60 protein-coding genes (1 of these 60 running past the window's edge) are annotated in these 57,671 nt (G+C 30.1%); 5 read left to right on the top strand and 55 right to left on the bottom strand.

All coding sequences use genetic code 11. The features are described 5' to 3' along the window. The 3 genes from rpoD to CLCY_RS10520 all read right to left on the bottom strand — a co-directional run. On the bottom strand, positions 1-737 hold the 5' portion of the coding sequence (gene rpoD / locus CLCY_RS10530) for an RNA polymerase sigma factor RpoD (protein WP_048571081.1). It extends 343 nt beyond the left edge of the window; only the first 737 of its 1,080 coding nucleotides appear in the window; the start codon lies at positions 735-737; its stop codon lies beyond the left edge, outside the window. A gap of 24 nt (positions 738-761) precedes the next feature. Then, entirely contained in the window at positions 762-2,537 is a 1,776-nt protein-coding gene (dnaG, locus tag CLCY_RS10525) for a DNA primase (protein ID WP_048571080.1), read from the bottom strand. 186 nt (positions 2,538-2,723) lie between these two features. Further along, entirely contained in the window at positions 2,724-3,728 is a 1,005-nt protein-coding gene (locus CLCY_RS10520) for a deoxyguanosinetriphosphate triphosphohydrolase (RefSeq protein ID WP_048571079.1), read from the bottom strand. A gap of 219 nt (positions 3,729-3,947) precedes the next feature. Here CLCY_RS10520 and CLCY_RS10515 point away from each other — a divergent pair, with 219 nt between their 5' ends. Further along, positions 3,948-5,033 (top strand): CotS family spore coat protein, encoded by a 1,086-nt coding sequence (locus tag CLCY_RS10515; protein ID WP_048571078.1) that lies wholly within the window; start codon positions 3,948-3,950, stop codon positions 5,031-5,033. Positions 5,034-5,097: 64 nt separating this feature from the next. Here CLCY_RS10515 and ppdK read toward each other — a convergent pair whose 3' ends face one another. The 27 genes from ppdK to gpr all read right to left on the bottom strand — a co-directional run bounded on the left by ppdK (position 5,098) and on the right by gpr (position 31,970). Next, entirely contained in the window at positions 5,098-7,731 is a 2,634-nt protein-coding gene (gene ppdK, locus CLCY_RS10510; protein WP_048571077.1) for a pyruvate, phosphate dikinase, read from the bottom strand. 68 nt (positions 7,732-7,799) lie between these two features. Beyond that, complete coding sequence (gene ccpN, locus CLCY_RS10505; protein WP_200899980.1) at positions 7,800-8,432, bottom strand: transcriptional regulator CcpN; 633 nt, start codon at positions 8,430-8,432, stop codon at positions 7,800-7,802. 251 nt (positions 8,433-8,683) lie between these two features. Next, complete coding sequence (locus CLCY_RS10500) at positions 8,684-9,283, bottom strand: DUF4342 domain-containing protein (RefSeq protein ID WP_053083314.1); 600 nt, start codon at positions 9,281-9,283, stop codon at positions 8,684-8,686. 22 nt (positions 9,284-9,305) lie between these two features. Continuing rightward, positions 9,306-10,043, bottom strand: a complete 738-nt coding sequence (recO, locus tag CLCY_RS10495; RefSeq protein WP_048571075.1) for a DNA repair protein RecO — start codon at positions 10,041-10,043, stop codon at positions 9,306-9,308. A gap of 21 nt (positions 10,044-10,064) precedes the next feature. Continuing rightward, positions 10,065-10,955 carry a GTPase Era gene (gene era / locus CLCY_RS10490; protein WP_048571074.1) on the bottom strand — a complete coding sequence of 297 codons (891 nt, stop codon included), beginning with the start codon at positions 10,953-10,955 and terminating at the stop codon, positions 10,065-10,067. Between the two features lie 17 nt (positions 10,956-10,972). After that, positions 10,973-11,362, bottom strand: a complete 390-nt coding sequence (cdd, locus tag CLCY_RS10485) for a cytidine deaminase (RefSeq protein ID WP_048571073.1) — start codon at positions 11,360-11,362, stop codon at positions 10,973-10,975. Between the two features lie 132 nt (positions 11,363-11,494). Then, positions 11,495-12,190: a diacylglycerol kinase gene (locus tag CLCY_RS10480; RefSeq protein WP_048571072.1), complete on the bottom strand. Its 696-nt coding sequence runs from the start codon at positions 12,188-12,190 to the stop codon at positions 11,495-11,497. Between the two features lie 16 nt (positions 12,191-12,206). Further along, positions 12,207-12,698 (bottom strand): rRNA maturation RNase YbeY, encoded by a 492-nt coding sequence (gene ybeY, locus CLCY_RS10475; protein WP_048571071.1) that lies wholly within the window; start codon positions 12,696-12,698, stop codon positions 12,207-12,209. A gap of 114 nt (positions 12,699-12,812) precedes the next feature. Further along, positions 12,813-13,799 carry a PhoH family protein gene (locus CLCY_RS10470; protein WP_048571070.1) on the bottom strand — a complete coding sequence of 329 codons (987 nt, stop codon included), beginning with the start codon at positions 13,797-13,799 and terminating at the stop codon, positions 12,813-12,815. Between the two features lie 20 nt (positions 13,800-13,819). Beyond that, the gene (gene yqfD / locus CLCY_RS10465) at positions 13,820-15,049 is read right to left on the bottom strand and encodes a sporulation protein YqfD (RefSeq protein ID WP_048571069.1); all 1,230 of its coding nucleotides are present in this window, start codon (positions 15,047-15,049) and stop codon (positions 13,820-13,822) included. A gap of 24 nt (positions 15,050-15,073) precedes the next feature. Further along, a complete protein-coding gene (gene yqfC / locus CLCY_RS10460) occupies positions 15,074-15,349 on the bottom strand; it encodes a sporulation protein YqfC (protein ID WP_048571068.1) in 276 nt (91 codons plus the stop codon). A 107-nt stretch (positions 15,350-15,456) separates the two neighbouring features. Continuing rightward, entirely contained in the window at positions 15,457-16,770 is a 1,314-nt protein-coding gene (locus CLCY_RS10455; protein WP_048571067.1) for an NfeD family protein, read from the bottom strand. A gap of 167 nt (positions 16,771-16,937) precedes the next feature. Then, on the bottom strand, positions 16,938-17,387 hold the full coding sequence (locus CLCY_RS10450; protein WP_048571066.1) for a GatB/YqeY domain-containing protein: 450 nt from the start codon (positions 17,385-17,387) through the stop codon (positions 16,938-16,940). Between the two features lie 19 nt (positions 17,388-17,406). After that, positions 17,407-17,583 (bottom strand): 30S ribosomal protein S21, encoded by a 177-nt coding sequence (gene rpsU, locus CLCY_RS10445; RefSeq protein ID WP_048571065.1) that lies wholly within the window; start codon positions 17,581-17,583, stop codon positions 17,407-17,409. 141 nt (positions 17,584-17,724) lie between these two features. Continuing rightward, positions 17,725-18,066, bottom strand: a complete 342-nt coding sequence (locus CLCY_RS10440; protein ID WP_048571064.1) for a histidine triad nucleotide-binding protein — start codon at positions 18,064-18,066, stop codon at positions 17,725-17,727. Positions 18,067-18,130: 64 nt separating this feature from the next. Then, the gene (gene mtaB, locus CLCY_RS10435) at positions 18,131-19,423 is read right to left on the bottom strand and encodes a tRNA (N(6)-L-threonylcarbamoyladenosine(37)-C(2))-methylthiotransferase MtaB (protein ID WP_048571063.1); all 1,293 of its coding nucleotides are present in this window, start codon (positions 19,421-19,423) and stop codon (positions 18,131-18,133) included. After that, positions 19,420-20,172 carry a 16S rRNA (uracil(1498)-N(3))-methyltransferase gene (locus CLCY_RS10430; RefSeq protein ID WP_048571062.1) on the bottom strand — a complete coding sequence of 251 codons (753 nt, stop codon included), beginning with the start codon at positions 20,170-20,172 and terminating at the stop codon, positions 19,420-19,422. The genes mtaB and CLCY_RS10430 overlap by 4 nt, the downstream gene beginning before the upstream one ends. Positions 20,173-20,181: 9 nt before the next feature. Next, positions 20,182-21,123 (bottom strand): 50S ribosomal protein L11 methyltransferase, encoded by a 942-nt coding sequence (gene prmA, locus CLCY_RS10425; protein WP_048571061.1) that lies wholly within the window; start codon positions 21,121-21,123, stop codon positions 20,182-20,184. Between the two features lie 68 nt (positions 21,124-21,191). Next, positions 21,192-21,770: a nitroreductase family protein gene (locus tag CLCY_RS10420; RefSeq protein ID WP_048571060.1), complete on the bottom strand. Its 579-nt coding sequence runs from the start codon at positions 21,768-21,770 to the stop codon at positions 21,192-21,194. A gap of 146 nt (positions 21,771-21,916) precedes the next feature. Beyond that, positions 21,917-23,062, bottom strand: a complete 1,146-nt coding sequence (gene dnaJ / locus CLCY_RS10415) for a molecular chaperone DnaJ (RefSeq protein WP_048571059.1) — start codon at positions 23,060-23,062, stop codon at positions 21,917-21,919. A gap of 50 nt (positions 23,063-23,112) precedes the next feature. Next, complete coding sequence (dnaK, locus tag CLCY_RS10410) at positions 23,113-24,942, bottom strand: molecular chaperone DnaK (protein WP_048571058.1); 1,830 nt, start codon at positions 24,940-24,942, stop codon at positions 23,113-23,115. Between the two features lie 58 nt (positions 24,943-25,000). After that, positions 25,001-25,555 carry a nucleotide exchange factor GrpE gene (gene grpE, locus CLCY_RS10405; protein ID WP_048571057.1) on the bottom strand — a complete coding sequence of 185 codons (555 nt, stop codon included), beginning with the start codon at positions 25,553-25,555 and terminating at the stop codon, positions 25,001-25,003. Between the two features lie 33 nt (positions 25,556-25,588). Then, positions 25,589-26,620 (bottom strand): heat-inducible transcriptional repressor HrcA, encoded by a 1,032-nt coding sequence (gene hrcA / locus CLCY_RS10400; RefSeq protein WP_048571056.1) that lies wholly within the window; start codon positions 26,618-26,620, stop codon positions 25,589-25,591. A 115-nt stretch (positions 26,621-26,735) separates the two neighbouring features. Beyond that, positions 26,736-27,839 (bottom strand): radical SAM family heme chaperone HemW, encoded by a 1,104-nt coding sequence (gene hemW / locus CLCY_RS10395; RefSeq protein WP_048571055.1) that lies wholly within the window; start codon positions 27,837-27,839, stop codon positions 26,736-26,738. Beyond that, complete coding sequence (gene lepA, locus CLCY_RS10390; protein ID WP_048571054.1) at positions 27,839-29,647, bottom strand: translation elongation factor 4; 1,809 nt, start codon at positions 29,645-29,647, stop codon at positions 27,839-27,841. Before lepA ends, hemW begins: the two co-directional genes overlap by 1 nt. Before the next feature lie 214 nt (positions 29,648-29,861). Further along, entirely contained in the window at positions 29,862-30,902 is a 1,041-nt protein-coding gene (locus tag CLCY_RS10385; RefSeq protein WP_048571053.1) for a stage II sporulation protein P, read from the bottom strand. A gap of 81 nt (positions 30,903-30,983) precedes the next feature. Further along, complete coding sequence (gene gpr, locus CLCY_RS10380; RefSeq protein WP_048571052.1) at positions 30,984-31,970, bottom strand: GPR endopeptidase; 987 nt, start codon at positions 31,968-31,970, stop codon at positions 30,984-30,986. A gap of 422 nt (positions 31,971-32,392) precedes the next feature. On the opposite strand from gpr, the gene rpsT reads away from it, so the two are divergent. Continuing rightward, positions 32,393-32,659 carry a 30S ribosomal protein S20 gene (gene rpsT, locus CLCY_RS10375; RefSeq protein WP_048571051.1) on the top strand — a complete coding sequence of 89 codons (267 nt, stop codon included), beginning with the start codon at positions 32,393-32,395 and terminating at the stop codon, positions 32,657-32,659. Between the two features lie 76 nt (positions 32,660-32,735). On the opposite strand, the gene holA is transcribed toward rpsT, so the two are convergent. Next, positions 32,736-33,755 (bottom strand): DNA polymerase III subunit delta, encoded by a 1,020-nt coding sequence (gene holA, locus CLCY_RS10370; RefSeq protein ID WP_048571050.1) that lies wholly within the window; start codon positions 33,753-33,755, stop codon positions 32,736-32,738. Positions 33,756-33,766: 11 nt separating this feature from the next. Beyond that, positions 33,767-35,731 (bottom strand): DNA internalization-related competence protein ComEC/Rec2, encoded by a 1,965-nt coding sequence (locus CLCY_RS10365; RefSeq protein ID WP_161797125.1) that lies wholly within the window; start codon positions 35,729-35,731, stop codon positions 33,767-33,769. A 433-nt stretch (positions 35,732-36,164) separates the two neighbouring features. Here CLCY_RS10365 and CLCY_RS10360 point away from each other — a divergent pair, with 433 nt between their 5' ends. Then, positions 36,165-36,662: a GNAT family N-acetyltransferase gene (locus CLCY_RS10360; RefSeq protein WP_048571048.1), complete on the top strand. Its 498-nt coding sequence runs from the start codon at positions 36,165-36,167 to the stop codon at positions 36,660-36,662. A gap of 38 nt (positions 36,663-36,700) precedes the next feature. On the opposite strand, the gene CLCY_RS10355 is transcribed toward CLCY_RS10360, so the two are convergent. The 6 genes from CLCY_RS10355 to CLCY_RS10335 form a co-directional block, all read right to left on the bottom strand. Next, positions 36,701-37,891, bottom strand: coding sequence for a D-alanyl-D-alanine carboxypeptidase family protein (locus CLCY_RS10355; RefSeq protein ID WP_048571047.1), 1,191 nt, complete (start codon positions 37,889-37,891; stop codon positions 36,701-36,703). Positions 37,892-37,981: 90 nt separating this feature from the next. Further along, entirely contained in the window at positions 37,982-38,191 is a 210-nt protein-coding gene (locus CLCY_RS10350; RefSeq protein ID WP_048571046.1) for a (2Fe-2S)-binding protein, read from the bottom strand. Positions 38,192-38,382: 191 nt separating this feature from the next. Continuing rightward, complete coding sequence (locus CLCY_RS10345; protein WP_048571045.1) at positions 38,383-40,023, bottom strand: SulP family inorganic anion transporter; 1,641 nt, start codon at positions 40,021-40,023, stop codon at positions 38,383-38,385. Between the two features lie 125 nt (positions 40,024-40,148). Further along, entirely contained in the window at positions 40,149-40,286 is a 138-nt protein-coding gene (locus CLCY_RS13845; RefSeq protein ID WP_162488865.1) for a hypothetical protein, read from the bottom strand. Between the two features lie 399 nt (positions 40,287-40,685). Continuing rightward, positions 40,686-41,042 (bottom strand): arsenate reductase family protein, encoded by a 357-nt coding sequence (locus tag CLCY_RS10340; protein ID WP_048571044.1) that lies wholly within the window; start codon positions 41,040-41,042, stop codon positions 40,686-40,688. A gap of 112 nt (positions 41,043-41,154) precedes the next feature. Next, positions 41,155-41,556, bottom strand: coding sequence for a PBECR3 domain-containing polyvalent protein (locus CLCY_RS10335; RefSeq protein WP_053083312.1), 402 nt, complete (start codon positions 41,554-41,556; stop codon positions 41,155-41,157). 267 nt (positions 41,557-41,823) lie between these two features. Here CLCY_RS10335 and CLCY_RS10330 point away from each other — a divergent pair, with 267 nt between their 5' ends. Then, complete coding sequence (locus tag CLCY_RS10330; protein ID WP_048571043.1) at positions 41,824-42,468, top strand: hypothetical protein; 645 nt, start codon at positions 41,824-41,826, stop codon at positions 42,466-42,468. 164 nt (positions 42,469-42,632) lie between these two features. Beyond that, a complete protein-coding gene (gene lplA / locus CLCY_RS10325; protein WP_048571042.1) occupies positions 42,633-43,616 on the top strand; it encodes a lipoate--protein ligase in 984 nt (327 codons plus the stop codon). A gap of 66 nt (positions 43,617-43,682) precedes the next feature. Here lplA and rbr read toward each other — a convergent pair whose 3' ends face one another. The 17 genes from rbr to CLCY_RS10240 all read right to left on the bottom strand — a co-directional run bounded on the left by rbr (position 43,683) and on the right by CLCY_RS10240 (position 57,656). After that, positions 43,683-44,273 carry a rubrerythrin gene (gene rbr / locus CLCY_RS10320; RefSeq protein WP_048571041.1) on the bottom strand — a complete coding sequence of 197 codons (591 nt, stop codon included), beginning with the start codon at positions 44,271-44,273 and terminating at the stop codon, positions 43,683-43,685. A 118-nt stretch (positions 44,274-44,391) separates the two neighbouring features. Further along, positions 44,392-45,021 carry a 3'-5' exonuclease gene (locus CLCY_RS10315; RefSeq protein WP_048571040.1) on the bottom strand — a complete coding sequence of 210 codons (630 nt, stop codon included), beginning with the start codon at positions 45,019-45,021 and terminating at the stop codon, positions 44,392-44,394. 281 nt (positions 45,022-45,302) lie between these two features. Next, positions 45,303-45,563: a DUF1653 domain-containing protein gene (locus tag CLCY_RS10310; protein ID WP_423230495.1), complete on the bottom strand. Its 261-nt coding sequence runs from the start codon at positions 45,561-45,563 to the stop codon at positions 45,303-45,305. Between the two features lie 150 nt (positions 45,564-45,713). Then, positions 45,714-45,905, bottom strand: coding sequence for a hypothetical protein (locus tag CLCY_RS10305; RefSeq protein ID WP_048571039.1), 192 nt, complete (start codon positions 45,903-45,905; stop codon positions 45,714-45,716). An 83-nt stretch (positions 45,906-45,988) separates the two neighbouring features. After that, positions 45,989-46,180, bottom strand: coding sequence for a hypothetical protein (locus CLCY_RS10300; RefSeq protein WP_048571038.1), 192 nt, complete (start codon positions 46,178-46,180; stop codon positions 45,989-45,991). Between the two features lie 220 nt (positions 46,181-46,400). After that, complete coding sequence (locus tag CLCY_RS10295; RefSeq protein WP_048571037.1) at positions 46,401-47,081, bottom strand: manganese catalase family protein; 681 nt, start codon at positions 47,079-47,081, stop codon at positions 46,401-46,403. Between the two features lie 93 nt (positions 47,082-47,174). After that, positions 47,175-48,107 (bottom strand): DUF2935 domain-containing protein, encoded by a 933-nt coding sequence (locus CLCY_RS10290; protein WP_048571036.1) that lies wholly within the window; start codon positions 48,105-48,107, stop codon positions 47,175-47,177. Between the two features lie 197 nt (positions 48,108-48,304). Continuing rightward, positions 48,305-48,676 carry a phage holin family protein gene (locus CLCY_RS10285; protein ID WP_048571035.1) on the bottom strand — a complete coding sequence of 124 codons (372 nt, stop codon included), beginning with the start codon at positions 48,674-48,676 and terminating at the stop codon, positions 48,305-48,307. 123 nt (positions 48,677-48,799) lie between these two features. Beyond that, the gene (locus CLCY_RS10280; RefSeq protein ID WP_048571034.1) at positions 48,800-49,102 is read right to left on the bottom strand and encodes a hypothetical protein; all 303 of its coding nucleotides are present in this window, start codon (positions 49,100-49,102) and stop codon (positions 48,800-48,802) included. 551 nt (positions 49,103-49,653) lie between these two features. Beyond that, a complete protein-coding gene (locus tag CLCY_RS10275) occupies positions 49,654-50,574 on the bottom strand; it encodes a hypothetical protein (protein ID WP_048571033.1) in 921 nt (306 codons plus the stop codon). Positions 50,575-50,610: 36 nt separating this feature from the next. Beyond that, a complete protein-coding gene (locus tag CLCY_RS10270; protein ID WP_048571032.1) occupies positions 50,611-51,051 on the bottom strand; it encodes a Panacea domain-containing protein in 441 nt (146 codons plus the stop codon). A 291-nt stretch (positions 51,052-51,342) separates the two neighbouring features. Continuing rightward, positions 51,343-54,033 (bottom strand): DNA methyltransferase, encoded by a 2,691-nt coding sequence (locus CLCY_RS10265; RefSeq protein ID WP_200899975.1) that lies wholly within the window; start codon positions 54,031-54,033, stop codon positions 51,343-51,345. Positions 54,034-54,196: 163 nt separating this feature from the next. Then, positions 54,197-55,090 (bottom strand): N-acetylmuramoyl-L-alanine amidase, encoded by an 894-nt coding sequence (locus CLCY_RS13380; protein WP_053083310.1) that lies wholly within the window; start codon positions 55,088-55,090, stop codon positions 54,197-54,199. Then, positions 55,090-55,518 (bottom strand): phage holin family protein, encoded by a 429-nt coding sequence (locus CLCY_RS10255; protein ID WP_048571173.1) that lies wholly within the window; start codon positions 55,516-55,518, stop codon positions 55,090-55,092. Before CLCY_RS10255 ends, CLCY_RS13380 begins: the two co-directional genes overlap by 1 nt. A 95-nt stretch (positions 55,519-55,613) precedes the next feature. Next, positions 55,614-56,318, bottom strand: coding sequence for a hypothetical protein (locus CLCY_RS10250; RefSeq protein WP_048571030.1), 705 nt, complete (start codon positions 56,316-56,318; stop codon positions 55,614-55,616). Positions 56,319-56,320: 2 nt separating this feature from the next. Beyond that, on the bottom strand, positions 56,321-56,485 hold the full coding sequence (locus CLCY_RS13805; protein ID WP_161797124.1) for a hypothetical protein: 165 nt from the start codon (positions 56,483-56,485) through the stop codon (positions 56,321-56,323). A gap of 115 nt (positions 56,486-56,600) precedes the next feature. After that, entirely contained in the window at positions 56,601-57,656 is a 1,056-nt protein-coding gene (locus tag CLCY_RS10240; RefSeq protein ID WP_048571028.1) for a hypothetical protein, read from the bottom strand. Positions 57,657-57,671 lie beyond the last annotated feature (15 nt).

Here is a 57,671-nt window from a genome sequence, read left to right as displayed (position 1 = left end):
TTCATAATTTCTCGAACCTTTTCAACTTCCATGTTCATTTCCTTAGCAACTTCCTCAGGTGAAGGATTTCGTCCAAGGTCTTGAAGTAATTGTCTTTCAATTCTTATTAACTTATTTATCGTTTCAACCATATGAACAGGTATTCTAATTGTTCTTGCTTGATCTGCTATAGCCCTTGTAATTGCCTGTCTAATCCACCATGTTGCATATGTGGAAAACTTATAACCTTTTCTGTAGTCAAATTTCTCAACTGCTTTTAAAAGACCTAAATTACCTTCTTGTATTAAATCTAAAAATAGCATTCCTCTTCCTACATATCTTTTCGCTATACTTACAACAAGTCTAAGGTTTGCCTCTGCAAGCTTTTTCTTAGCCTCTTGATCTCCATCTTCTATTCGTTGAGCTAAATTTGTTTCCTCATCAGCTGAAAGAAGTGGTACCTTTCCGATTTCCTTCAAATACATTCTAACAGGGTCATCTATACTAATTCCTTCTGGAATAGATAGGTCATCTTCTAGTAGCTGCTCAGAATTAAACTCATCTCCATCATTAATAACCTCTATTCCGAAGGATTCTAATATTTCATATACTTTTTCTATTTGATCAGGTGCAAGTTCTACATCTTCTAATATATCCATAATTTCCTTATATGTTAAAACACCTGATTTTTTTCCTTTATCCATTAATTGCATCACTATGGCTTTTTCCGCACCTATATTTTTTACGTCCTTTTTCAAGTGAGCAACCTCCTTTCAAAACTGCTATAGCGTATCAAGCTGCCTTTGAAGTAAAATCAATTTATTGAAAAGCTCTAAAGACTTTTGTTTCTCGCCATTTTTTTCATATTTTTTAATTTGAATTTTAATACTTTTGATTTTATCTTCAATATTATGCTTTTTTATTACCTTAATATAATCATCTATTAAATCTGTACTTATATCATTTGGAACAACTTTATTAAAGATTAACGATACTTCACTTATTTCATAACTCGTGCTAAAATTCCCTAAAAGACTGTTAGGAATTATTTTTTCTTCATTTTCTAACCTTTTATACAAAAAATCTGCTGCAATTTTATAAAATGGAGTTATAAATTCTCCTACACTTATTCTTCCCTTAATATATTCGAAGTAATCCTTGGATTTAAGACAAAGCGTAAGTAACATTTGTTCAGATTTTTTAAATGCTGGCTCAATTTTATAATTACTAACATTATTCTCTTTTTCTTCTTCATTATTTTTAGCATAATAATTATTTTTTCGCTTTAGTTTTTTAATATCTTCTATAATACTAGATTGTGGTATACCTGTTTCCTCAGCAATCTTTTTACCATAGTATTGAATTTCTATTTCACTATTTAGTGAACTTAAAATATACGCTACTCTTTTTGTAAACTTCAAAGAATCTTCCATGTTTTTCAAATCATATTTTTCTCTTGCTAAGTGAATCTTATAATCTATTATAGGAAGTGCATTATTAATAAGATTATTAAAAGAATCCACACCATTTAACTTTATAAATTCATCTGGGTCCTTTCCAACTGGTACACTGATGACTTTAACATTACATCCTACATTTTGAAGAATATCCATACCTTTCAAAGTTGCAGTTTTTCCTGCAGAATCTGAGTCGTAGCAAACATATACATTTTCCGTATATTTTTTTATAAGTTTAGCTTGACTTTCTGTAAGAGCCGTTCCAAGGGATGCTACTACATTTGTAATTCCAGCTTGATGCAGCGATATACAATCCATATATCCTTCAACTATAATGATACTATCAGGAACCTTATTTTTTATAGCAAAATTCAAACCATAAAGATTAGTTCCTTTAAGAAATATATCAGTTTCAGGTGAATTTAAATATTTCGGCTTTGTATCATCGAGTACTCTTCCTCCAAATCCAATTACCCGACCTCTATAGTCAAACACTGGAAACATAACCCTATTTCTAAATCTATCATAGGTTGCATTTTTCCCTTTGATAATGAGACCTGCTTTAAGCATAATATCCTTAGAAAAACCTTTTTTTGCAAGATAACTTTCAAGACTATTCCAACTATCTAAACTATATCCAAGTCCAAATTTCTTTATAGTTTTATCTTCCATATTTCTCGACAAGAAGTAATTATATGCAGCTTTTACATTATAAATATTTCGGAAGAAATATCTTGCAGCTTCTATATTAATCCTATACATCTCATCTTTTAATTTAAACCTTGGATTTTCAGTATGTTCCTTTTTTTGCTCAATAGAAACCCCTATTTTTTCTCCTAAAAACCTTAATGCATCTATAAATTCTATATTTTTAATACGCATAATAAATCCGAGTACATTGCCAGATGCACCACATCCAAAACAATGATATAACTGTTTTTCTCTAGAAACACTAAGTGATGGTCCTTTATCCGAATGAAATGGGCAAACACCCATAAAGTTTTTTCCTGAGCTTTTTAAGGAAACATATTCTGAAATAACCTCAACTATGTCACTTTCATGTATAATTTTATCTACTAATTCATCAGGAATACGACCCATAAAATCACCTGTTATAATTATTTTTTTAGTCTACACACTTATTTCTACACTGTTTGCGATTTTCCTTCTTATATTGTTGATTTGACACAAAAAATATATATAATGTATAGCAATGTTATTAATTAAGGCACAATATACTTTATTTCGACATTTATATCATTTTTCCTTCTTTTTTTTCTAAAACTCTTAATAAATTTTTCTCCAAGGTGATGGAACAAAAATATTCAAATATTCTGATATAGCAAAACGATCTGTCATACCAGCAATATAATCACAAACTACACTTTCAATACCCCATTTTTCGAGATTTCTGTAGAATTCCTTAGGCATTTTCTCAGGATCCTTAATGTAATAATTATACATTTCCCTAACTATGTTCATAGCCTTTTCCTCTTCTACCTTTGCTTTAGAACCTATGTAAACATTTTTAAACAAAAAATCTCTAAGCTCCCATATAGCTTCTCCAACTTCTAAATAAAAATCCACCTCATTATTTGTTGTAGCGTTAGATATAACGTTCTTTATCATTGTATTTATTCTTTTCGAATGATTATCCCCAAGCACAGCAATACATTCCTTTGGCAAACAATCACAACTTAATAGCCCAGCCCTTATAGCATCATCAATATCATGATTTATATAGGCAATTTTATCTGATACTCTAACTACTCTCCCTTCGTTGGTCTTTGCTTTTCTACTTGAAGAATGAGAAACAATTCCATCCTTCACTTCAAAGGTAAGATTTAAGCCATTATATCTTTCTAAATATTCAACAACCCTCAAACTTTGCATATAGTGTTTAAAACCATTTATTGAAACTTCATCAAGAGTTCGCTCTCCAGTATGCCCAAATGGCGTATGTCCAAGATCATGGGCTAAAGCAATAGCTTCAGTTAAATCTTCATTTAGCCTTAATGACCTTGATATTGTTCTTGCAATTTGAGAAACCTCCAATGTATGGGTTAACCTTGTTCTATAGTGGTCCCCTTCAGGAGATATAAAAACCTGGGTTTTGTGCTTTAACCTTCTAAATGCCTTAGAATGAATTACTCTATCTCTATCTCTTTGAAATTCTGTTCTAAGTGAGCATTTTTCTTCTAATACTTTTCTCCCCCTACTATTTTTGCTAAGTATAGCCATTGATGATAAAAACTTTGCTTCCTGCAATTCATAACTTTCTCTCAAATTCATTATAATCACCACTTTACATTATCTTTATTAAGTGTTATATACAATATTTTATCTCCAAATCCTCTTTATAGTATAAAAATTATAATAATACTGTAATAAATCTTCTATTTACTATGATTTTCTCTAATTTTAGTAGCTTTTATTCAAAAAATAATATTTTTGTTATAATTATGTAACTCACAGCATATAATTTACTAGCACATTATTTGAGGTGATTAAATGAATATATTTACTAAAGCTCCTAATACAGAATTTATGTCACATGATGACTTAAATAAACATGTATTGTCACAATATAAAGTAAATGTCTATTCTATTGATAATATTAAATTCAAAGATACAGATAAGCAACGTGCTGTATATAGGATTAATACTGATAAAGGCGCCAAATGCTTAAAAAAAGTTTACTATGATAAACATACTCTCCTTTTCATTTACTCTACAATTGAGTGGCTTAATATGAAAGGTATAAGATGCCCAAGACTTATCCCCTCTAAAGAAGGTGTAAGGTTTGTTGAATATAATAACAATGTGTTTATTCTTACAGATTGGATAGACGGAAGAAAGTGTTCCTATGATAATCTAGAAGATATAATTCATGCTGCTGGTAATCTTGGAAACCTTCATAAATCATCCTTTGGTTTTACTCCTATAACAGATAGTTTTCTAAGGGTATCTTCAACAGATTATTATGATAGTTACAGTAAACATTTTAAGCAGCTCTCCTCCCTTTATGAAAAAGCAACTTTGAGTAAAGATAAATTCTCAAATGAATTTATAAGAAATTATGAATATAACTTAAATCATGCGCGCAAAAGCGTAAATATACTTTCATCTTTAAATTTTGATAAAAACTTTGGGGATAATGTAAGCACATTTTCAATTTGCCACCTAGATTATGTAAATAAAAATCTTATATTTTCTAATAATGGACTTTATATAATTGATTTTGATAATACAAAAATGGACTATCCTGTACATGATATAGTATATTTCTTAAAAAGAATACTTAGAAGAAAGCGTACATCATGGAGTTTTGAAATCTTCACAACCGCCATGAATTCATATGAAGAATTTAGGAAACTTAGCTATGGTGAGCACTTATTTATTTTAGCTGCACTTGAGTTCCCTCATAAGTTTTGGAAAATATCTAGAGATTATTATAAATATAATGGTGTAAATAACAAAGATTTTTTCCTTAAACAAATTAATAGTATATCCTCACAACAAAAAAGACACGAAGAGTTCTGCAGTGTATATAAATCATATATACAAGACAGATTTGGTAAATCAAAGTTAAATTAATTTATTAAGGCTGTTCAATTTTTAATAATTGAACAGCCTTTTTATAATCATTTAAATAGTAAAATTATCTAGGGTTCTTTACTTGAGCTTGTGCAGCTGCAAGTCTTGCTATTGGAACTCTAAATGGTGAACATGATACATATTGAAGACCTACTTCATGGCAGAATTCAACTGATGAAGGATCTCCTCCATGCTCTCCACAGATTCCAAGCTTAATGTCTGGTCTTGTTGTACGTCCAAGCTTTGCAGCCATATCTACAAGCTTACCAACACCTGTTTGATCAAGCTTTTGGAATGGATCAAAGTCAAATATCTTCTTATCATAGTAATCCTTTAGGAACTTAGCAGCATCATCTCTTGAGAATCCAAATGTCATTTGAGTAAGGTCATTTGTACCAAATGAGAAGAATTCAGCTTCTGTTGCTATTTCATCTGCAGTAAGTGCAGCTCTTGGAATTTCAATCATTGTACCAACTAGATACTTAAGCTCTGCTCCTTTTTCAGAAATAACAGCATCAGCAGTAGCTGTAACTACTTCCTTTACATACTTAAGCTCCTTAACTTCTCCTGCAAGTGGAATCATTATTTCAGGAACTATATTATAACCCTTTGAAGCGTTAACTTCTATAGCAGCTTCAATTATAGCTCTTGTTTGCATTTCTGCCATTTCTGGATAAGAAACTGCAAGTCTACATCCTCTATGTCCCATCATTGGGTTAAACTCGTGTAGTTCTTCAACTGTACTCTTAAGATCTTCAAAACTTAATCCCATTTGGTCAGCTAAAGATTTAATATCTTCTTCATGTTGTGGAAGGAATTCATGTAGTGGTGGATCTAGTAATCTTACAGTTACAGGAAGTCCCTTCATAGCTTCATATATCTCAACAAAATCACTTTTTTGCATTGGAAGAAGTTTAGTTAAAGCATTTCTTCTTTGCTCTTCATTTTTAGCAACTATCATTTGACGTACAACTGGTATTCTGTCTTCTTCAAAGAACATATGCTCAGTTCTACATAGTCCTATTCCTTCAGCTCCAAATCTTATTGCTTGTTCTGAATCTCTTCTATTATCAGCATTAGTTCTAACCTTAAGCTTTCTTATTTCATCAGCCCATGCCATAAATGTTCCAAAGTATCCTGTTATTTCAGGTTCTACTGTTTTAATTTCCGTAGCATAAACCTTACCAGTTTCACCATCAAGAGAAATAAAATCTCCCTCATTTATTCTAATATCTCCTACAGTGAAGAACTTGTCCCCTTCATTAATCTTAAGAGCCCCACATCCTGCAACGCAACACTTACCCATACCTCTTGCAACAACAGCAGCGTGAGATGTCATACCGCCTCTAGCAGTTAGTATACCTTCTGAAGCTATCATACCTTCAATATCTTCTGGTGAAGTTTCAGCTCTAACTAAAACAACCTTTTCACCTAGTGCTCTGTGGTTTTTAGCTTCTTCCGCAGTAAAGTATACTCTACCACAAGCCGCACCTGGAGATGCTGGAAGCCCTATTGCACATTCCTTTGACGCTTTAAGTTCATCAGTATCAAACATTGGATGTAAAAGCTGATCAAGTTGCTTAGGATCAACCTTTAATATAGCTTCTTCCTTAGTTATAAGACCTTCCTCTACAAGCTCAACCGCAATTTTAAGAGCTGCTGGAGCAGTTCTTTTTCCATTTCTAGTTTGTAGGAAGAAAAGTTTACCTTGCTCTATTGTAAATTCCATATCTTGCATGTCTTTATAATGAGTTTCTAGAGTGTTTGCAATCTTCATAAATTCGTCATAGCAAGCTGGCATAACATCCTTAAGTGTTTCTATATCCTTTGGAGTTCTAATCCCTGCAACAACGTCTTCTCCTTGAGCATTCATTAGATACTCACCAAAAATCTTATTTTCACCAGTAGCTGGATTTCTAGTAAAAGCAACTCCTGTTCCTGAAGTTTCTCCCATATTACCAAATACCATTTGTTGAACATTTACCGCTGTTCCCCATGAACTTGGAATGTCATGAAGCTTTCTATATATATTAGCTCTTGGATTATCCCATGAACGGAATACAGCCTTAACAGACTCTAATAATTGTACCTTTGGATCGCTTGGGAAATCATTACCCATTTCTTCACGATAAAATTTCTTATATCTAGCAACAACTTCCTTAAGATTTTCTGATGTAAGGTCAGTATCAAGCTGAGCTCCTACTTCATCTTTAACATCTTCCAAAATACTTTCAAAATTACTTTTATCAAGCTCCATAACAACGTCACTAAACATTTGGATAAATCTTCTATAGCTGTCATAAGCAAATCTTTCGTTTCCTGTAAGAGATGCAAGTCCTGCAACTGTCTCATCATTAAGACCAAGGTTTAGGATAGTATCCATCATACCTGGCATTGATGCTCTAGCTCCTGAACGAACAGAAACTAATAGTGGGTTTGCAGAGTCTCCTAGCTTCTTCCCAGTTATCTCTTCTAATTTAGCTAAATTGGAGAAAATTTCTTCTATTATACCTTCGTTAATCATTTTCCCATCTTCATAATACTTAGTACATGCTTCAGTAGTAACTGTAAATCCTTGTGGAACAGGTAGACCGATATTCGTCATTTCTGCAAGATTTGCACCCTTACCTCCTAAAAGATTCTTCATACTAGCGTTACCTTCACTAAATAAGTAAACGAATTTATTAGAATTACTCATAAATCAAAACCCCCTGTTTATATGTCAAATCTTGTATTATTAATATAAATTATCATTTTAAAAACTTTTTAACTTGAACCTAGCTTTACAAACAGTTTCGTAATGTTTGTCTTAGAAACCTTTCCTGTTATCTTAGCGTGTTCTTTTCCATCCTTGTCTACAACTTTCTCTACAACTGGTAAGCTGTCTACTTGATGCTCTATTATTTTCCTAGCTGCCTCATATGCTGTATCCTCATCTGATACTGTAATTATATTTGGCATTCTTGTCATTATAATTCCAACAGGAACCCGATGAATATCAGTATTTCCTAAAGCAACTTTAAGAAAATCTTTTCTTGAAACAGCTCCTGTTATATAACCATTATTCTCAATGAACATTGTTCCAGCATCATCTAGAAAAAGCTGAACAATTGCTTCATGAAGGTTTGTATCTTCATTAACAATAGTTGGACTTGACTTAATCTCTCCTACTGTTATTTCCTTTATATAATCATAAACTATGCTATTTCCTTTATTATTTGAGTAAAGATAACCAACCTTAGGTCTCGCCTCAAGTATCCCAGTCATAGTTAGTATTGCAAGATCAGGTCTTAAAGCAGCTCTTGTAACACTCAGCCTTTCTGCTAACTGTTCGCTTGTTATTGGTTGATGTTCCTTAACTAACTCGATTATTTCTTCTTGGCGCTTTGAAAGTTTGATATCAATCACCCTCTTTAAGTCTCTTTATTACGCATAAGCTTTATATTTGTTATACATTAATTATACAAATCAAGAGGCATATTTGCAACATATTTGTGCTAATTTAGGTATAAATAATATACTTTTTTTTATTTTGCTACATTAATTAAGCTTTATGCATATACATTTCTTTATTTTATGTAACATTTTTCATTAGATTTAAATTATTTTAGGAAATCAAAATATGATTCCCTAAAATAATTTAAGTTTATCTAATCTTCTTTATCTATCGTATTTGTTTTAATTTCAATCATCTTGTCATCGGCTTCATAGATAATATTACTACTTTTATCCATAGCAAGCTTTACAATTCTTTCTGTTTTATCTCTTGCTACTTCTGCTTTTTCCATAGCTTTTTTTGTAAGTTCTTCGAATGTATTTTTAAATCCACCTGACTTTTTCTTAATTATATTTGACAAAACCTCAATTTCTCCATTTGGTCTTTCTATCTCAATCTTTAGCTCAGCTATAATTGTAGTTACAGCACCAATTGCAAGAATTGGGGTATATAATAAAGATATGGCCCCAGCCGCTACTCCAGCTGTCACAGGTATATCTACTAATACTTTTTCACCTTTTTTAATTTTAATTCTATTTACATTACCCTTTTCAATAATGTTTTTTACAGTTTCAAGCAAATCATTTCCCTTTTCAGTAAAAACCTCACTAAAGCCTTTTTTATTTTGTTCCATGTATATAAGAGTTTCAACTAAATCCCCTTTGTTATCTTCTAAAGCTTTTTTTGCCTCTTCATAGCTTACACCAAATCTTTGTCTTATAATGTCTATTTTCTCTAAAGTAGCTTCTTCCATTAAAATCAACTCCTTTATTTTTTCAAGAAAGTACCTTTAGAAGCTGTAAGCTTTTAAATTCTCTTTCTATGTAATTCCTTATATAGAAGCTTATCATATTCTGTATATTCATTACTAGAACACTACTAACATTTAGGTTATGCAAATCTTCTAATTTTATGTTCTTTAAAGTTTGCAACAAATTTAGTTCCTGAGCTGTAAGAGTAAGTTCTTTAGTATCAACGCATTTTTTGCACAATATTCCCCCAGAGGCAGCAGAAAATACATATGGTCCATTAGAATCCCCACAATTTACACATCTAAAAACTTGAGGCATATAGCCTGCTAGTGAAATAGCCTTAAAATCAAATGTTACTCGCAAAAGTGGTAATAATGATATATCCCCATGTAATAATATATAAAGAGTCTTTAAAGTTAGTGCTAAAAGGTGTACATTTTTCATATCTTTTTCAATCAAGTTATCTATAAGTTCTAAAAAATAACTACCATATGCTACTTTATCTAAATTTAATATTATACCTTGAAAAGATTCTAAAATATTGCTCTCTTTTAACGTATGTAGATTTTTACCTGTTGTCAATACATATTCTCCATAACAAAACATTTGAACAGATGCCATAAATCTACTTTTAGGTTTTCTACATCCATTTGCAACTATATCAATTTTTCCAAGCTTATCAGAAAGAAGTGTGATAATCTTGTCACTATCATTTATATTTCTAGCACTAATTACTACTCCTTGAACCTTTACAAATGACAATTAGGCACCTCCTTAAAATTGTTACTTTTGGTATCCTAATGTTTTAAGTGTTGCAACACTATCTCTCCAGTCTTTCTTAACCTTAACCCAAAGTTCTAAAAATACTTTAGCATCTACAAATTTCTCTATATCTTTTCTAGACTTTTCTCCTATTTGTTTTATCATTGTTCCTGCTTTTCCTATTATTATTGACTTATGAGAATCCTTTTCACAATATATAGTAGCATTAATATGATACAAATCCTTTTTATCGTCTTTTTTCATAATCATAACTTCAACAGCAGTTCCGTGTGGAACCTCATCCTTTAGGCTATGTAGCATTTTTTCTCTTATAATTTCCGCTACTATGAATCTCTCCGGTTGATCTGTTATCATATCCTCCGGATAATACATAGGACCTGTAGGCAGTTTATCAACTATAAGTCCTAGTAAAGTATCTACATTTTTGTCCTTCATTGCAGATATTGGAATAACATGTTCAAATTCATACTCATCTGTATAACTTTTTATAGTTTGTGCTATTTGAGTATGATTAACAGTATCTACCTTATTAATAACTAAAAAAACAGAAGATCTTGCTCTTTTAAGTTGCTCTAATATGTATCTATCCCCTGGTCCTATTTTCTTTTCAGGTGTAGTTAGAAAAAGTACCACATCAACTTCATTCAATGTATTTTCTGCTACATTAACCATGTATTCTCCTAGCTTATGTCTAGGTTTATGAATTCCTGGCGTGTCTACAAATACTATTTGGTAATCATCTTTTGTTAAAATAGTTTGTATCTTATTTCTTGTTGTTTGTGGCTTATTTGATATAATTGAAAGTTTTTCTCCAACAATATTATTCATTAGTGTAGATTTTCCTACGTTTGGTCTTCCAACTATTGTTACGAATCCTGATTTAAAGCTCATTTATTTCTCCTTTCAAACTACAAGTCTTCACTTGTAAATGCTAAAGGTAATAATTCCCTTAGTCTTTTTGTAGTATATTCTCCATTTTTATTTGCCATTATAACTTCCATATCAAGTGAAAATTCTGAAATAACCTGCCTACAAATACCACAGGGAGCAGTATAATTTTTCGAATCACTTATAATAGCTATCTTAGTAAATTTTTTATATCCTTCTGAAATAGCTTTAAAAAGTGCTGTTCTTTCTGCACAGTTTGTTCCCCCGAATGATGCATTCTCAATGTTACATCCTGTAAAAACTTCCCCAGTATCCGTAAGCAAAGCTGCTCCTACTTTGAAGTTTGAGTATGGTGAATAGGAATTTTCCATAGCCTTCTTAGCTTCATTAATTAGGAATTTATTATCCAATAACCTCACCCTCCAATATATTTAAGTATTTTACTTATTATTTGACTAAGTTATAAAGTTATACTTTTTTAGTTTAACATATATTATATCATTATTTTTTTGATTTTTAAAAAAAGTTCTCAAAATGAGAACTTAAAAAAGTTTAAATATTAAAATAGTAATTAACGTACCATATATACCCCCAATTATAGTTTGATAAATTGTATGTACCTTAGCTTCTACCCTACTTTGAGCAACCAACAAAGCTAAAAAATAACAAAGTGTAATTATAAGCATGTCCTGAGTAAGAAGAGATATAGCTGTAGCAGAACCAAATGATAATGCACTGTGTCCACTTGGCATTCCACCTTTAAGTGGAGTTCCCTCTCCATATATTGCTTTAACCACTACAGTTACGATTGTTACAATTAGAAGACAAATAAAAACAACAGTTGTATCTGATTGCTTAATCTTTATAAGCACTGTATTTGTAATAGGTTTTAATTTATCAAAAAAAAGCAGATACCCTACAGCCATTGCATTAATGGCAGAAATCAAAACTGCACCTGCTGCAACATTCTTAGAAATTTTAGCAAGCGGATGATAATAATTGGCAGTAACATCTATCGCTGCCTCTATAGCGGTATTAATTAACTCTAAAACAACTACAAGTGTTATTGTAAGGAATAAAATTAACATCTCTATCTTTGAGAAATCAAAAAAGAGACTAAATATAAGAATAAGTGTTGCAGTAACTAAATGAATTTTCATATTTCTTTGGGTTCTTACTGCGTAAATTATCCCTTCTATTGCGTAATTAAAACTGTCTATAGTCTTTTTTATTTTCACTTATACCACCTTCTATCTATCTATTATAAGAAAGGCTATTAAGTATTTTTTCTTCCTTTTCTCTCATTATCTTCCTTTCATCCTCTACTTCATGATCATGACCTAAAAGATGAAGCACTGAGTGAACTGTAAGAAAAGCCACTTCCCTACTAAAGCTGTGTCCATATTCTAAGGATTGTTCTCTAGCTCTTTCAAGTGATAAAACAATGTCTCCAAGAGTTATCTTTCCATCTGGATCAATATCTATTTTGTTAAACTCATAATTCGAGGTATAGTACACTCCATTATACTCTATCATAGGAAATGATAATACATCTGTAGACCTATCTATTCCTCTAAACTCTCTGTTAATATCTCTAATTTCTTCATTATCAACTAAACTAACACTTATTTCATAGTCTAATTTAAATTGCTCTATTAAAAGAGATTCTTTTATAACCTTTTCTATTAAACTTTCCATATTGTTATCAAAGTTTTCCTTATCTTGTCTATTATCAAATAAAATCATTAATTATCTCCTTTGGTATGCTTTTCTTCTTTATTTTAATGCTTTTAATCCCTTTACACAAGACAGTGACTATAAGAAAATACGGTATAAACTAAAGTCTATACCGCAACTCTTTTATTCTTCACTACTTTCTTTTTCTTCTTTTTTACTCTCTCTATCTTTATCCCATTTTTCATATGCTTTTATTATTTGCATAACTAACTTATGTCTTACAACATCTTTATGTGAAAAATAAACCATCTCTATTCCCTCTACGTCTTTTAGAACCTTTGTTACCTGCTTTAGCCCTGAAAGTTTTCCCTGACCCAAGTCTACCTGTGTAATATCACCGGTTACAACAATTCTTGATCCATAACCAAATCTAGTTAAAAACATCTTCATTTGCTCAGGTGTTGTATTTTGGGCTTCATCTAGTATTATAAAACTATCATCAAGTGTTCTTCCTCTCATATAAGCTAGAGGCGCAACTTCTATTATTCCTGATTCCATATATTTTTGGAATGTTTCAGGACCTAAAGTATCATAAAGAGCATCATATAAAGGTCTTAGGTATGGATCTATTTTCTCTTGAAGGTCTCCTGGTAAAAATCCTAATCTTTCCCCAGCTTCAACTGCAGGTCTTGTTAAGATAATCTTTCCTACCTTTCTTTCCTTTAACATTTTAACTGCCATTGCAATAGCAAGGTATGTTTTTCCTGTCCCAGCAGGTCCAATACCAAACACAACATCGTGTTTATTTATTGCTTCTATATAATTTTGTTGCCCTATAGTTTTACACTTTATATATTTTCCTCTTGGGGTTACAAGTATAACATCCTTAAGTATCTTGTCTATAGCACCTTCATTTTCTTCCATTATAAGACTTATAATGTAGTTTACTGTATGTAGGTTAATTGCCTCTCCTCTTTTCACAATATCTAAAAGTTTCAAAATACATTTTGATGCAAGATCTACTCCTGATGTTCCTGTAATCTTTATTTCACTTTCTCTATTAACTACTGTAACATTAAATGTTTGCTCTATTATTTTAATGTTCTCATCGAATTTACCAAATATATTAATCACATCTTCAACTTTTTCAATTTGAATTCTACTTTCCATTATTCAGATGACCCTCCATTCTATTCTGGTTGTATTTTCTTTGCTTCTTCCTTTTCCTGTTCCTCTTTTATAACCCCAGGAGAAATATCTTTTCCTTCCCCTATCTTTTCCTCTACAATAAAAATTATTTTAAGTTTTATACCATTCTCTGATATCTCTTTACTTTCTTGTTTATCTACAATTAATCCTTCTTTTGGAATCACTTTTTTAGCTTTAGAATCTATTTTTTCTATTAATATTTTTATAGCTTCATCTTCACTTATTTTTCTTTCTGTTATAATTTTCTCTTTATAAATCTCTGAGACCTTCTCAATTGGTAATCTATATCCCATAATTTCGTAATTTTTAGTGTCTTGTATTTTATTATATTGTGGATATTTATTCTTATATTTAAATGCTAATGTTTTGTTAAATAGATTAAAATATGTACGCTTTGTTTCTCTCCCGGTAAACTTTTCTTCTTTATGATTAAGATCTACATTCTCTTCTATTTCATACCAAGTCTTAGCTATAACCTCACCGGTAGATTCAGCCACTCTAATAGGTACACCTTCCGCATCTCTTACTATACCTGAAATGAGAGTATCCCCTTTTTTAACATAATCTCCAATTGTAACTACACTCTGACCTTTAAGTGCTGTTATTTTACTTATAACACCTTCCTTAGTTGAAATTATATCTCTTGGAGTTTCAATTAAGTCCATTTCAGGAGGCATTGTTCTTTCAACTACATTTACTATAGCCTTAGTACCAATAAACTTTATAGTTACAACTGACACCTCTTTTAAATCTTTAAGAACCTTAGCCTCTATATCCCTTAACTTAATTCCAAACTTTAATTTTCCATAATTTATTCCATGCTTTTCTAAAGACTCAATAATTACTTTGTTATCAACTTTCTTATTCCCTTGTATCTCTATTCTTAGTATCATACTAGAGAACACAAATATAAGTATTAAAAATAAATTTACTCCTATAATAAAAAACTTTCTTCTATTTATTTTATTTAAAATAAAATTCATTCCATTTTTCTTGGTTACCTTTGTTCTTGAGCCTGTTTTTCTAACTATTCTTTTTAAAAGTTTATATTGATCCTGAAACATAGTAAATGAAATTGTGGTAAAATCTTCTCTACAAACATTCCACATTCTTATTTTACCCTTTGTAGCCATATTTATAAATCTTTCAATTTCTAAAGACTCTACTTTTACTTTTATTTCTCCCCTTATAAAATCTTTGAAGTTACCCATATCCACCACCTGTATTGATTGTTACTACTTTATAAACCCTAATGAATCTATTTTCCCTAATATATATATATCATCTTCACTTATGTCTTTAATTTGAAATCCTTCCCCTTTAATAAGTATTTCTCCCAAAGAAGATTTTAGCTTTACCACATCCGCGGTATATTCAATAATCCCCCCATGATTTTCAATTAAAACTTCTTTATCTCCTAGAATTTTAATATTTGGCATATTTAAAACTATATCCTTTGGAAGAGATAGTTTTTCAGTAACTTTTTCTTTTACACTTGATTTTTTTACCATTAGATCACCCTTTAATAAAGTTATAGTAAATAATATGCAATTAATATAGGTAAAATAACGCAAAAGGTCTCATAATTTAAAACTTATGAAACCTTTTTATATTTACATTATTTATTAAATTTTTTTACTATGATTTTGTTACCTTCTATTTTATCAACTTTAATTTGTGTTCCTTCTTTAATGAAATCTCCATTAGTTTGTACATCTATAGTATTTCCATCAATAATAGCAATTCCTGAAGGTCTTAGCATTGAACTTGCTACACCTTCTTTACCAAGAAGTTTTTCAGCTTTTTTTATGTCATAGGATATAAAATCCTTAGCTTCTTGGTTAGACTTTAAAATAACCTTTGAAAACAGACCTCGTTTAAAACCATATTTTATAATCACATAAATTCCAATACCAGCTACTAACCAACTGCATATCATAACAAATAGCCCTATTTTCATTGTTTCCGCAGACATTACTATAGAAATAGAAATTAACATAAGTCCACCAATTCCTGCAGCTCCAAATCCAGGAATACCAAGTTCTATAAGAATCAAAATTATTCCAAGTACAAATATTCCAAGTGACCACCATGTTGAATTACCTGCAAATATATTTCCTAAAAAATACACTCCAATACTCGTTGCTCCGAGTGTTCCTAATATACCAAACGAAGGAATAAACATCTCAGCAATTAATGCTATTATTCCTAGTAAAAGAAGAAGTATTGATACATACTGATTAGATATAATTTCCGATAAGGTTACTTTAAAATCCTTTTCGGCTACTATAATTTTATCCCCTCTATACTCTACTTTTTTAGCAACTTCTGTTATATTACTTGCTATACCATCTGCAAATTTTAACTTTATAGCATCATTTGATGTCATATTAAGAAGAGTCCCTTTCCCCTTTATTCCGGGGATTTCTATATTATAATCCGCCGTTGCCTTAGCAATGCTACCTGGCTTTCCCTTAGATTCAGCCTGTGCCTTTAACATAGCACTCCAAGCAGAATTACTTTTTTCATCAAATGGAACTACTGATGCAGATCCAATAGTTGCATCCTTTGTCATGAATATCTTATCTCCTAAAAGTGCAATCATAACCCCTGCAGATTCCGCCTTATTATTAATAAAACTATAAAACTTAAATTTCGAATTATACTTTTTTACTGTTTCTTGTAAGTTCAAAGTTGAATTAATCTTTCCACCTAGTGTATTAATGTCAAGTACAATAATATCTATATTAAGATCTTCTGCTTTTTTTAATTGGTTTGATACAAAGGTTTCAACCGATGGCCCAATATCACCTTTTATCGGTATAACATATACACCTTTATCTGAGGCAGCAGCAAAAGATTCTTTTATGCCAAACATTGTAAAAATAATTGTAATTAGAATTAAAGAAAATAGTATGCTTCTTTTTTTCATACCTTAAATCACCTCTATTTCTAATTTTACCATAGTTTAATATGGTTGTATATGAACCATATAACCATTTAAACACCTTTAACTACATACAAGAAGTTTAGTGCTACTAGGTTATCCTATAAATTAAAAATAACCTGTAGTAAACTACAGGTTATTAATCATAATGCCTATTTTGATAGACAATTTTTTACTATTTGACTTACAAGCTTTCCATCGGCTCTACCTTTAGTCTTAGGATTAACTATTGACATTACTTTGCCCATATCCTTCATGTCTTTAGCATCCACATCTTTCACAGCATTAGTAACTATTTCAGTTATTTCATTTTCAGTTAATTGCTGAGGAAGGTATCCAAGCAAAATTTCAATTTCTTGATTAGTCGAGTTGACTAAATCTTGCCTGTTTCCTTTTTCAAACTCAATAATTGCATCCCTTCTCATCTTAACTTCTTTAGATAGAACAGTTATTATCTGTTCATCGTCAAGACTTGAGCCTTTGTTGTTCTTTTCTTCATTTAAAATTGCTGCTTTAGCCATGTTTAAAACTGATGCCTTAAAAGACTCTCTAGCTTTAAGGGCAGCCTTCCAATCGTTTTGTAATTCATCTTTGAGTGACATTCTCACCCTTCTTTCCTAATTACTTAAACTTTCTCTTTCTTGCAGCCTCTGATTTCTTTTTACGTCTTACGCTTGGCTTATCGTAATGTTCTCTTTTTCTAACTTCCGCAAGAACTCCTGCTCTCGCACACTTCTTTTTGAATCTACGAAGAGCACTTTCTAGTGATTCATTTTCACCAACTTTGATTTCTGACATCTGATCTCCCTCCCTCCGCTAAGCAAAATAAATGCTAATTATTTGATGCTGTGAAAAAAAGCTCATAAATAGCACATATACTATTATATATTAGACCTGCAAATATTGTCAATGAATAATACAGGAAGATTCACTTAAATTTTAGCCTGGTGGCCATTGAAGACTTCTTCCTCCTAATAAGTGAAAATGAATATGATGAACTGTTTGTCCCCCATCTTCACCACAATTATTAACTATTCTAAATCCTGTTTTATCAATACCAAGGTCCCTTGCTATTTTATTTGCAACAGTAAATATATGTCCAATAAGTGATGAATTTTTTTCATCTACCTCAAGTGCTGAAGAAATATGCTCCTTTGGTATTATAAGTACATGAGTAGGGGCAGCTGGACTAATATCATTAAAAGCATATACTTTATCATCTTCATATACCTTTGCTGATGGTATTTCCCCTTGAACTATTTTACAAAATATACAATCCATATGTCTCACCTCCTAGCAAAAGTTATTTAAACAAATCCTATCAAATAAGATAAGAGATAATTTACTAGATTAATTCTCCAATTATACCATCACCACTAATATTATTTAATCTACATGACAATATCTTTCCTGTTAATCTGGTATCTGATGATATAATAATCTTTATATAATTTTCGGTATAACCCATAAAAATTCCTTCTTTTTCCTCTTCGAATAATACTTTCATTTCTCTACCTAAATATTTTTCCATAAACTCAACCATACACTTCTCATCAAGTTCAGTTAGGATCTTACTTCTCTCTTCCTTCTTTTTAGGATCTACCTTACCACTAAGCATTGCTGCTTTAGTTCCTTTTCTCTCACTGTATTTGAATATGTGCATTTTAGATAGCTTAATTTCAGATAAGAATTTATATGTTGCTTCAAATTCTTCATCTGTTTCTCCAGGAAATCCCACTATTATATCTGTTGTAATAGCGGCATCTTCAAATGTATCTCTTATTCTGTCTACAACTTCCCTATATTCATCTGCAGTATATCTTCTATTCATTCTTTTTAACGTTTCATCACATCCACTTTGAAGGGAAAGGTGAAAATGCGGGCAAAAGCTTTTAACTGCTTTTAGTCTCTCAAGAACGCCTTCCGAGAAAAACATTGGTTCAATAGAACCTATTCTAATCCTTTCAAGTCCCTCTATCTTAGATAGAATTTCTACAACATCAACAAGATTTTCTGAACCTAGGTCTTTTCCATATGAAGATATATGAATACCTGAAAGTATCACTTCTTTGAATCCATTTTCAACAAGACCTTTAACTTGGTTTTCAATACTATCAATATCCCTACTTCTTACAGGACCTCTTGCGTATGGAATTAAACAATATGAACAATATCTATCACAACCATCTTGTATCTTTAAAAATGCACGTGTTTTATCATGATATTCATCAATTTCCATTTCTTCAAATTCTCTTACTGACATTATGTTATTAACATAATTTTTCTTTTCACTGGATAACTTATATTCATTTACAAAATCAACTATTTTTGATTTATCTGATGTTCCAACAACAATGTCAACTTCCTCTATTTCAGCTATTTCCTCCGGTGAAACCTGAGCATAACAACCCGCTGCTACAACAATAGCTTCTGGATTGATTTTCTTTGCTTTTCTAAGCATTTTACGAGACTTTTTGTCTCCTATATTTGTAACTGTACATGTATTTATAACATAAACATCTGCAAAATCTTCAAAGTCTACTACCTCATACCCGTTTTTAGTAAAACTTTCTGTTATTGCCTCTGTTTCATAAACATTCACTCTACAGCCAAGAGTATATAGGGCTACTTTTTTCATCTAATTCCTCCCATGTCTCCTAACTCATATAGTATTATAGTAGATGCAACAAATCCGGCTGTTTCTGTTCTGAGTATTCTAGGCCCTAGAGTTACAGGGTATACCCCTTTTTCTTTAGCATACTCTACTTCCTCTTCTTCAAATCCGCCTTCTGGACCAATAAATATAGCAATATTTTTAGCTTCAGACCCTTTTTCAGTTAGAATCCTTTTAAGCCCGACTCCTTCTTGATTTTCATATGGCATTACTGCTAAATCAAACTCATCTAAACTATCAATTGCATCCTTAAAACTAACAGGCTCTGATATATCTAAAATAACACCTCTACCACTTTGCTTTGCAGCTTCCTTTGATATTTTATTCCATCTCTCTATCTTATTAGAAATATCTCTAGCTTCCGTTTTTACAACTACCCTATTAGTAATTACTGCCCTAACTTCTGAAATTCCTATTTCAACTCCCTTTTGAACAATTAGGTCCATTTTCTGTGACTTTGGAAGTCCTTGAAATAGTGTAATTTTTATAGGGCTTTCTGTTGCGTTTTCGAATTTTTCTATAATCCTACATGAGACTTCTTTTTTATCTATTGTGTTAATTGAACAAATATACTCAACTCCAGATCCATCTGATATGTTAATTGTTTCATTTAGCTTTAATCTTAAAACCTTACCTATATGCTTAACATCATCACCTGTTATAAGTATATTATCATCATTTATGTTTTCCTTTGGTACGAAAAACTTATGCATAATCTCTCCTTACATTGGCTTAGCAGCGATTGCTACCCATTCTCCCTTTTCAGTTATCTCAATTACTTTAAATCCTTCTTTGTCTAATGCATTTAATACATCTTCTTTTCTTTCTCTAATTATACCTGATGTTATAAAGTATCCATCCTTATCAATAAAAGGCTTAATTATACTAGTTAAATAAACAACAACCTCAGCAATTATATTAGCAACCACTATATTTGCCTTTCCTTCTATAACATCAACAAGGTCTCCGTGTAATACTTCCACATTACTTATCTTATTAAAAGCTACGTTTTCCTTGGCTGAAGCTACCGCAACTTCATCAAGGTCAACACCTACTACTTCCTTTGCTCCAAGCTTTGATGAAACAATTGATAAAATTCCAGAACCTGTTCCTATATCAAAAACTCTATCACTTTCAGTTATATATTTCTCTAAAAGTTCAACACACATTGAAGTTGTTTCATGTGTTCCTGTTCCAAAGGCCATTCCTGGATCAAGTTCTACAACAAGGTCTGTCTCTTTAACTTCAACATCTTCCCAAATAGGTTTAATTAGTATTTTATTTCCTATTCTCAATGGTTTGTAGTACTTTTTCCATGATGTCGCCCAATCTTCTTCAAAAACATCACTTGTTGTAACAATTCCTCTTCCTACATCTATCCCCATTTCCTTGATTAGATCAATTTTTTCTTCTATATACTTAATAATTTCATCAATTTTTTCGTTCTCATTAAAATATCCCTTAACTACAGCAGCATCTGCACCAAATTCAAATATATTTACATCTGCAAAATCCCAACTTAATTTATCCTTTTGCTTAATATTTATATCTTCAGGGTCCTCAATGGCTACACCTTTAACATCCAATCCATAAAAAATACCTGAAATAGGTTCAATTGCTTCACTTTTAGTTATAACCTTTACTTCAAACCATTTACCGTCCAAAATATCATCTCCTTATGAGTCTACAAATTCTATATTATTATACATTAATTAAACTGTTTAAAAAAGTATTATTCTTCCCCTTTACGGAACTTGCCAATATGTAAAATTTCACTTAAATCCATTCTTTCTGATGGAACTTCTTTAACCCTTAAATCCTCAGGAAGAATATTAACATCTCCTTGTTTTCCCATAGCAACCAAGGTTACTATGTCATAATTATATGGTACATTTAATACTCTTCTGGCCCTTGTCATATTAAATCCACCTATTCCTCTTGTTATAAGTCCTCTACTTTGAGCCTCAATAGTTAAGTATCCCCATGAAGCACCTACATCAAACATATGCCAATAGTTTTCACGAGTATTATGCTTAAATCTTCTCTTAGATAAAAATGCAATAAGTACAGGTGCATTATCTGCCCAAACTCTATTACTTTTATCAATTAAATCCCTCATAACCTTTAGATCTTCTTCTTCAAAGGCAATAATGTATCTCCAAGGCTGCTCATTATAGCATGAAGGTGCAAGCCTTGCAGCTTCAAGCACTCCATAAATGTCGTCAATGTTCACCTTTTCATTACTAAAGGCTCTTGGAGACCATCTTCTTTGTATTTCATCTAAAACATTATATTTTACATCTCTACACAATAAAATCACTTCCTAGTCCTATTATTCATTAATAATATTCTAACATAAAAAAACACTTATTTTTACATAATATAAAATTGAACAAAATGATAAAGCCCTACATAAAAATTCTAAAATCTTCACATAGGACTTTATATTAACTACTTTTACTCATTTTCTTTCTTAGTGTTAAAAGCACCCTTTATTTTATCCTTTAGGGATTTTTTCGTGTCCACCAATTCTCCAAATTCATCAGCAAGCTTCTCTAAAAGTTCCCTTTGCTTTTCAGTAAGCTTTGTTGGAATTTCAACTCTTACTTCAGCATAAAGATCCCCCTTGCCAGTGCCTCTAACACTTTGGATTCCGTCGCCTTTTAACTTAATAATCTTACCATTTTGAGTTCCAGGCTCTATTTTATGCTTTTTATCACCTGTAAGTGTCGGTATCTCAACCTCTCCACCAAGTGATGCTTTAACAATTGATATTGGTAAATCACAGAATATATCTGTTCCTCTTCTTTTAAATATTGAGTGATTTCTCACCTTGATATTTATATAAAGGTCCCCTGATGGTCCACCATTATATCCTGGTTCACCTTGTCCTCTTAAAGGAATAGTGTTACCATTATCAACACCTGCAGGTATATTAATACTAACAACCTTACTCTTTCTAATTCTTCCAGTTCCTCTACAATGACTACATGGACTTTCTATCTTCTTTCCTTCTCCTCCACAAGCATCACATGTTGTAACACTTACAAAGCTTCCAAAAGGAGTATTTTTTTGAACCTGTACTTGTCCTGAACCATTACATTTCGAACATGTTTTAGGAGAAGTTCCCTTAGCAGCTCCTGACCCTGAACATTCCTCACATTTTTCATTTCTATTTATCTCAATTTCTTTTTTAACTCCGAAAGCTGCTTCTTCAAATGTAAGTAAAATAGTAGTTTCAAGATCATTTCCTCTTCTTGGACCATTTTTTGTTCTTCTAGAACTTGATCCTCCAAACATATCAAATATATCACCAAATATGTCACCAAAGCCTCCAAAGCCTTCATAGCCACCGCTAAATCCACCAAATCCTGATCCATCAAAATCCGCTGTACCAAATTGATCATATCTAGCCTTCTTTTCAGGATCTGATAGAACTTGGTAGGCTTCATTTACTTCTTTAAACTTGTCCTCAGCTTCTTTATTACCTTGGTTTTTATCTGGATGATACTTTATCGCCATTTTTCTAAAAGCTTTTTTTATTTCATCTTCACTAGCACCTTTTTCAAGTCCTAACACAGCATAATAGTCATTAGTTGCCATATGTTCACCATCCCTTACATTAAGTAAGGAGGGATATTTCCCTCCTTATATTATTTATCCTTTACATCAAAGTCAGCATTGATTTCTCCGTCGTTTTGAGTAGCACCTGCAGCATTTGGATCAAATCCTCCTTGACCTGCTCCCCCTGCTTCTTGATACATCTTAGCTGAAACTTCGTAGAATTTCTTAGTAAGTTCTTCATTAGCAGCCTTAATAGCTTCAAGGTCATCTCCTTGTAGCTTTTCCTTAAGCTCTGCAACCTTTGCTTCTATTTCTGATTTTTCTTCAGCCGAAATCTTATCACCTAATTCTTTAAGTGCATTTTCAGTTTGATATACCATTGATTCTGCAGTATTCTTAGTTTCAATTGATTCTTTTCTCTTCTTATCTTCTTCAGCATACATTTCAGCTTCTCTAACAGCCTTATCTACTTCATCATCTGAAAGGTTAGTTGAAGCAGTAATTGTTATATCTGCCTTCTTTCCAGTAGCCTTATCCTCAGCTGAAACATTTACTATACCATTAGCATCTATATCAAATGTTACTTCGATTTGAGGAATTCCTCTTGGAGCTGGTGCAATTCCTGAAAGTTGGAATTTACCTAATGACTTATTGTCATTTGCCATTTGTCTCTCACCTTGAACAACATGTATTTCAACTGATGTTTGACCATCTGCAGCTGTTGAGAATACTTGGCTCTTCTTAGTTGGAATAGTAGTATTTCTAGGAATAAGTGCAGTTGCAACCCCTCCTAAAGTTTCAATTCCAAGTGAAAGAGGTGTAACATCTAGTAGTAGAACATCCTTAACATCTCCTGTTAATACACCTGCTTGAATTGCAGCACCTAAAGCTACACATTCATCTGGATTAACTCCCTTTGATGGTTCTTTTCCTGTAAAGTTCTTTACAGCGTCTTGAACTGCTGGTATTCTTGTTGATCCACCAACTAAAACTACCTTTTCTACATCATTAATTGAAAGACCTGCATCCTTTAGTGACTTTTCAATAGGTACTAAAGTTCTCTTTACAAGATCAGCTGTTATTTCATCGAACTTAGCTCTTGTTAAATTAATATTAAGGTGCTTTGGTCCTGTTTGATCAACTGAAATGAATGGTAGATTAACTTCAGTTGAAGTAAGTGATGAAAGCTCTATCTTAGCCTTTTCAGCAGCTTCCTTAAGTCTTTGCATTGCCATATTATCTTGTCTTAGGTCTAGTCCTGTATCATTTTTAAAGGTATCAGCAAGATAGTTTATAATTCTATCATCAAAATCGTCTCCACCAAGCTTTGTATCACCGTGTGTAGCTAATACTTCAAATACTCCATCACCAATTTCTAGTATTGATACGTCAAATGTACCTCCACCTAGGTCATATATAAGGATTTTATGATTTCCTTCTCCCTTATCAAGTCCATAAGCAAGTGATGCTGCTGTTGGCTCATTGATAATTCTTTGTACATTAAGTCCTGCAATTTTTCCAGCATCCTTAGTTGCTTGTCTTTCACTATCATTAAAGTATGCAGGTACTGTAATTACAGCATCTGTAACTGTTTCACCAAGATAGCTTTCTGCATCAGCCTTAAGCTTTGAAAGAATCATAGCTGAAAGTTCTTGCGGTGAATAATCTTTCCCATCTATATTTACCTTGTGGTCAGTTCCCATATGTCTTTTTATTGATATTATTGTTTTATCTGGATTAGTTATTGCTTGTCTTTTTGCAACTTGCCCAACTATTCTTTCTCCATCTGGCTTAAATCCAATAACTGATGGAGTAGTTCTTGCTCCCTCTGAGTTTGCTATTACAACTGGTTCTCCACCTTCCATAACAGCTACACATGAATTAGTTGTTCCTAAATCTATTCCTATTACTTTTCCCATAAAAGATTTCCTCCTTAAATTTAGAAAAATTAATTAAATAATCTTAAATATTTTTAATTTAGTTTGCCACCTTTACCATACTGTGACGAATTACTTTATCTTTATATGTATATCCCTCTAAAAGAACTTCTACAACTTCATTATCTCCATATGCATCATCATCAATGTGCATAACAGCATTATGAAGGTTAGGATCAAATTTCTCTCCCTTTGATGGAATTAGGGATACACCTTCTTTTTCTAAAATGTCCTTGAACATTTTTAGAATCATTTCAAGTCCTTCTTTTAGTGCACCTTCTTCATCTGAATGCTCAAGTGCTCTTTCTAGATTATCTAAAACAGGTATAATCTTCTCAATTGAAGTTCTAAATCCTTCATCAAATAGTCCTTCTTTTTCTTTTTGAGTTCTTTTTCTGAAGTTATCATATTCAGCCTTTGTTCTTTTAAGTAAATCTAAGTACTCTTCACACTCAGCTTCTTTTTTCGATAACATTTCTTTGATATTTTCACTACTTTCTTCTGTAGATTCATCAGCACATTTACCTTCAGTATCTACAGTATCTAGAAGCTCTTCAACATCTTCTAGATTTTCGTTAAGGTTTTTATCCTCCATAAAAGTCACCCTCTCAAATATATTTTTAAGGTGTTAATCCTCATAAGTTGTCTTTAAAACATCATTTAGTATATCTGTAAAACATTTCAGAACACCCATAACTCTAGAATAATTCATTCTAGTAGGTCCTATTACTCCTATACTTCCTACAGGTTTTTGGTTTATGCTATAAGTAGCTTTAACAATACTATACTTCTTGACCTCATCTATATCGTTTTCATCTCCTATTGATATTTCCAAAGGGTTTTCTGTTCCAATAAAAATTTTTCTTAACATATCACCATCTTCAACTAAAGATAGAAATTCCTTAGCTTTTTCAACATCGTTATATTCAGCATGGCTAAATATATTAGAAGCTCCTGAAAGATATAGTTTTTGTTGGTTTGTTTTAAGACTATCATATAATAGTGGTATTATTGAGTTTAATATTTCATTATATCCTTTTAATTCCTCTTGTATAGATGATATAACCGAAAGATTAATGTCCTCAACTGTTAATCCACATAATTTTTCATTTAACATACTGCTAATTTTCAGTAACATATCAGGTGATATTGGTCTTGGTAGTTTTATCATAACATTTTTAATCTGTGCCATATCTGTTACAACAACCGCAACTATTTCACTTTCATTTACTGGTATTAGCTTCAAAGATACTATTACACTTTTACTCACTGATGGAGTAATAATTGCTGCTGTGTAGTTTGTAACTTCAGATATAAGCTTTGCAGTTCTTTTTATCAACTTATCTACTTCATTAATAGTAGATAAGTGTATATAGTTTTTAATAAGCTCTATTTCTTCCTTCGTTGGGCTTCCAATTTCCATAAGCTTATCTACATAGAACCTATATCCTTTATCAGAGGGTATTCTCCCTGCTGAAGTATGTGGTTGTTTAATAAGTCCTAATTCTTCTAAATCAGCCATTTCATTTCTTATAGTTGCAGAGCTAAATCCAACTTCATACTTTTTTGCTATAGTTCTAGATCCTACAGGCTCGCCTGTTTGTATATAGTCCCTAACAATTGCGCTTAATATGGCTTTTTTTCTATCACCTATTTCCATATTATCACCTCGTTTATTAGCACTCATTATCAAGGAGTGCTAACGATTACATTTTTAAAATATCACTATTATTCTTTTTTGTCAAGGGATAATAGTGATATTTAAATTTTTATATTTAATTAATAAACTCTACAAATACGCTATTAGATAGATTAACTCCTTTTCTCGATAGCATAATTTTATCACCATCTTCTATAATAAGACCTTTATCCTTAAGAGAATTTATTTGATCACTATATATTGAATATATTGGCTTCTTAAATCTTTTCTCGAACTCTAATTTACTTATTCCATCAATAAGTCTAAGTCCTAAAAACATAAATTCTTCTATAGCAGATGATTCATCTATAATTTCTTCACTCTCTATTGGAGATTCTTCAAGATTTATATACTTTATATAATTATTAACAGAATATGCATTACTAAACCTTTTATTATCTATATATGAGTGGGCACCAGCACCTACACCGATATATTCTTCACATTTCCAATAACATTTATTATGAGAGCACTCAAATTTATCTTTTGCAAAATTTGATATTTCATACCATTTATAACCTTTTGACTGCAAATAATCTATTAGATAATCATACATTTCTCTTTCAACATCCTCATCAACTACTTCAAGTTTCCCCTTTTCTTGCATAGCATAAAAAGGGGTTCCTTCTTCTACTATAAGACTATATGCTGATATATGTTCAGGATTTAAGTTAGTTACTATTTCTAAGCTTTCCTTAAAATCCTCAAATCTTTGATTTGGTACTGCAAACATAAGGTCTATATTTATATTATCAAATCCCACTTCTCTTGCCATATTATATCCATCTAAAAATTCATTAAAATTATGAATTCTTCCAAGGGATTTTAGTATTTTATCATTGGTTGATTGTAGTCCAATGGAAAGTCTATTTACACCATACTTTTTCATAATACTAAGATTATCTTTTGTTAGAGTTCCTGGATTACATTCTACTGAAAATTCTACTGGGGAAAACTTTTCAAGTGACTTTAAAAGAAGTTCTAGATTCTGAATAGATAAAATGGTGGGAGTACCCCCACCAATAAATATTGTTTTAAATTTATATTCTGATACTGTACTAATTTCCTCTAAAAGTGCCTTAATATACTCATCTTCAAGTTCTCTATTTTCATATGAGTTAAAATCACAATATAGACACTTTCTAGCACAGAAAGGTATGTGAATATAAAGTGATTTCATTAACACTCTACCTTTAACACAGCCATGAAAGCTTCTTGAGGAACTTCTACTGTACCTATTTGTTTCATTCTCTTTTTACCTTCTTTTTGCTTTTCAAGAAGCTTCTTCTTTCTTGAAATATCTCCACCATAGCACTTTGCAAGTACGTCTTTTCTCATTGCTCTAACTGTTTCTCTAGCTATAATTTTTGCTCCAACAGCTGCCTGAATAGGAATTTCAAACATTTGTCTTGGAATGATTTCCTTAAGCTTTTCTGCTATAGCACGTCCCCTAGCATATGCTCTTTCTTGAGGTACTATTTGAGAAAGTGCATCTACATTATCTCCATTCAGAAGTATATCCAGCTTAACAAGCTTTGATTCCTTATATCCTGTTAATTCATAGTCTAGGGAAGCATATCCTCTTGTTTTAGACTTTAATGTATCAAAGAAATCAAAAATAATTTCATTAAGAGGTATGTCATAGTGAAGCACTACTCTAGTAGTTTCTAGATATTCCATTGTTTTAAATACCCCTCTTCTATTTTGGCAAAGATCCATAACAGGTCCTACGTAATCTGAAGGAGCTATAATTGATGCCTTAACCATAGGTTCTTCCATATAATCTATCTCAGCTGGATCAGGCATATTCGTTGGATTAGTAAGTTCTATTAACTCTCCATTAGACTTAGTTATTTTATAAATAACAGAAGGTGCAGTAGTTACAAGATCAAGATTAAATTCTCTTTCTAGTCTCTCTTGTATAACCTCCATATGAAGTAGTCCAAGGAATCCACATCTAAAACCAAATCCTAGAGCTATAGATGTTTCAGGTTCAAATGTTAATGCAGCATCATTAAGCTGAAGTTTTTCTAAAGCTTCCTTAAGTTCATTATACTTAGCCCCATCCGTTGGATAAATACCACTATATACCATAGGAATAGCAGGTCTATATCCAGCAAGTGGCTCCTTTGCAGGATTTGATGCAAGTGTTACTGTATCACCAACTCTTGCGTCACGAACATTTTTTATACTACCAGTTACATAACCAACCTCACCAGCTTTAAGCTCTGGTACTTCTATGCAGCTTGGTGCAAATATACCTACTTCTGTCACTTCATAGTCTTTTCCAGTAGACATAAATCTTATTTTATCACCTTTTTTAACGCTACCTTCTTTTACTCTTATATATGAAACAACACCTTTATACTGGTCATAATAACTATCAAAAACAAGAGCTCTTAACTGAGCATCTTCATCTCCACTTGGTGCTGGTAGTTTTTCAACTATTGCTTTTAAAACATCCTCTATACCAAGTCCTACCTTAGCAGATATTAAAGGAGCATTTTCACATTCAAGTCCTATAATATCCTCAACTTCCTTTTTAATTTCGTCAGGTCTTGCACTTGGAAGATCTATTTTATTAATAACTGGAAGAATTTCAAGGTCATTATCAAGTGCCAAGTAACAATTTGCAAGGGTTTGAGCTTGAATACCTTGAGTTGCGTCTACAACCAATATAGCCCCTTCACATGCAGCAAGACTTCTTGAAACTTCATAATTAAAGTCTACATGTCCCGGAGTATCTATAAGATTCATTACATATTCCTGTCCATCCTCACCTTGATATACAAGTCTAACTGCTTGAGACTTTATAGTTATTCCTCTTTCTTTCTCAAGATCCATAGTGTCAAGTACTTGACTATCCATTTCTCTCTTAGTCAAAGTACCTGTCATTTCTATTAATCTATCTGCAAGCGTTGACTTACCGTGGTCTATATGTGCTATAATACTAAAATTTCTTATTTTACTTTGTCTTCCACTAGACATACTATTCCTCCTTAAGCGATCTATATATTAAGCTAACTTTTATCAAATAATTACACTAAATTATAACACAAATGTCAAGGCCACTGTCAATATAAACAGAATTCTTGAATCACATAGATTTAACTCACTCCGACTCTTAGAAGTCGTTATCCAAAAGCTTAACTTTCCTTATAAAATCACTTATATAAGATATAGGGTAGCATAGGCTCTATGTCTACTTTATGGAATTAGCTAGTGCTTTAGCTATTATATCTATAGTTTTTAATGACTCCTCTAGACTATTTCCATCTGACCCTATTTCAATTAAAACTACATTTGGTGAAAGATCCTGATTAAAGATTGCATTTTTCTTATAAAGTATTCCTCTTGAAAGCTTCGGATAAATTTTTTCAATTTCTGAATTTATCCTTCCTGCAGCTTCCTCACTTTTCTTTATATTTTTATTTTTGCTACCTATTACAAACATAGGCCTTGAGTATTTTTCACCATTTATAACAGCAGTTGTTTTGTTAACATCGATTCCACCATCTCTATGAAGATCTATAATTATTTTAAAATCTTTATTTTCTTTTAAATACTTTTGCATAGTAGGTCTAGATTTTGCATATGCACCTTCTCTTTTTGGTACGTCATGAATTGTTTTATCATGAATTGTTGCAATTCCATAATTCTCTTCCAATTTCTTTTCAAGTTCATCCCCAAGCTTTGCTACAGTTTTTGTAAGGTCAGTTGTGAAGTTTTGTCCCTTAGCTTTAGATGGATTGTATCCTTCAGTAGTGTGAGTATGATATATAAAAACCTCAGGCTTACTATGATTAAGCTTTTTTGCAGGAGTAGGTGATGACTTATTAGGTTTAACCTGTTGTATATTATCTTTTTTAATATTTTCTTTATTTTCTTTCTTTGCTACAATTATTGGTTCTTCTTCTTCACCCTTAATTTTACTTATATCCACAAGACCGAGTATCGGAATTTGAGAAGATAAGAAGTTCCTTGGAGTTGACAAATCAAGTCCAGTAAGATTCCTAACTATGTAACTTGTAAGATCAACATTTTCTTCATCCTCATGGGTATTTTTAGCTACATACTGTTCTAAAGCACCATTAGACTTTCCAAGCACCTGTACAAATATATTTTTTGAATTTTCGCTAAGACCTCTTGCTAATAATGGTAAAAAGATTTTTGCCATAAGCATTAAGCCTATAATAAAAACTATTAATTTACTAATGATATCTCTATTACTTCCTTTTAACATAACCAATTCATCCCCTTAGTGTGGTTTATGTAATATAGTTATGTTAAGAAAGAGTGATATATTACAATTTTAAATCCTTCTTTAGAAAAGATATCTATCTATATCATTTAAATCTATTGATGGGTGAAGGGATATATTTATACTATTAGCTATAATTTTTGCAAGGTCCTCAATTAAAGCATCTATATCCTTAGGAGTTACTAACATATTACTTGAATATGGGCTTAAAACACCTTTTATCATATTATATTTCTCTTCCTTATCTAAGGATTTAAGCATGTTATAAAACCCCTTTGTTTCTGAATTATTCTTTGTTTCTTCAATTAGCGAATCAATCATAGAATCTATAGTATCATTTGCAAGGGTCGCAGCATCTACAACTGTTGGAACACCTATTGCTATTACAGGAACTCCAAGTGTTTCCTTAGATAATTCCATTCTTTTATTTCCAACTCCCGCGCCAGGTGCAATACCTGTATCTCCTATTTGGATAGTTCTAGCAACTCTTTCTACCTTTCTTGCAGCTAGTGCATCTATTACAATAACTACATCTGGCTTTGTCTTTTCAACAAGTCCCTTAACTATTTCTGCAGTTTCTATCCCTGTAATTCCAAGAACACCAGGTGCTAATGCTGCAACAGGATTAATTCCTTCCTCTAGTTCATCTGGCATGTATTCCTTAAGGTGTCTTGTAATCATTAGCTTTGAAATAACCTTAGGACCTAATGCATCAGGTGTCACATGCCAATTTCCAAGACCTATTACAAGAGTTTTAAGATCTTTTTTTACATCTACAATTTTAAGAATTTCCTCTGAAAGAGCCCTAGTTAAATCCTCATGTAGGTCTACATCATAATGCTTTACCTCTGGAATTTCCATAGTTATATATGTTCCCTTAGGCTTTTTAATTGCCTTTTCTCCTTTTTCATTAAGGACATTAACCGTTACTATTCTTATTCCTCCAAGCATTCTCTTTGTATCGACGGATACACCTTCTATTTCTACTTCCCTATTCTTGTTATATATTTCCCTAGCTTCAACAGCTAAATCTGTACGTGGATTAAACATAAACTACCTCCTTAGCTTTTATATAAACTTAAGAGTAGTGTGTGCAAAAACTTTATTAATTAAACGAAAAAATAGCTACAACTTCTAATAAGTTGTAGCTATTTTATACAGGTCAATAAATTCACCTTTAAATGTAAAATAAATATAAAATAATGATGACTCATATTTATTATATGGTAGTTTTTATAGTTTTGCAATTTCAACTTACATTTGATAATAAATTTTTATAATATAAAAATACATATTTCTCTAACTATAAATTTTCATATATTATATTTATTATTTATACTTACAATACTATTGATATTGGTCTTTTAAAATGCTATAATACCGATTAGTTGATGTAATGTTGACCATCCGCGAATTAGATTCCCCACAATCTATTGTGTTTCAAACTATTTAATTTTGAGGAGGACACTACGATGGCAAATATTAAGTCTGCAATGAAAAGAATAAAGGTAATAGAAAAGAAGACACTAAGAAACAAGATGGTAAAGACATCTGTTAAAACTTCAGTTAAGAAGTTTGAAACAGCTCTTGCTGCTGGAAACGTTGAAGAAGCAAAGGCTCTTCTATCAGCAGCTTCTTGTGAAATCGACAAGGCTGCTTCAAAGGGAATTCTTCATAAGAATGCAGCTTCAAGAAAGAAGTCAAGACTTTCAATTGCTCTTAACAAAGCAGCTAACTAATTGTATATTTAGTTACAAAATAAAAACAGGTAGACTCTCAACTACCTGTTTTTTCTGTTTTAAAGAAGAATTCTATTTATTTACATATCCTAAGAATTAAAAGTTCAAGTCCAAGTTCAGGATATACCCTTCCACTTTTAATATCATAATCAGTACTTAGCGCATCATTTAAAACAAGTTTAATATCTTTTTCATCCCATGTGGATATAATTTTTACTATTCCTTTATATGCAAACTCCTGAATTTTCAACTTAGACATTATCTCTCGAGGGTTAATCCCATCCCCTAGTAAAAGCTTAACAGAATAAAGTATCCTAAATTGTCTGATTATCATAAACATTATTTTTGCATAGGGCTCACCTTGAAGAACAAGCGTATCTAGAATTTCCAGTGCACCTCTAGCATTCCTTTTAAACATGTAATCAGACATTTTAAATATGTTACTTTCCGCTGTTTTATGGATAATATCATCTATATCACTTCTATCAATTACATTCCTATCTCCTGTATAATCTACAAGTTTTTGTAATTCCTTTTCCATATTATCTATAGAATTTGAAATTTCAGATGCCAAGTAAAATATATCTGACTTATTAATTGACTTGCCATTTCCCTTTAAGAAGTCCTCAATCCAAGCACTTAATTCCTTTCCATAGGATGGAATCTTGTATTCTACAAGTGTTCCTAAATTAGATGCTACCTTTAATATTTGATTTGTTTTATCAATTAAATCTAAGTGTGTTATAAGAAGTATAGTGTATTCCGGAATATCCTTAGCATACTCTAAAATTTCCTTTAAAAGTATCTTTGATGTAGAGTCTATATTCTCAAGTAGAAATCCAGCAGATTTTATATGTACCACTCTAATTGTAGCCATAACAGGAATGGTTTCACATGCATTTTTTATAATACCAATATTTATACTATTCCCCTCAATTTCAACTAGGTTTAGTTCACATAAGTTATCTACTAAACTCTTTATATACTTTTCACTGTTCCTAATCTTTTCTTTATCATTACCATGAATTAAAACAAAGTTTCCAAGTTTATTATCTCTTTTTAAGTTTTGTAAGTCTTTAAGAGATTTAACCTGCATCCTAATCCCCCCTAGTTATTAAATTTAACCTTATATCCTAATGAATTTACTATGTAAACTATATTTCCATTTTTATCTGTTCTAAATACCTTTATATTTCTTTTATGAAATGAATCCATGCACTCTTTAGAAGGGTGTCCGAAATTATTGTTTCCCACTGTTATAACAGCGGTTTCAATATCTGTATTATTAAACATATCTTCACTTACAGAATACTTTGACCCATGATGTGGTACCTTTAAAACATCATAGTCCCCTTTTATAATATCCATTTCATCCTTTGTCGCATCTCCTGTAAAAAGAGCATTAAAATTCTTATATACTAACTCTATAATTAAGGAATTCTTATTTTCATCTTGCTTTTTAGAGGCTATACTAGGGGATAATATTTTAAAATTAACCCCGGAGACATTAAGTATATCCCCTTTTAAAGTTCCTATATAATCCTTATTTTCAGACCCTTCATGGGATATTTTGTTATTTATAGGCATATTTTTCTCAATATATTCTACTCCACCTGAATGATCATCATGAAAATGGCTTATAATGAGATAATCAATTTTTGAATATCCAAGCTTTTTTATATATGGTATAACCTTGGACTTTGCAGCTATGTAATCTTTATTAGCATTTCCTGTATCAATTAACATAGACCCTCTACCTGGAAGTTCGATAAAAATACTATCACCTTGACCAACATTTATAAAATGAACCTTTAAGTTATTTATATTTATAGACCCCTGAACTAAAACAATAGAAACAGCGAGTACAATAGCAGTATACCTATAAAACTCTTTTTTAAATTTAATCAGTTTTGCGATTGATAGAATAACAATGTAATAAGAAATCATAAAAATAACTGTAGGTTGTCCTGTGTAAATCAAGGGATTTATTTTTCCAAATACTCCAATTAAATATAGAGTAATATCTCCTAAAAATATTACCGGGTAAAGAATCATAGTAAATGGTATTATAGCATATAGAAAACAAGATATGAAACCTAAGATTGTTATAAGTGAAACTACAGGTCCTAAAAGCACATTTACGAATAATGAAATTAAAGAAAAATAACCTTTATTATAAATAATAATAGGAAATGTAAGTATAGTGCTTGAAATCGTTGCAGAAACTTCATCTTTAAAAAGCTTTGTATATCCTTCCACCTTTGATAATATATCATTACTAAATAAAGAAATAGAAAGAGTAGCTAAATATGAAAATATAAATCCTAAATTATATACATAAAATGGATTTATTGAAAGCATTAAAAACGCTGCAAATGCCAATGCATTAAGTGTAGAATATCTCTTTTCTAGTAGTCTACCTATAATAACAATAGTTATCATTATAAAGGCCCTTGTAATAGATGGATCAAATCCAGTAATTGAAACATAAATACCACATATAAAAAGGCTAATAATTAGCCTTTTCCTCATTTTTAAATTTTTAGTCAAAATCATTACAACTGCATATATTATTGCAACATTAAATCCAGAAACAGCAATAATATGAACAATATCTAGTTCGTTAAAAGTTTGCATATCCTCCTCTGTAATATCAGATCTATATCCTGTTATTATGCCAGACACAAATGCACCTGCACTTTTATCTACACTAGTTAACCCTGTATTAATTTTGTTTTTTATTTTAATAGGTAAATTCAAATAATTTATCTCTTTATCTACACTAATAATTCTTCTTAGTGACCCATATGAAGCGAGTCCTCTTGAAGCCATATTATTTTCTCTATATTGCAGTTTTTCCTTCAACTTCCCATTTATAATAACATAATCTCCAAGCTCCACTTTATCTTTGACTTGTACATAACTAGAAATAAAAAAAGTAACTTTATAACCTATTTTATTATTTTTAATAGTTATACTGTCATCTTTCACATCTACAATCATACCATCAAACTCTCTATATTCAGATATCACCTTATATTTTTTATCGATTACAACTTTATTTGTTAACACTGTAACTCCTCCAACTATAAAAAAAACATAAAAAATTAACCATATTATGTTCTTTTTTAATATTGTAATTAAAGATGCTGTTAATAGTAGAGTTAAGCCCATAATTATGAGTATTTTGTATGTATCAAAATATCTAAATGCTAATATACCTATTATAAAAAAGGGAATTAACATATATATTCTAAACTTCATAAAAGCACTCCTTACTACCTTTAATCTTATTTAGATTATATCCATATAAGGAAGTTTAAACGGACTAGTCTACATTATATATCTTTATATTGGAAATCAAATATTCTTAAATTCCTATTTAACAAATTATAATTAGTGTTATAATTATTTTGATAGCAAAATATTTTCCTTTATTCAGAAAAATATTTTCAGATTTTGAACTTCGACTTTAGCACTTTACTAGAATTAAGGGGGAGCTCCTATGCTTTTTGAAGGAAAAGATTTTTTTGTTGATATTACTGATGTTGATGATTTAATTGAAATCACTAAAGTATATAACTCAAACAAAAATTTCTTGGTAAACCATATGGATAAAGAAGTTATTACATATGACTGGTTACTTGAAGATGTAAAGGGAATGAAAAATGCTGGATTTTCACCTTGTAAAATAGTAGATAAATGTACAGGTAAAATCTTTGGCCTCATAGAGTTTAAAATATCTAATGAAACATATCTATCTCTTTTAATGTTACATTGCGATTATTTAAATCAGGGATTAGGCAGTCTCATTTTCCATGAATTTGAAAAATATATAAGGACAACAAAAAGTACCGCTATAAGAATTGATGTTGTTACAAGTTATGATAGAAATGTTTTGAACTTTTGGAGAAAAAATGGGTTTTCAAAGCTTAAAGATATTGAGCTAAGCTGGGGACAAAAAACTTTATCCGCTGCTCTTATGAAAAAGGGCATAATATAAAAAAGAGTCGATAAATCTAATCGACTCTTTTTTATTTATTAAAATAAATCTTCAAAGAATAATCCAATTCTTTTTAGTATACCAACCTTTTTAATATCAGAAGTTGAAATTAAATCTTCTTCAACAGTTGAACCGTCTATTTTTATACTTAGACTTCCAACAACCTCTCCTTTTTTTATATTACCTTTTAAACCCTTTATAAGAGTTGCCTTTGTCTCTACTTTACTATTTTTCTTAAGAAGATAATAAATATCATCTCCTACACTTGAAGGTATTATTCCACCTTTATGATACTTACTTTTTATATTAAAACCTTGTTTTTTACTTATTACTTTCCTATTTTCAAAGTTAACTTCTCCATACTTTAATAATTTTTTATTTACATTTGTTCTATCAGTATCAGAATTCGAACCTAAAGTTACTGCAATTAACCTAAAGGGTTTATTATTATTAGATGTCCCTGATATCCCCTCTGTAGAAGCTAAGCAATATCCTGCCTCAGTTGTATGCCCTGTTTTTAGACCATCTACAGATTTTACAATTGGTAATAACTTATTAGTATTAGGATATGTGATGTTTTTATAAGTATAGCTTCTTTTAGATGTTATTTTTAATGTATCTGGATATTCATCAATTATCTTTTTAGCTAAAACAGCAGTTTCATAAGCAGTTGTAGTGTTATAAACTTTTTTACCCTTAGACTCCTGGGTTAATCCACTTGTGTTTATGTAATTTGTTCTATTTAATCCTAATTCTTTAACCTTAGAATTCATTAAGTTTAAAAAATTTTGACCTGTAGAGTGTTCTACTACTTTTTCTAATTGAATTGCACTGTCATTAGCAGACATAATTAGAAGTGATTCTAATAAATCCTTAATAGTTAAAACATCTCCTTTTTTCAGTCTAAGTTGAGTCCCATCCTCAGGCACTATACTAAAATCAGCATCTACTGTTATTTTTTTAGATAAAGGAGTATTAGTTTTCTTTAAGTAATCCCTTATAACATAATATGTCATAAGTTTAGTTACTGAAGCTTGCCCTAGAATCCCATCCTTGTTATTTTCATACAAAACTTTTCCTGTAGTGGCATCAATTAAAACTGCCGCCTTAGTATTATAATCCTTTAGATCAATACTTGCATGAACTACTGCTACTGGGGATATTATGTAAAATAGTGTTATTACTACAACACATAGAAATAAATATGGTTTCTTTAGTCTCCCACTCACCTTTCTCCCTACTTTCTTAATATTTAATTACTCTAAAAAGAGGTAACCCTATTTAGTTTCCTCTTAATAACTTCTATTTTATTTAAAAAATTAATTTAAAGAGCTTATTATTTGTTCAATCTTCTCTCTACATTTTCTACCGCAGCAACTTCCCGATCCTGCTCCTGTTTTAGCTTTTATATCTTGAAAAGTTAAAGCACCTTTTTTAACTGCTTCTTTAATTGTTCTACGTGATGTGCCTGTACATACACATACTTTAGTTAATTTATCAAGAACCTCTTCTCTTAATTCGTCTCCCATAAAGTACTTCCTCTCAATATTAATATATTAATACTTGAATTTTATATTATTTTCACATTGTTTACAACAACAAAAACATTACAATTAAATCATTATTTAAAATATGAAAATATTTAAAAAGGTTCAGAGACTTTAACTCTCTGAACCTTTTTTAATAAAATTAAGTTTGCCATTAAATTATTCTATTTATTTTATAATGTTGAATTAATATTTTTTTCTTTATGATATACTATAGACTCTTCCCCTACAAGCTCCATAAATCCCATTTGTCTAAGAACCTTTCTAGGCTGCTCCTGTACATTTATAAGTTTTATTTTTACTCCCTTATTTTTGCACATTTGGTACACTCTCTCTAAAGCGTCAATAGCTGTTGAGTCCATTGCAGTAGTATTTATTAAATCAAGAATTAAAACGTCATAATCAGGAGTAACTTCCTTCATAACCTCTAGAAACTTTTGTACAACACCAAAGAAAAATGGTCCATGTATTTCATAAATCAAAACCTTATCTTTAGATGTATTCTCATCTTTCCTAATAACTTCATTATTTAATTCATTACTTTCTTTATCATCTTTAACACACTCTATTTTAGTAGTATCAGCCATACTTTTCATAAATAAGAAGGCAACAAGAACCATTCCTACTTCTATTGCAACAACTAAGTCAAATATTACTGTTAATGAAAATGTGATTAATAGAACTGCAGTATCACTTTTTGGTGCCTTTAAAAGTGATGCAAATGTTCTCCACTCTCCCATATTATATGAAACAATAATTAGTATCGCTGCTAGAGTCGTCATTGGTATTAACTTTGCAAGTGGCATAAAAATTAACATTATTAAAAGCAATGTTATAGCATGTACAATTCCTGAGATAGGGCTTCTTCCCCCATTTTTTATATTTGCTGCTGTTCTAGCTATAGCTCCTGTTGCAGGAATTCCACCAAAAATACCTGAGAAGATATTCCCAACTCCCTGAGCTATAAGTTCCATATTAGAATCATGCTTCCCGCCTATCATACCATCTGCTACAACCGCAGATAATAGCGATTCAATAGAAGCAAGTATTGCAATTGTTATTGCAGGTCCAATTAAAACTTTAATCTGAGCAATATCTATATTAGGAAATGTTGGCATAGGAATTGAGGATGAAATACTTTCAAAACTACTTCCTATTGTTGCAACCTGTAGGTTAAAAACCTGTACTAAGATAGTTGTAAAAATAAGTGCGACTAATGAACCTGGAATTGTTCTGTTAATCCTAGGCCAAAAAATCATTATAAAGATTGCAATTAATCCAACTAAAAGAGCAGTTATATTTATTGAATTCATACTTTCAAAATATACTTGCCACTTTGGAATAAATTCAGATGGAACATCCTTAATATCAAGGCCTAAAAAGTCTTTTACCTGTGTCGATAAAAGTGTTATAGCTATTCCAGCTGTAAAACCTACAGTTATTGGATATGGTACAAATTTTATAACACTGCCAAACTTGAACAGTCCTAAACCTATCATGATTATACCTGCCATAATAGTGGCAATGATAAGTCCATTTAATCCATGTGTTTTAACAATTCCATATACAATAACAACAAATGCTCCTGTAGGACCTCCGATTTGTACCCTACTACCCCCGAGTAGAGATATAAATAGTCCTGCTATAATTGCTGTAATAAGTCCCTTTTCCGGAGAAACTCCAGATGATATCGCAAGTGCTACCGATAGAGGCAAGGCAATTATTGCAACAATTACTCCTGATATAAAATCCTTTGTTATGCTTTTCTTTGTTATCTCCTTCCTTTCAAACATAGTTAATAATTTTGGTTTCATGTTTTACACCTCCATTAATTTAATAATGGCACCAACTTAATCCTATTCCTATTTTAAGCATTTGTCAAAAGGGAAAAAGGAGAAATCATGAATATTAATGACCTCTCCAGTTAATTTTAATTTCTTCAATCCTTTATTCTTTGTTTTTCTAGGAAGTTCTCTTGGTTAACTATTCCTTCTTCAAAGGCTTTAATAGCATTTTTAGTGTAATTGCCAATTAGCTTACCTTTATTAATTAATATTTCATTAATATTATTATCCACTTCTATCACCTCAACTAATATTATTTCTACTTTACTAACCTTTATACAAAGGCAAAGTAAAGCTTTCGCCTACTTTAATTTTAAATAAACTATTTTTATTCAAATTAAATATCCTTGGTATAGAAAATATGGATAAAGTCTTAGCTTACTTTTAGCAAATTACTTTATAATCTATAAACATATATTAATATATATGAATTAATATATAAAATATAAGTACATCTTAAAATATACAATTATTTGATCTATCCTATCCTAAGATATAAGATATAATATACAATAACACTTATATCATATCCTATTTATACATTATTTTACATATGTTGTTTTAATTTTATATAAAATACAAAAGTAGAAGTCTTCAATATATGACTTTCTACTTTACTAAAGATATTATATTTACTTAATCAACTCTTCATATTCTGCTTCCTTAAAACCTACTAAAACCTTATCCTTAAATAAAAATATAGGTCTTTTTACAAGCATCCCATTTTCTGAAAGAATACTTATTAATTCTTCTTTTGTAGCATCATTTATTTTATCTTTTAGATTCATTTCTCGATAAAGTATTCCACTTGTATTAAAAAACTTCTTAATTGGAAAATTACTTTTCTCTATCCATTCTGATAACTCTTCCTTAGATGGATTATTATCTACAATATGTCTTTCTTCAAACTGTACATTATTTTCAACTAACCATGTTTTAGCCTTTTTACAAGTTGAGCATTTTGGATATTCAATAAACAAACCTTTCATAATAACTTCTCTCCTATAAAATAGATTTCTTTTGTAAAGTATAGTTATAATGATAAACCTTGTCAAACAATATTAAATATCCACTTTTATCTGCTATCTTTAATTAAATTACTTAACGTATAATTGCTTTTTTAAACCTTCCACTACATATTCTACTTTCTAACTTTGCATCTGTAATAGGATACATAGAAGATATATATATATATCCATCTTCCTTATCAACATCTACTGCAACTAAAATATGATTATCATGTATACACTTAACAAACTCCATACTAGTACCTTGTTTATCCGGATGAGTTCCTATATAGTCAGGGTTTTTTATAACTCTTTTAATGCAACCTATAGGATCATGAAGATTTTTCTTACTTAACTGACTCCTATGCTTTTTTAAGATATGTCTCATAACCCCTGAGCTCATATATACTACACCGGTGTAATTAAAGTTAACTATTCTACCCATATTAGATGATATCTTTCCTACCCAATAATATGAATTAAGATTCTTACTCATATGCTCTCCTATATTACTAATAGTAGTTTTTTATTATACGCCTATATTAGAATATGTAACTAAACTTACTTATAATACATATGAACAAGTATTTTTTTACAATCAATACAACATAATTACAAATAGCACTTATTATGTTACAAATAGTAATATAATCACTAAAGCATTTTATATATTTTGCTATAAATTTCGTTACTAGATTGAAACTTTTCAACCTTTTTTATTTAGTATAATTAGCCTCATATTATACCCTAGGTAGGTGATTTAATGTCTCTAGTTAAAAAAACAGTACTCATACTTTTAACTTCATTTATAATAATACTTATTTCCACAATAGCCACTGTATATTCTCAATTTAATAGCTATTTAGAAAGAGTGTACCCAACTAAAAACTTTTATGTTAATTTACCAATATATGATTTAACAAATAAAAAGTTTTATACTAAAGCAGTTTGTTTAGATAATGATGTATCCTTCAATGTTTCAAAATCAGCTAAAAACATAATATCAGATAACTATTCAAAGAACTTAACAAAAGTAATATTGGAAAAAGAGCTTGATAAATATCTATACCAGTGTAATATATCTCTTTTTAATGTTAAATCTGTATCATCTAACAAGGGGTATTTAGTCGATAAATCCCCGGATACAAACTTAAAACTATTACCAAAAGATGTGAAACTAACTTTAGTAAAAGACTCAAATCTAAATGAAGTCTCTGAAAATATTTATTTATTATATAACAAGTTATTAAATCCCAGTGGTATAACTATAAATACACTAACAATAAATGGAAAAATAGATAAAAAACCTTCTACAATCATACTTAACAGCAATCATTCATCATTATCCTTAAATGATATAAAAGAAAAAATACACATCCAGGTTTATAAAAACAAAAAAATACTTTAACCTATATTCAACGCATCTTTTTCATAATATAAAACCTTACCCTAATCTATTAAAGTATGTATCCTTGTAAAGCATTGTAAACTTTAATTATTTCCTTTAGAATTATTAGTTGATGATTAAATTATACATTATTATTAACATATATACTTAGGAGGTATAGTTAAATGCTATATATTTATAATAACTCAACTGATCCATACTTTAACCTTGCAGCTGAGGAATATGTACTTAAAAATTTCACTGAGGATTGCTTTATACTTTGGAGAAACTCTACAGCAGTAATAATAGGTAAAAATCAAAATGCCTTAGCTGAAATAAACTTAGATTATGTAAAGGAAAATAATATACATGTTGTAAGAAGACTTTCTGGAGGTGGTGCTGTTTTCCACGATCTTGGAAATGTAAACTTTACATTTATAACAAATGATACAGATGATTTTGTAAACTTCTCAAAATTCACATCTCCTATAATAGGTGTTTTAAATGATAAACTTGATATTAAAGCAGAACTTTCAGGAAGAAATGACCTTACTATAAATGATCAAAAGTTTTCAGGAAATGCACAGTATAATTACAAAAACCGTGTTCTCCATCATGGAACACTTCTATTTGCTTCAAGTATAACGAATATATCAGACTCTCTAAAGGTTAAACCATCAAAATTTGAAGGAAAAGGAGTAAAGTCAGTAAAAAGTAGAGTTACAAATATAAGCTCACATCTAAAATCTCCTATAACAATAGAAGATTTTATTTCCCTTACAATGGATTATGTTAAAAATAATAATTCATCAGAGGGAAAGATTTATGAATTTACTAAAGAAGATATTTCTTCCATAATCAAGCTTCGTGATGAAAAATATTCTACTTGGGAATGGAATTTCGGAACTTCTCCAAAATACAACTTTATCAATGAAAAAAGATTTAAAGGTGGAACTGTTGAACTTCACTTTAATGTAGAAAAAGGTATAATAAAAAATTGTAAAATATATGGTGATTTCTTTAGTAAAAAAGATGTTAAAGATGTTGAAGATGCTCTAATTGGTGTAAAACATAATTATGATAGTATTCATGAATCACTTAAAACACTTGATATAGGAAAATACTTCTCAAACATAACAATTGAAGATATTATGGAAATTGCTCTTTAAACCTTCAAAGTGCCACATCCCGTTTTAAGGTGTGGCACTTTGAAGGTTAATTATATTAATCTACATTTATTCAAATAATGAGTGTTCGAATAAAAGAAAATATCCTCTTGGATGAGAGCATGTAGAGCAAACTCCTGGTGCTTCTTTTCCTGTATGAACATGACCACAATTAGTGCACATCCATTGAACATCCTCTGACTTTCTAAATAGGGTCCCTGATTCAATTTCCTCATAAAATCTTGCAAATCTATCCCCATGTATCTTTTCTATTTCTGCAACTTGAGAAAATATAGTTGCTATATCAGTAAATCCTTCTTCATTAGCAACTTTTGCAAAATCTTTATAAACTTCTCCCCACTCTTCATATTCATTTTTAGATGCAGCCTTTAATAAAGGCAGAGTCTGATCATATATATCTATTGGATATCCTGCTTCAGATATATTAACGTTATTTCCTGCAAAACTTTTCAGTTTATCATAATATAACTTAGCGTGTGCTCTTTCTTGATCAGCAGTATAAATAAATGCCTTTTCGATTATAAAAAAACCTTCTTTTTTAGCAACACTAGCTGCCATATCATATCTATTTCTAGCCTGGCTTTCTCCTGCAAATGCACGCATTAAATTTTCTTTTGTTTTACTATCTCCTAAAAGCATTTTAAATTACCTCCTAATTATTGCTTAAAGGTAGTTTTCTCAATTTTTAATTCTAATATTCGATTTTTTATTACAAAATTAAAGCTACCTTCTTCTAAATTTAAAGGTAGCTTTAATACTAAATTTTATTAACAATTTCACTAATTCTAAGATATAACTCAGCACAGGAATATGCATCATCTATACCACAATGCTCTTTTTCTGTTACAATATTAAAATGTTTTTTTAAAGTAATCAGTTTGTTATTCTCAACTATACCATTTAAATACCTTCTTGAAAGCAAAAGTGTATCAACCACCTTATTATTCAAATTAATGGCATTAGAATTAAGAACATTGTACATATGAAGATTAAATAGAATAAACTTCATATCAAACTTGGAATTATGAGCCACTATTATAAAGTCTTCTAAAAATTCAACAAATTTAGGAATAACCTCATCAATTGTAGGCATCGTCTTCACCATTTCATTTGTTATTCCATTTATTTCAGTTATAAATCTAGGAATGTAAACCTTAGGATTTATATATTCATCAAACCTTGCAATTTCTTTTCCATCTTTATATTTTATTCCTGATAACTGTATTATTTTATTTTCGTCATACTTTAATCCTGTTGTTTCTATGTCTATAGCTACAAAAGTATCAGTAAAACCTTCATACTTCTCAAAATTCACATCAACTTCTGCTAATCCTTTTACATTATCTATACAGGTATATCTTGAACCCTCCTGATATAACGCTCGCATATTCATCCCCTGACCTTTTCTTTATATACACTAAAATTAATTCTAAGTACTATACTACAAATTAAGCATGTCCATAGTTTTTAGTATATCCTTAAATATATGATATCATGTTTAGTGATTTATGTAAAAGGCTTACTTAATTTAATAAAAATAAAAAAGCATCCTTAATTAAGGATAACTTTCATTTCAATGTAAGAGTATTTTATTTAGCTCCTATTCCATTCTAGGATAGACTTTTATTTTAAGTTCCTTAGCCACTATGTGTAAGTTTATTTTCTTTACTATTTAACACTTTTAAGGCTGTATGGTTGAAATCTATATTCTTGTGATGAATTAGGATACTTACTTTTATCCACTTTACTTATAAACATACTTAAAGGCCTTACATAAGTCCTACAATCTCCATAAAGAGCCTTGTAAACAACCATTTCTTCATCTGTTTCTGAATGAATAGCTATATCTATTAATAAATATAAGTCTCCTTTAAAGTGTTTAAATGTTTTTCCTATATAATCTACTATATTTACATTATTAATTTCCAACTTTATTCCTCCTTAACTTTATATTTTTATACTAACATAATATATATATCTTTTTAATATAATATTAATACTTATCAATCAAGAAAAGCTGTGTAGTTTTCTTTTAAAAATTACACAGCTTTTATAAATTAATTTCTTTAAGTTAAAGTTTTAGCTAAAACTTTTATTATCTTCTAGTGAAGAAACTACTTTATCATAAACATCTATTTCACAATGATCACTCCAGTTGCCACATGTTTCACAGCTTCTTCCTACAGCTAGATCTCTTGCTGAAATAAATCCATGATATCCATAGTCCTTACAATGTTCTCCTACTCTTTTTAATTCATCTGTTCTTGACATAATAACACACTCCTTTTTTCTTATAAGGTATTATTATTTTGTGTAATATTAGTTTTTTTATTCTACTAAATTATTTTAAATTCCTAAAATGTATTAATACTTTTCTCATCTTCAAGTCTTTTAACGAAATCATCTAAGGTTCTTTTGGAGATTTTAGTTTCTCTCATTATATTCATTTCAATGATTGCTTCTTTAATTCTTTCTGATACACTACTTTGTTGCATTGCAATACTTTCCATAACATTCACTTCTTCATTATTGTTTGTATTGTACACTGTAAAATCACCTCTAATACATAGTATACCCAGTTATCAGTATTAATTTATCAAAACCTCGGCTCATATTATAGAAGTATTTGTAAAAATATATACACTTCACCTTCAATGATAATATCGTTACTTTAACTTTAAGTAATATTATCAATATTTGTTGTAATATGTTATATACTTAGACTAAAAAGACAAAGGATCATCCCTTTGCCTTAATATAACAATACTATTTATTTTGTGGTTCAGTAAATGATACCTTTGTAGCCTCAGGAGATGTAAAATGATTCTCTGGTGTAGGAGTTGATAAATCAAAATAAAGCTTAGAATCTTCGGTTACTCCAAAGTCAATATTAGATCCTGTATCCTTAACCTTATTTAAAGCTTCTCTAAATAGAGCATTATGTGCTTCTTCTCTATTAAGTAAGAAATCTATGGTTTCTCTTACATATTTATCATCAATTTGACGATGTAAATATTCATATACAACCTTCGCTCTTTGTTCTGACGCTATATTTGATAGTAGGTCAGCTACTAAGTCTCCTGTAACTGTTACGTAATTGGCAGTCCAAGGTTCCCCTGATGAATTTATTAATACAGGAGAAAGTCCAGTTAATACATGTGTTTCTATTTCTCCTACTCCAACAGACTTATAGTCAACATCATGACCATTAAGCAAATTGATTGTTTGAGAAACCATTTCCATATGACTAAGCTCTTCTGCAGCAATATCTAAAAATAAGTCCTTAATTGCCTTATCCTTAATTCTAAAACTTTGGGACAGATATTGCATAGCTGCTTTTAATTCGCCATTTGCGCCGCCTAGTTGTTCTTGCATTAATACCGCATACTGAGGATTTGGTCTTTCAACTTTTACTTCTCTTTGTAATTGTTTATCATGTTTAAACAAATTACCACCTCCTGATAATACTTCAAAATTATTTTTTACCAAGAGGCTATAATTTATACATTTAACCCTTTAACTTAAAGCATCAATTCATTTTTATAATGACTTATTAAAACTATTAAGAAGTCTTACATAATGATTTGCTTCTCTTAATACATGATCTGATAATAAAGGTAGTATTATTGATTTAATTTTACAACTTAGAATGCCTTCTGTGCCTTGCTTTTTAAAATTCACAATATTTTTTGTTGCCTCTAGACTTTCCCTAGTTAATTCTTCTAAAGCTTTTAAATTCTCATGAATATTAGAACCTTTATTTACTAAGCTTTTAAATTTTTCATGGAACTTTTCGGCAATTTCAATTAGCTTGTCCTCTGAAGGATCAAGCATACCTCTTATAAATTCTGAATGTTCCTCCATTATATGATTCCAAAAATTCTCCTGGGATAGTACTTCCTTTGCAATATTAACTTGTTCTTTTCTTTGTATTCTTTCAATAATACTTAAGTATAAAGTAGCTTCCTCCAAAAGATGATTAATCATTGTAGGATAAGCTGTAGTAAACATTTTACAACTTAGAACATCATCTTTTAATTTTTTCTTAAATAAAATAATTTCCTTGAGTAGGGCTATTATAGAATTATTAATAGCATTAATTTCTTTATCAATATAAGGAGTAACATTTACCTTAGGAAAATCTCCCTTTATAAGTTTTATTTCTTGTTCGGTTATATCAGTATTTATATGGGCACCGGTATAAAATTCTGTCTTCTTTTCTGCGCTTAATGTATAATTTGTAACTAACTCTCCTGATGTCTTCACTTCATTACTAATAATACCATTTGAGATTCTAATGGACCTTTTTAATAAATCTTCTAATCTACTTTTTACCTTATCTGCAAACAATCTATAATTCGAATCCCTTGGAGTTAGTGATGCAGCAATAAACACCATATGTTCCTTCATTATTCTTAAAAAGAAAAGATTCAATTCTAGCGAATCCTTAACAAACCTATTATCAGACAACATATATTTCTCCTTTGATAAAAATTTTATTCATTCTAATATATGTATTTAAGAAAACTTTTGTGATTAGAGCATAGAAAAATCCCCTTATGATAGACTTTAAGCTTCATTATATGATGCTTTTTAGTATCTACTATAAGGGGATTATACTAATTTCTAAAGTTCTTATTTTCTTTTACTTATCAAATTATGTTTTTTAACTACATTACTCTACCAGGCAATAATATGTCTAATATACCTATAACTATAGCTGCTAATATTGCCCCTAGTAATGATACACTCATATTTGGAACTAAAAATTGAGTTAAATATAGTATAACAGCGGCGATTAAAAATCCCTTTATACCTCTTCCAATAGGGGATGCATCTACTCCCATTAAAGATTCTGCTAGATGATCTAGTACACTAATTACGAGTGCGGCTAATAAAAATGACCATAATCCGTGAATTGAAAATCCAGGTGTTAAAAATGATGTTATTCCTAAAACAATTGCAAATAATACTAATCTTATTATCCAACCGACAAAACTGCCACTTGTATTTTTTCTTTCTTCTACTCTATCGTTTGCCATTACAATTCCTCCTTAATAATTTTATATGAGTGTAGTTATAGTATGCTCATATAATTCATAAATATAATATTTAAAGGGTAATACCATTAGTTTATACCTTTGTATAAATTTCCCATGGAAATACTATTTAACTTTTACTACTGTAATAAAATTATTTACTTGCATATGCTTATATGTTTCCTTAGATGAATCATCTACATATACAGGAGTTGGCATACTAGCATCTTTATTCTCAGCAGCTGATGAACAGTGAAAAATACCACTAGAATTCAATTCACTTACAAAGTCATCTAAATCACTTTCTTCCTTAATATTCAAATCAAATTTTTTATTAAACTCGTCAATTGAATATGATTCTAATGTTAACAAATGTTTTTTTGCTCCATCTTTACTTATATCACTAGACATATTTAAGTTACCTATCACTATATATACACCTCCATTATAAGAGTATATTTTCCATTACTAATTAAATAAATTCAAAACTCTCAAAGGTACTTTATGGTACTCAATACAGCCTTCAGCAAAAAAATAAAAAAAGCCTTATTTTAAAGACTTTTAATTTTAAACTTCTATTTAATTTTTATCTTGGAAGGCTAACTTAACTTAAAATACTATCAGAAATACTAGAACATATAAATATCTCAATAAAATTAAATACTTACTCTTACATTTTACCTAATATATAAAAAATAAATGAAATATAAAAAGGGCTACATTTCTGTAACCCTGTATAATCAAATTGGCGGGAATGTGTGAGAATCGAACTCACCCATGACGCTACTAACGCCACAAGCCGGTTTTGAAGGTCAAAGAAAGGCCTAAATATTCGTATTTATAAATAATAAAAAACCTCTAAAAGCATTCATATAAAAGACTTTTAGAGGTTTACATACTTTTAATAATATCTATTAACATTTGACTTTAGTGCACAAAATGTGTACATTAATTAAACATTTTCAGAATCTAAATATATACTATGAATCTAAAGACTTTGCACACTCACTTATATCACAACTATTTTTTTTACTTTTAAGATATATAAAAAATATATATGCTAAAAGTACTAAAATAAATAGACTTAATATTACAATAAGCATATTAGCTTTTAAATATGAAATTCTTGTAAATATATTATATCTATCTATGGTATACAAAAGTAAAGTCGCAACACATAATATCAATGTCAGAAAATTGTATACGTATACTATAGGATATTTATATCTTAAACATAACATAAACGACATCTTTTTGCATTTTGAACACTTATCCGGTATCTTATCTATAGTTATTTTTCTCCCTGTTATTTTAGATATTGTATATAACAACATATATATTATATTAAACATTATAAATCCAATTATCAAAATTACAAATGTTAGCTTATAAGAATTTATTTTATCAATAGCATTAAGAGCACTAGCGATAAAGTTTAGTCCTCCAAAGAACGCTATTATAACCGCAGAAAAAATACTTAGAATTGATATAAAATCGCCTTGCATTTTACCCATTTTTTCTTGACTTTGTGCAATAATACTTTTATGTTCTTCATTTGATAACTTTAATTTCTCAATATATAAAGAAGTTGACTCAATTTGTTTATCAACTCTTCTACTACGATTTACTCTGGGTATTTCTAAAAGTACATAATCTATTATTTTCAAAAAATTATTCTGTAAGTCACTCCCATATAAATCTTTAAATTTAGAAATATTTCTACGCAAGTTATCTCTTTGTTCATCATCTTGAATATCTTCAATATAATTTAAAATTAAATTATATTCTACTCTATCGCCCTTTAATTCAATCTTTTTAACTTCTTCAAAGTTAATTTTAGATCCCATTTTGTTAAGGCTATCCAATAATTCATATGTTTCTCCTCGTGATATGTAACTCATTTTCTTTTCTCCCAATTAACCATATGTTTATAATACTTATAGTTCAAATAGTGATATATTCTCTCTTAGACTAGTTATTGGTATCTCACAATTCATATTTTCTATATAGTTTTCTTTCCAAGGTAACTCATTGTGAGTATCATCTACAAGCTTCCATGGATCAATATCTATTTTCTTATTAATAACATTTCTTATAACTTCTAAATCACATTCTTCAAAATGCATGTCATCTCTTTTCTCTATCCCCTTTATACAATTTGAAGAATATCCATTAAACCAATAATATACATCTGGAACTACTGGTCCATACTTCCATGCTTGTATATCGTTGATAAAAAGAATTTTATCATTAGCCAAAATAGAATTTCCCTGCATATAATATAAAAGCTTCTGTAACTGAAGATTAGTTATGGGTTTATTCAACTCTTTTTCACAATACTCTAAAGTATACTTTGCAACGTCTATAGCACTATACATCCCATTACCTCCAAATAATATTTTGTACTTATAAAGTTTATCATTTATTCTTTTATATTTCTACAAAATTTGTATAAATTCCTTCTTGAAACTTTATATGCTAAGTAATGCCATTTTAGAATTAACCTAATAAAAATATCACTCAAATTATTATAGTGTATCTTATAATAATTCTTTCTACAAATAAGAAATATCATACTACAATATGAAAAAATTAAATATATAAAGCTACATTTTCTTTTAACACTGCAATTTTTACATATAAACTGTCTTTTATGACTTACATATATCCTATTTTTTATTTTCAATCAACTCTAAATACATTTCTATTAATTTAGCCATACACATTTCTTCTGATTCCCACTCAATTCCATAAGCTTTATAAACCTCCTTATCAAGATTACGATGTGCTCTCAGCAAATCTAATGGCATTAATAATGGGTCATATAAGTTAGCTAAACTGTCATTTGGATACTTTTCTCTTATGTATAAAACTTCCCAAGCAGCCCTTTCTATTAACTCTCTATGTTTTTCATTTATACTTGGCCAAGGAAAATTATTATAAACTAAATTATTAGAATATCTATAATCACTTTTTATTCTCCCACAAATAGTACGCATCCAGACCATATGCACATTAGAAATTAAAATACCAAATTCATAGATTGTAGCTTCTGGTATCATAAGATTAGCGTCTCCACATATTACGTCTGGTTCCATAAATCCAATAGGTAAATACTTTCTTTTTTCAGATGAATGTCTTGGAACTAATATATAATTTCCTTTTGGCTGTCTAATCTCGCCAAAATTCATAGGTGAGTCTGCAAGTTTCTGAGTTGCTTTTCTCTTACTAGCAAGTCTAAACTCTCTAACTTTACTAATCCTTTCTAATATGCCCTTACAACTCTTAAGTTCTGAAGGTGAAGTACCCTCTAACCATAAACACCATCTTGTAATACTATTAATGTATTCATGAGAACCCACAAATTTTTTGAACCATTTTTCACTATTAGGATTTGATGATAAAAACTCCTCCTTTTCTTCATCAGAAAATAAAAGATATCCCCCATCATTAGGCATATTCCCTAAACACATTGTTGGAACATTACAAATAGCTTTTTTTCTACTTTCAATAAATACGTTATCTGCATTTACTAAATACGGATTTATATTTTCTGCATAGATAACAGTTTCATCTTCTAGGAATATTCTCATATTAGAAAATATCTTACTTGAGCTGAATCCAATAATTACACAATGAACAGCAGCTTTCCCTTTTGCTTCGTTTCCCCATTTGAATGTTCTATAAGCAAAATCAATATGGATATTGTACTTTTCAAATAATACTCTCCATAATATTGGTGACTGCTCTCCTTGAACAATTGAATTTGTAGAAACAAAAGCAGATTTTATATTTGTATCAATTATATATTCACTTGCTTTTTTATACCAACCAGTTACATAATCAAGATTTCCTGCATTCTTAATGCTATCAAATAAAGTTAATATATCTTCTTTTTGCTCTGTATTCATAAACCTTGCTCCAATAAAAGGTGGATTGCCAATTATATAAGATAACTTATCCTTAGATACAACATCTTCCCAAGACATTTTTAATGCATTACCGTGAACTATATTAGCTGTATCGGTAATTGGAAAGTCAATAAAATTTATCCCAAAATAATTTGATGTTTCTATATCCATTTGATGTTTCATTAATAAAAGACCTACGTATGCTATTTGGCAAGGAAATTCTTCAACTTCAATACCGTAAAACTGATTAACTGACACTTTACATAATGTCTCTATAATAGTCATCTGTTTATTGTCATAAAGCATTTTTAATAATTCAAATTCTAGCAACCTTAATTCTCTATATGTAATAATTAAAAAATTGCCACATCCACATGCTGGATCAAAAAAGTATAGGGAAGCAATCTTATTATGAAATGCTTCGAGCTGTACTGTACTTATTTTACACCTGTTAAATTCATCCCATAAATCATCTAGAAATAATGGTTTTATTAATTTCATTATATTTTTTTCAGAAGTATAGTGTGCCCCTAACTCTCTTCGTTCTTTTTGGTTCATAACGCCTTGAAACATTGCCCCAAAAATAGCTGGTGATATATATCCCCAATCAAAATTGCAACAATCTAAAATTAAACTACGCATCTTATGATCAAAGAATGCAGGTGGAAGCATTTCAGAAAATAACTTTCCATTAATGTAGCGAAATTTTTTTAGTTCATTAGGTAAAGTTTTCATTCTTTTATTTTCTGGTGTATTTAGAATACTGAAAAGTGAAATCATTCTGGATGATAAATCACTGCCGTCTTCTTTGGAACTTAAAATATAATTTTCAAAAGCACCACTTTCGAATATACCCGTATCCTCTGCAAATAAACAAAATAAAAGGCGTACTAAATAAACTTCTAAGTTTCTTCCCTCGTAACCATTTTCCTTTAATTTATCATGTAACTTTGCCATTTTATATGAAGCATCCGTGTTAACTTCAATATCTGTTTTAAAAGTCACCTCTGAGTTATATCCAGCTAGTGTACCTAGCATCCTTACCTTATTTTTCAATTCACTAACTTTAAACTTTTTAAATGTTTGCATTGTTTTTAAATTTGTTACCTGTATAAAGTTGAAGTCTGATACCATCAACAACTCTGGATATTCATCTGGTTTAAGACATTTAGCATAGTCATAACCTTGATTATACGCTTTAACCAAGGATTCACCTTTGCTCTTCATTTCAATTAATATTTTCCCTGGCAAAAGATAATCTACATATCCAACCCTACCTTGATAATCATAAACTTGATATTCATGAAGTCCTTCGTGCCAATCAACACCAAATACACTCATGAAATCCTTCTCGAAAGTCTGTGCTTCTTGCCGTTCATCACCCTTACAATTTCTCCATGTCTTTGAAAATGCTATTGCCTTTGTTTCTATTTCATTCCAACTTAACATGATATCATACCTTTCTTTTAAACATACTATTAAAATAGTACTGCAAAATCAGTATAATTTCCACAAGTTTCATGGCCTTATTAACATAATTCTAAGATATCTGTGATACCTTAGAACGTCCATTTTTAAAGAGTATTAAAATCTAACTATATATTATTAGCTTTTAATACTCTAATAATTTTCTCCAGGTGAGGTTATTTATTAGAATATATCCAAACGGGATTCCCGTACTTATTTTAAACTTATTTATAGCATCTCTATTTGCTGGCCCCATAATTCCTGTATCAGAGCCCTTGCTTAAAAATCCTTTCATAATTAATATTCTTTGCATAACAGTAACTACCCCTCTAGCTTCAATACCTATAAGTTGTGGTAACTTCTTTATAAGTTCCTCTGTAGCAACACCATCTTTAGACAATCCCATAACCCCTTGAAGTATCTTAATTTCTTCTACCATCTGTTTAGCTATAGGATTATAACTACACGCTGCTAATTTAACTGTTCCTGGTATCATCTCATCGTCCTCACTTTCTATATCATTTATTATTTGTCCAGTAATTCCTTCGGCTATTGATTTAGCTATACTATTTATATTATCTTTATATAGATTAACGTCTTCAATATTATCTACAAAACATACTTCAACAAGCATACTTTTAGCCCTTGTATTTTTAACTACATAAAGACTAGATCCATCTTTTACTCCTCTGTTAACAAATCCAATAGAATTCATTTTATCTAATACTCTGATTGCTTCAAGATGTTGTTTTCCACTATAAGTAAATACCTCTGTTCCACATCCACCACCACTATTAAGATGAATTGATACAAATAAATCTAATGACTGTGCATTAGCTTTGGAAACTCTTTTGAATAAACTTTCCGTATTACTAGCTGCTCTATCTATTGTACAATTAACTACAGTATGACCAAGTTGATTAAGGTATTTGATTACCTTATTTCCTAACCTTCTAGTTTCTTCACTTTCTTTTAATACGCCTATAGCTCCGTAATTTGAACCTTCTAATGTATGTCCCATATCTATTCCTATAATCATTACTTTTCATCTCCTTTTCTAATTTCTTTCTTATTTCCTTCTTCAAGTTGTAGTAATGCTTCAAGAAGCTGTGGTGGGAGTTTTAATCCTAATCCTGCACAATTCTCTAGCAAGCTTATTCCTTCATTTGCTATATAGAAGAAACATACCAATGTTCTAAATACCCATGTACCTGTATTTAAAAGTCTGTCAAGGAGTACTGCAACTATTAGAACTATAAGGATTACTCCTTTTCTTATTAGTCCTTTAAACCCTTTCTCTGAGGATATTTCTTTATTAACGTATGCTCTTAAAAGTCCTGTTCCATAATCTAGTACCATGAATGCAACTAATACAAGTAAAGCTGTATCCCATGCCCCAAATAAGTATGTAAGCCCTGTACCTGTAGCTGCTACGAACCCACTTGCTTCCAAACTATAAATTTTCATGTTACACCTTCTTTCATTAAAAATAGGAATAAAAAATACACCCTGTAAAAGAGTGTATTTTTTATTCCTCATATCTTTTTTCGTAAAACTTTTCATTAAGAACCTCTGTAGATTATTCCCATACTTTCTAACTCTCTAAAAGTATCAGCTACAATTGCACTAATTTCTGGTTTTATTTTATCTAATTGAATCATACTCTTCTTAATTTCTATTTGAAATATCTTTTCTAAGTCTTCTACCTTATATTTACTTGGAACATATGAAAGTGGTATTTTTATACTCCTATAACCTAAATTAATAAATTTATCAATAATATTAACAATGCTTGGACAATCTAACATTAATTGTTTAACTTTCTTCTTGTCTTCTTCTAATTTAATCTCTTCTTTTTCACTTTCATTAGGTTCTTTTACTTCTTTTAATTTTTCAACAACTTCATTTTGATCTTCTAAATTTTCTTTAAGCCCCTCCATGCATATCTCAATACCATTCACTCCAATTTTTCTTATAGACTTAATAATTTCAAATAACTTTTTTATTATGTCATAACAAGAAACTAAATATATAATTAATGCAAATAACATAATATTTTTAAATATATCTGATTTAAATATTGTTGACTGTAAATCCTTTAAAAGGCCAAGTACATATTTACCAATTGTATTAAATTGAATTACTAAGTGAGTACTTATACTATCTAAATTAATTACTTTATAATAGTGATAAATATATAAACTATTTATCACTATATAAAGTATTATACTAGCACAAAAAAATAAAATATGTTTTCTACTTTTCATTATTAATTTTCTTCCTTAATTCTATATTTCTCAATATAATCATTATTATTGTACATCTCTTTACAATAGTTACATCTTATAATCGAAAATTCACTTTCATTAATATGTAAATTACTCTCATAACATATAGGACAAACACTTATAAAAACTCTTTCAATAAGTTCCATATTTAAAAGCTCATGTATACCTTGATAGACCATTTTTTTTTCAAAATTTGTTTTCTTTATTAGGTATATAATAGGCACAGCCTCATTTCTTTCACATATAAATCTCTTATTTAGTTCATATAAGATTTTCTCTCGAGCCTTCACTTTCATACTCAGGTAATTTGTATCTTGGAAATACTTCTTTGCACACATTTGAGATAACCTCCATTCCCAAAAATGGTCCCTGCAATATAATTTCTCCACTACTTTTAAAAATAATTATCCTGCTACCTATTATGCACTCTATCATTTTAACACAGTGTTCTTCATTCTGTAATGCATAATTTATCGCCTGCAACCTATACTTATTATGTCTTGAATCTCTTTCACTACTACGCAAGTTATTTTTAGTGTCTATTGGATCTTCTGTTTCAATTATAGTTATTTTTCTTGATATATTATTTTCAACTTCCCCAAATTCTTTAAATTCTCCATTTTCATCTACTAAATTTTGAAAAAAATCAAGTACATATTTATTAAGGGCATCTTCCATGCCATACTTCATTAATGATGCTTGATTACCATTTAAAAACAAATTATAAAATGCTGACTTTTTGTTTGTAATTGCTTTAGCACTACTATTACCATAGCAAGCTTTAGAATAAAAATCATTTACGAACATAAATAATAAACTTTCATTTAAGTCAACAACAAATTTTACAAAATCATAGTATTCATATTGCTTATAACCTATACAGCCTGTTTCCAACATTTCTTCTTCTTCTACGATTTTTCTTTGGGCCATTTTAATTATAAAATATTTATCTTTTTCAGATACATAAACACAACTCATGTCTTCATTTATTCCAGCTAATTGCTCATTATCATATAATCCTTTTATCCTATTTCTAACCATAAATTCTTCTTTTAAAATATCAGTACATAATTCCTCTATAACTTTATCCTTTACTGAAAATATAAACATTTTTTTAAAAGAATATTCCTCTAAATGAAAAAGCAATTGATCAATATCTATTTGACTATATTTCATACTAATATTTTCAAGAAAATCACTTATATTTACTTCATCTATATTTATATTATAAATATCTCTTACTTTATCCTTTACTACTGAAAAAGGTACCCCAATATTTTTTAATGTATTCCACCTTAGTGTCTGTATCTCATTCATTGATAAACCCTCCAT

Source organism: Clostridium cylindrosporum DSM 605 (assembly GCF_001047375.1).
GTDB classification, from domain to species: Bacteria; Bacillota; Clostridia; order Clostridiales; family Caloramatoraceae; genus Clostridium_AB; species Clostridium_AB cylindrosporum.
The sequence above is the reverse complement of the archived record's forward strand: the minus strand, read 5'-3'. Positions and strand labels throughout refer to the sequence as shown.

What these genes read in the sequence shown, in the direction of transcription:
- CLCY_RS10515 (WP_048571078.1), top strand. Translation starts at nt 3,948, where the DNA reads ATGAATATATTTACTAAAGCTCCTAATACAGAATTTATGTCACATGAT.
- rpsT (WP_048571051.1), top strand. Translation starts at nt 32,393, where the DNA reads ATGGCAAATATTAAGTCTGCAATGAAAAGAATAAAGGTAATAGAAAAG.
- yqfD (WP_048571069.1), bottom strand. Translation starts at nt 15,049, where the DNA reads ATGGGTAACTTCAAAGATTTTATAAGGGGAGAAATAAAAGTAAAAGTA.
- CLCY_RS10440 (WP_048571064.1), bottom strand. Translation starts at nt 18,066, where the DNA reads ATGGATTGTATATTTTGTAAAATAGTTCAAGGGGAAATACCATCAGCA.
- CLCY_RS10345 (WP_048571045.1), bottom strand. Translation starts at nt 40,023, where the DNA reads ATGAAACCAAAATTATTAACTATGTTTGAAAGGAAGGAGATAACAAAG.
- rbr (WP_048571041.1), bottom strand. Translation starts at nt 44,273, where the DNA reads ATGCTTTTAGGAGATAGTAAAACAAAAGAAAATTTAATGCGTGCATTT.
- hemW (WP_048571055.1), bottom strand. Translation starts at nt 27,839, where the DNA reads ATGAAATCACTTTATATTCACATACCTTTCTGTGCTAGAAAGTGTCTA.
- CLCY_RS10470 (WP_048571070.1), bottom strand. Translation starts at nt 13,799, where the DNA reads ATGGAAAGTAGAATTCAAATTGAAAAAGTTGAAGATGTGATTAATATA.
- CLCY_RS10240 (WP_048571028.1), bottom strand. Translation starts at nt 57,656, where the DNA reads ATGAATGAGATACAGACACTAAGGTGGAATACATTAAAAAATATTGGG.
- CLCY_RS10265 (WP_200899975.1), bottom strand. Translation starts at nt 54,033, where the DNA reads ATGTTAAGTTGGAATGAAATAGAAACAAAGGCAATAGCATTTTCAAAG.
- CLCY_RS10335 (WP_053083312.1), bottom strand. Translation starts at nt 41,556, where the DNA reads ATGAGTAAGAATCTTAATTCATATTATTGGGTAGGAAAGATATCATCT.
- ppdK (WP_048571077.1), bottom strand. Translation starts at nt 7,731, where the DNA reads ATGAGTAATTCTAATAAATTCGTTTACTTATTTAGTGAAGGTAACGCT.
- lplA (WP_048571042.1), top strand. Translation starts at nt 42,633, where the DNA reads ATGCTATATATTTATAATAACTCAACTGATCCATACTTTAACCTTGCA.
- CLCY_RS10285 (WP_048571035.1), bottom strand. Translation starts at nt 48,676, where the DNA reads ATGGCAAACGATAGAGTAGAAGAAAGAAAAAATACAAGTGGCAGTTTT.
- lepA (WP_048571054.1), bottom strand. Translation starts at nt 29,647, where the DNA reads ATGTCTAGTGGAAGACAAAGTAAAATAAGAAATTTTAGTATTATAGCA.
- CLCY_RS10255 (WP_048571173.1), bottom strand. Translation starts at nt 55,518, where the DNA reads ATGAAAATTTATAGTTTGGAAGCAAGTGGGTTCGTAGCAGCTACAGGT.
- CLCY_RS10250 (WP_048571030.1), bottom strand. Translation starts at nt 56,318, where the DNA reads ATGAAAAGTAGAAAACATATTTTATTTTTTTGTGCTAGTATAATACTT.
- dnaJ (WP_048571059.1), bottom strand. Translation starts at nt 23,062, where the DNA reads ATGGCAACTAATGACTATTATGCTGTGTTAGGACTTGAAAAAGGTGCT.
- CLCY_RS10290 (WP_048571036.1), bottom strand. Translation starts at nt 48,107, where the DNA reads ATGTTGTCTGATAATAGGTTTGTTAAGGATTCGCTAGAATTGAATCTT.
- holA (WP_048571050.1), bottom strand. Translation starts at nt 33,755, where the DNA reads ATGCAGGTTAAATCTCTTAAAGACTTACAAAACTTAAAAAGAGATAAT.
- CLCY_RS10520 (WP_048571079.1), bottom strand. Translation starts at nt 3,728, where the DNA reads ATGAATTTGAGAGAAAGTTATGAATTGCAGGAAGCAAAGTTTTTATCA.
- dnaG (WP_048571080.1), bottom strand. Translation starts at nt 2,537, where the DNA reads ATGGGTCGTATTCCTGATGAATTAGTAGATAAAATTATACATGAAAGT.
- dnaK (WP_048571058.1), bottom strand. Translation starts at nt 24,942, where the DNA reads ATGGGAAAAGTAATAGGAATAGATTTAGGAACAACTAATTCATGTGTA.
- CLCY_RS13380 (WP_053083310.1), bottom strand. Translation starts at nt 55,090, where the DNA reads ATGATTATAGGAATAGATATGGGACATACATTAGAAGGTTCAAATTAC.
- CLCY_RS10305 (WP_048571039.1), bottom strand. Translation starts at nt 45,905, where the DNA reads ATGTCAAGAACAGATGAATTAAAAAGAGTAGGAGAACATTGTAAGGAC.
- era (WP_048571074.1), bottom strand. Translation starts at nt 10,955, where the DNA reads ATGAGCTTTAAATCAGGATTCGTAACAATAGTTGGAAGACCAAACGTA.
- CLCY_RS10385 (WP_048571053.1), bottom strand. Translation starts at nt 30,902, where the DNA reads ATGTTAAAAGGAAGTAATAGAGATATCATTAGTAAATTAATAGTTTTT.
- CLCY_RS10350 (WP_048571046.1), bottom strand. Translation starts at nt 38,191, where the DNA reads ATGGGAGACGAATTAAGAGAAGAGGTTCTTGATAAATTAACTAAAGTA.
- mtaB (WP_048571063.1), bottom strand. Translation starts at nt 19,423, where the DNA reads ATGAAAAAAGTAGCCCTATATACTCTTGGCTGTAGAGTGAATGTTTAT.
- CLCY_RS10360 (WP_048571048.1), top strand. Translation starts at nt 36,165, where the DNA reads ATGCTTTTTGAAGGAAAAGATTTTTTTGTTGATATTACTGATGTTGAT.
- rpsU (WP_048571065.1), bottom strand. Translation starts at nt 17,583, where the DNA reads ATGTCAGAAATCAAAGTTGGTGAAAATGAATCACTAGAAAGTGCTCTT.
- CLCY_RS10340 (WP_048571044.1), bottom strand. Translation starts at nt 41,042, where the DNA reads ATGAAAGGTTTGTTTATTGAATATCCAAAATGCTCAACTTGTAAAAAG.
- CLCY_RS10275 (WP_048571033.1), bottom strand. Translation starts at nt 50,574, where the DNA reads ATGAGTTACATATCACGAGGAGAAACATATGAATTATTGGATAGCCTT.
- gpr (WP_048571052.1), bottom strand. Translation starts at nt 31,970, where the DNA reads ATGTTTAATCCACGTACAGATTTAGCTGTTGAAGCTAGGGAAATATAT.
- CLCY_RS10315 (WP_048571040.1), bottom strand. Translation starts at nt 45,021, where the DNA reads ATGCGAGCGTTATATCAGGAGGGTTCAAGATATACCTGTATAGATAAT.
- CLCY_RS10270 (WP_048571032.1), bottom strand. Translation starts at nt 51,051, where the DNA reads ATGTATAGTGCTATAGACGTTGCAAAGTATACTTTAGAGTATTGTGAA.
- CLCY_RS10330 (WP_048571043.1), top strand. Translation starts at nt 41,824, where the DNA reads ATGTCTCTAGTTAAAAAAACAGTACTCATACTTTTAACTTCATTTATA.
- grpE (WP_048571057.1), bottom strand. Translation starts at nt 25,555, where the DNA reads ATGGAGGATAAAAACCTTAACGAAAATCTAGAAGATGTTGAAGAGCTT.
- CLCY_RS10500 (WP_053083314.1), bottom strand. Translation starts at nt 9,283, where the DNA reads ATGGAAGAAGCTACTTTAGAGAAAATAGACATTATAAGACAAAGATTT.
- CLCY_RS10455 (WP_048571067.1), bottom strand. Translation starts at nt 16,770, where the DNA reads ATGAAAAAAAGAAGCATACTATTTTCTTTAATTCTAATTACAATTATT.
- ybeY (WP_048571071.1), bottom strand. Translation starts at nt 12,698, where the DNA reads ATGATTTTATTTGATAATAGACAAGATAAGGAAAACTTTGATAACAAT.
- CLCY_RS10450 (WP_048571066.1), bottom strand. Translation starts at nt 17,387, where the DNA reads ATGTCACTCAAAGATGAATTACAAAACGATTGGAAGGCTGCCCTTAAA.
- hrcA (WP_048571056.1), bottom strand. Translation starts at nt 26,620, where the DNA reads ATGGAAATAGGTGATAGAAAAAAAGCCATATTAAGCGCAATTGTTAGG.
- yqfC (WP_048571068.1), bottom strand. Translation starts at nt 15,349, where the DNA reads ATGGTAAAAAAATCAAGTGTAAAAGAAAAAGTTACTGAAAAACTATCT.
- CLCY_RS10430 (WP_048571062.1), bottom strand. Translation starts at nt 20,172, where the DNA reads ATGCATAAGTTTTTCGTACCAAAGGAAAACATAAATGATGATAATATA.
- CLCY_RS13805 (WP_161797124.1), bottom strand. Translation starts at nt 56,485, where the DNA reads ATGGAACTTATTGAAAGAGTTTTTATAAGTGTTTGTCCTATATGTTAT.